This window comes from Dolichospermum sp. FACHB-1091, from assembly GCF_014697585.1.
In the GTDB taxonomy this organism is placed as follows: Bacteria; Cyanobacteriota; Cyanobacteriia; order Cyanobacteriales; family Nostocaceae; genus Dolichospermum.
Genome location: NZ_JACJSB010000001.1, coordinates 57,672 through 115,342, shown reverse-complemented (window position 1 = coordinate 115,342; position 57,671 = coordinate 57,672). Strand labels below are relative to the sequence as shown.

Here is a 57,671-nt window from a genome sequence, read left to right as displayed (position 1 = left end):
GAACTACCGACTCTTCTCCCGACATTGCGCTCATAAAAGGCGACAAAAATATTTACTCCTAACACAATCAGTAATAACCACAGTTCTATAGGTGATACTTTCACAGGTTCACCACCTTTGATAATTCTTTCTACTGCACCTTGGACAATTTCAAAACAGGCTATACCTAAAAATGCAGCGATACCTAAAGCCCCCACAGCTTCAAATTTATTATGTCCATAAGGATGCTCTCGGTCTGGTAATGGTGAAGAAAACTTAATAGCAACTAATCCTAAGACATTATTAGCACTATCCGTCACACTATGTAAAGCATCCGCTAGTAAACTTAAAGAACCAGTCCAATAACCTACAACGACTTTTAAACCCATGACGAATACATTCAGCAGGAGAGTGATAATTAAAACTTTTCTGACTTCAGTGCGGTTATCGTAAGTCATATATTTATAATTGTGATTTTGGGAAAAAAAAGAATAGAGAATTTATTCTCTTGCTGTACAACAATAGGTATTTATTTCTAGGAATAAATATACAGGAAATAGGTCAAAAGTTGCTAATTAAGAATTAATATCTTTATTACAGAAAAAGATTCTCAACTTCTTTGAGAAGTCGGGTATCTGGGAGCATCTTCAGGTAATATGGATAATTACGAATTATTTTTAATAAGTAGCTTATGTCTTCTGTACCTCTAACACTAAATCTAGTAGAAGGTTCTGTTTCCTTCAGTTTTTCACCCCAAGCAGCGCAAGAATTAAAAGCAGAAATCAATGAATTAATGAAAAGCCTCAAAGCTGTTGCTGCTAAAACCACCCCAAGTACAGGTAAAGTTAGCCCCCAACCCTCCCTGGAATATCGTTATACTGGGGATGTATTTGTAGAGATATTTTGTAATCCTAATATCTGGCCTACTCCCTTTGCGGCTAAAGTTTTGTTAACAATTCGCAATTTAGGTATTCGGTTGACAACAGAAGCGGAACTTACCCGCGTTATTGAGGATCTTAATCAGTATTTAGATCAGTTTTAAATTAGGTAGTAGGGAAAAAGCGGAATTTTTGCCAATAAACATCTGGTGAAAATTAAATGCGCGTATATCTCACTCCTATACAGAGTATGGGAGTGAGATAACCAGATAAGTTAGCACCCCTGACTAAACTTGTCACCAAATTCCGATAGAGGTATTGTTACTAAGCTATTTTTTGCTTGGACTTGCTTTATTAAATATTCTATGTATATACTATGTAATAGGATTTTTAACTAGACAACACCCAAAGTAACCAAGTATGGATTTGGCAATATGAGAAACTCAGTATATAAAGTATTTGCAGAAATCGAGTCTAAAGCCAAACTACTAGCTCAATACTGGGATAACTTTCATACAGAAATATCCCAGCACCTACCGGAGAGTTATCAACCGGAAATACAAGAACTTACCGATAAATTAGAAACAGCATTAACTCAGCTAGTCTACGAACTACAAAATCCTACTCTCACCCTGGCCACAACGGGAACTACCAGCAGTGGTAAAAGCACTCTGGTTAATTTGCTATGTGGTGCGGAAATTGTTCCGGTTGCAGTTAGTGAAATGAGCGCTGGAGCAGTGACAATTGAATATAGTAAAGAAAAATCTCTGATCATTCATGAAACACCAGGGGCGTTATGGGAATGTGGAGAATGGAGAGGAATTAGTGACGATAAAATTTATCAACGTCTTTATCAAGCAATGATAGGTTATATCGAAAATAGAGAAACCCAACCTAATTTAGCCTGTCCCCAATCTACAATTACTTATCCTTTTCGACTGTTAAAAGAATCTCAATTACAATTACCAAAAGGAACAAGAGTAAGAATACTTGATTTACCTGGTTTGGCTTATGTGGGTGATCAAGGTAATGCTAATGTTATTAAACAATGTCGAGAGGCTTTATGTATAGTTACTTATAATAGTGCGGAAACAGATTCTCAGAAAGTAAAAAGTTTATTGCAAGAGGTAGTACAGCAGGTAAAAGATTTAGGAGGTTCTCCTGCAAGAATGCTTTTTGCACTGAATAGGATTGATGTTTTTCGAGCCGATAGAAGCTGGCCAGAATCAGAAAATCGGTTTGTTGAAAAAGCTATTCGTGATATTAAAAATGAATTAACTGAGCAATTAAAGGAATATACAGAAGATATTGAAAATTTAAAAGTAGTTAAACTGAGTACATGGCCTGCTTTGTTAGCTTTGCAAATTCAAAATCAAGATGATATTTACAGTGCTGAAGCTTCTAAAAAGGCAGACAACAATTTTAATGGCTTAATTGAAGATATTTTAGAAGATTTGCCACGTAATACACAAAAATGGAATAGACACGATAAAAATAGAGTTGCTGAAGCATTATGGGAGAAATCCTATGGTGAGGAATTTCAGGAAAATCTCAGGGAACATATTAATAAACATTTTCCACAGTTGGTAATACCACAAATTATAGAACGTTTTAATATAGCTGCTGGAAATGCGATCGCGGAATGGGCAACACAGACAATAAATGCTGTGCTTAATAGTTCGGAGGAACGGTATAATCAGGAATGTGAAAATATAGCACAGATTAGATTATCAATTGAGCGTTTCTTACAAATTAGCGACACAAATTTAAGAGAACCTTTTGAAAGAATAGATACCAAGATTAAACAAGTTATAGCAGAACAGTCAGAAGATGATCCTGTGCTATATCTTGAATCAACAATTTTAGAACTTAAAAATGTAGAACCTTATAATCTATTAGGAGAAAAATTATATCCCCTTTATGACTGGAGAAGGCAATTAGGTCAAGGAATTAACCAAGTATTAGAAGCAGTAGCCAAGTCTTTAGAAACTGGCCGAGTAGATTTAGAAAGTACCAATTTAAAAAAAGCCAATGTTTTAAATGTCAACTTACTCGGAAGAAACTTAAACCGACTTGTAAACTTAGGCTATACTGCTTCCGTAGCTAAAGAAGGTAAAACAATGGAAGCAAGAACTGATTCCGAGAAGAATAGACTTAAACAAATAAATGAGGAATTAAATGAACTAGCTATTCATTTGAATATTGTGATGGAGGATGTATTAAAACAAATTTCTAAGCAAGAATTAAAGAGAATGTACCAAGCAATAGAAGAACTTTTCAATTGTCATTTATCTCATATTGAAAAGGGAGTAAATGATATTGCACCTAATATAGCAATTAAATTTCCAGAATCTCAACTTATTAAAGTTGATAGTCAACTCACATTTAACTTTCGTTTTGAAGCAGGTTTTCCTATTAATCAAGGAACATGGCAAGAAGCAGTACAAGTTAAAAAAAAGAAAAGAACTTGGTATACTTTATGGATGGGTAAAAAAACAGTTTATGAAACAAAATATAAAACACGCTCTAGCGATAATGCCGAAATACCTAGCGTGGAAGATTTACTCACAGGTTGGCTGATTCAGTCGAAAAAGGGAGAAACAGAAATAGTAAACAAAATTGCAAGTTGGCTACTAGAACAAATTGATTGTCTAAAAAAAAATGTAGATAAACTTCAGAATGATATTATTGACCGTTATCAAGCTAGACTTGATAAAGCTAACCAAGAAATTACCCTAGATTATGAAAAGCAACGAAATATTTGGCAACCTATTCAACAAAAAGCTGAAGAACTTGCAGAAGATTTTTCTAGCTTAGAAACAGTTTTAAAATAGGAGTATTAAAATCTAGTGGCAAATGAGAATCCCAAAGACCTATATAATCAAGTTTGTAATAACATATATCCTCAAATAAATGGAAGAGGTCGTTTATATAAGACTATTCAGATAATAGTTGGTGAAGAACAATTACATGAACAAGAAAAAACAAAAAAAATATGTGATTATTTTGGTATAAAACCTTATGCTAATAAAGATGAAGATAAGGAAATCATTAATGATTTGTTGGATGGAATATTAAGAAATGCACCAATTAACAATGTTATCGCTATCATCGCTAAAGTAATAAACCAAGGAGTAAATATGGAGTGGATTTTTGTAGCAGCAGCCTTTACATTTGTTGGATTATTTTTGTATAAGCAAACTATTGATAAAAAGGAACAAGCAAAAATAAAACCTGCGGTTCAAGAAATAAAAGAGCAACCCATTTTTTTACATCCAATCTCTGCTAGTTTATGTCTTGTTGTTTCTGCATCTATAGCAAGTAATTTCATAAACCGTTCAACTTTAAAAATTGATGAGCTAACATACCTGATAGATAATGCTTCTTATTTCTTATGTACTACTGTTGAAGTTGCTAATTCAAATGAGCAAAACTTAGAAATAACTGATGAGAATATTTCACCTGATAGCATACGAGAGGTTTATATTAGAATCAACATTAATGATGGTCGTAATATGATTGATAAAAAGATTCCTTACTATTTAAAGACGAATCTACCACTTCAAGCTCAGTGTACAGTTAAAAAATTAGCTTGTCTTGAAAATTTATCTGGTTTAGAAAAATTTAACCGAGTCTAAGGAGTATCTACAATGGATTGGAAAACAGCATCTTCCTACTATGAAACCCGTTTAACCGACGCTTTAAATATCCAAAGACACGCGGTTAATTTAGCCAACTTACCTCAAGCAGAAGTTCCCCCTAAATTAAAACAAATCCTAATACAAGAAGCACAACCCGCACGTCGTCAACTAGAAAGACTCAAAAAACGTGAATTTAGAATTGCAGTAGTCGGGTTAGAAAAAGCCGGAAAAAGCACCTTTGTTAATGCTTGGTTAGAATGTGACTTACTTCCAGCAAAAGGAGGAAGATGTACATTTACCACCACACAAATTTATTCAGTTGAACATGAATCAGAACAAAGACTAGAAGTACAAGCAAAGACAGAAGCTGAATTTATTAACTTACTCAAAGAATTAGAAAAAGCTCAAGCTCAAGAAGATATTAATACTATTCGCACCAATGAAATCACTTTACAAGAAGTCAGACAAGAAGGAAATCTAACATTTCCATTTACGAGATTAGAGGATATTCGAGAACCTTTAAAAAAATATGTCGCAGATGAAAAATATGCTCATGCTGTGTTAGAAGCGAGACTTTATACAAACAAACTTGCACAAGCTGAAGGGATTGTATTTTATGATGTTCCTGGTTTAGATTCTGGTTTAGCAAAGCACGTTGACGAAGCTCAAGAAATGTTATCAGATTGTGATGCTGTGATATTAGTACAGCGTTTTACCAGTCTGCGAGAAAAGGAATTAGAAATCATCAAATTTACAGAACAGGGAGATAAAAACGTCACCGTTGCTGATAAATTATTTGTATTTTTAAGTCGCATTGATTCATTAGGTAGTGCAGAAGCAATGAAAACCCACATTCAAGAAGCTGCTCAAGATTGGTTAAAACGGGCAAATTTACCAAATCATAGAATAGTTTCTGGTTCTGCTGGTGCATATTTGCTATTAAATAATATTGCTGGAGAACAAACTAAATTAGAAATAGGAGATACTCATGTTATTCAATCTCATTTACAAAGATTAACAGGTATTGATGATGTGGAAATTCTCAAAACAGATGCTACTGGTATGCCGATAATTAAGGAGAAAATCTTTGATTATATTAATACCGAAAGAGTCGCTATTTTAAGGAAACGGTGTGAAGCTTCTCTAAATACAATTATTAGCACATCTGAAGAAATTTATCGTTTAGTTAGTAAAAATCATCCAGAAAATCCTGAACAGGCCAAGCTATTTGCGGAAAACAATCAACGGGTTTTATTTGCAGAATGGTGGAATCAAAAATGGTTAATCATTAAAGCTGATTTACAAAAATATTATGATACCTATGTTGTCAATAAAGCTGTAGAAGATTTAACTGCTAATTCCTTAACTCAAATAGAGAAGTTTCGAGAAGGATATCTAGAAATCGTTGATCAGGAAATGCAGAAACTCCGAGAGGAAACATTTAAAAAGAAAGATAATATTTTTCTGGCTAATTCCAATCCTGAATTTGATAGAATGAAAGCTAACTTTGCTTGGAGAGAGGATTTGTATAATGATATAAGTAGACTTTTATCTAATATTGCTAGACAATTGGCTTTAGAATTACAACATGAATCCTTAAACTTGGTTACATATATGACAAGTTTATTATGGGGAAGTGATCAAGTAAAAGCTAGGTTAATTGAAAATTCAGAAGATTATTTTTTGGCTAAATTGGAAAATAGTCTTAGTGTTTTATTTTTGCGGTTTGCGCGGCCTGTCGCAGAAGCATTAATTAGAGGTCCTGTTAATAGTGACACTCGCAATAAAATCATTAAAGGTCTGGGGGTAGATATTGAAATTGTTGACAATTATTATAGTGGTAAAGAACCTGCTTATAGTCTTTTGAAAAGATATGTCAAATATGGTGCAGATTTACTTTTTAACTTAGAAGTTCGTCAACAGGTATTGGGAATAACGGGAATAGTAACAGGAATAGCAACAGCAGCTATTAATAATGAAATACCACAACAAGCGGTAATTTTTGAAGTGGAAAATGATATTAATGCTTTTGAGGAATATTTAAAGTTTGCAATTTTTAACGCTGCTAGTTTTGAATCCTATTGTATTCAAGAACTCAAGGGTTTAGTTGATAGTTTTCGAGAAAAGGAAGGTACTTGGACGGGGGTAGCTTTGAATGAATGGTTACAAGGAAATCCACTTTTATTAGCGGAGATACCAAATAATTTAAAATCACAAACATCTAATTTAGAAGTTAGTGAAAGATTACGACAATTATCTATTGCTTTAAAAAGTAGCTTTAAAAATTGGTAGGGTGCGTCAGATATCAACAATCTGTTTATTTGCAGGATTTATGCAGTAGTAAAGCAACTGACAACAGCACATTGGTATGGTGCGTCAGATATAAACAATCTGTTTATTTGCAGGATTTATGCAGTAGTAAAGCACCCTACAACTCCTCTATTTTCCAACGGATTTTACACACCTGTTGTACAACATCAGTATAACCGCGAATTATATTCGCCCACTTCCAAGACTTCCAAGAGGAATTTAACCCACGAAGGTGGGTTTTGTTTGTGTAGAAGCGGTTTCTAACCGCCTTTGAAAATATTGTTAAAATGGGAGGTAGAACCTCCCGGAAAGCATTCCCAGTCGGAGACTGGGAACGAGGAACGAGGGATAAATAGATAGAGGTATAAATAATGACCGCCATAACCTTACAAATACCAAAATCACTAAAATTCACAGATGATAAATTTGTGGAAATAGTTGCTGCTAATAAAGATCTACGTTTAGAATTATCATCACAAGGGGAATTAAGTATCATGTCACCAACAGGAGGAGAAACGGGAGATAGAAACCTCGAATTAGGCGGACAAGTTTGGTTTTGGAATCGCCAAAATGGTTTAGGAAAGGCTTTTGATTCTTCCACAGGTTTTAAATTACCTAATGGTGCTACCCGTTCTCCTGATGTATCTTGGATCAAGATAGAAACATGGAATACACTTGCACCAGAACAAAGAAAAAGGTTTCTGCCTTTATGTCCTGATTTTCTGATTGAATTAGTTTCTGAAAGCGATGATTTAGCCGATACTCAAGCCAAAATGGGGGAATATATCGCCAATGGTTTACGGTTAGGTTGGTTAATTAATCCTAAAAATAAACAAGTAGAAATTTATCGCCAAAATCAAGAAGTAGAAATTTTACAATCTCCTACAAGTTTATCTGGAGAAGATGTATTACTAGGATTTATTTTAGATTTACAACCAATTTTTTAATTATAGATATAGCGTTTATCATTCAGATGCTATATAGTTAAATATGTATACATTGCACCACAACAGTTTAAAGTGTGTTGTCTTGGGAATCAAAGGTAATTAAGAACCAAATATTCTAAAATCTAGCTTTTTTCCCTATCAGGGAGAAATCCGCACCCTAAATTGGGTAAGCGTCGCGCTAGGATGTAATACATTAACGGCATCATCTCAGACTATCAGTTAATTATGGAAAATTCCCCCATCAAGGCAGTTCAAGCTTCTTATTACGGTGACAGTTCCTTCCGCACACCGCCGCCAGATTTGCCTTCTCTACTGTTAAAAGAGCGAATTGTCTATCTGGGAATGCCTTTAGTTTCAGCAGACGAATACAAGCGTCAAATGGGTGTTGATGTAACGAAGCTGATTATTGCTCAGTTACTCTATCTGAAATTTGACAACCCAGACAAGCCCATCTTCTTTTACATCAATTCTACGGGTACATCTTGGTACACAGGTGATGCCATTGGTTACGAGACCGAAGCCTTTGCCATTTGTGATACCATCAATTATATCAAGACCCCTGTACATACAATTTGCATTGGTCAAGCTTTGGGAACAGCAGCGTTGATTCTATCAGCGGGGACTAAAGGCCATAGAGCTAGTTTACCTCATGCCACTATTGTCCTCAATCAACCCCGCAGTGGTACGAGGGGTCAAGCAACAGATATTCAAATTTACGCTAAGGAAGTGTTAGCAAACAAAACAGCTATCCTGGATATTTTCTCGAAAAATACTGGACAGCCCCCCGAAAAAATTGCCAAGGATACTGAGCGAATGTTTTATTTAACTCCCCAACAAGCTAAAGAATACGGATTAATTGACCGTGTTTTAGAAAGCATGAAGGATCTACCCAAACCCCTACCAGTCATCGCTTAAGTTACCTGCAATCATACCAAATTTTGAAGCTAATTATCCATCATGCCTGTTGATTCAGCACTTCGAGTACCTTATAACATTCCTGGTAGTAATCAGTGGCAATGGGTTAGTATTGGTCAACGCATGGCTCAGGAACGCATTCTTTTCTTGAACCAGCCACTTACTACCAATGTGGCCAATTCCCTCGTTTCCTCAATACTGTATCTGGAGTCAGAGGATGCAACTAAACCCATCTATCTTTATATCAATTCTCTCGGTGATCCTGTCCTAGCTGGTATGGATGAAACCGCTGGTATGATGTCAATTAAGGCTTGTTTGGCAATCTATGACACAATACAGTACATTAAGTCAGAAATTGTCACTATTTGCTTAGGTCAAGCCGTGGGTATGGCGGCCTTAATTTTATCATCGGGAAGGAAAGGCAAAAGATTTAGTTTACCTCATGCGAATATCGCCCTGACTCAGTTTAGTGTGGCTACTCGCGGTCAAGCAACCGATATTCAAGTTAACGCTGAAGAAGTTTTGCTGAAAAAATCGGTGATTATTGATATTTTTTGCCAAAATACGGGACAAACAGCCGAAAAAATCTCGAAAGATAGTGAACGTATTTTCTATATGACTCCCCAGGAAGCACAGGAATACGGAATAATTGATCGGGTGCTGGAAAGTACCAAGAATTTAGCAAAATCTCTTCCAGTTTGATCTCAATTGACAATTACGGAAAATCTACAGTTCTATCTTCATAGTCTCTACTAAAATTGTCCTATGCCTATTGGTATTCCCAAAGTTCCTTATCGTCTCCCTGGTAGCAGCTACGAACAATGGATCGATCTCGAAGATCGTCTATTTCGGGAGCGGATTATTTTCTTGACAGAGGAAGTAGATGATGGTATTGCTAATGCCATTGTCGCTTACTTACTTTATTTAGATTCCGAGGATCAGAGTAAGCCAATTTATTTATATATCAATTCTCCCGGTGGTTCTGTAACGGCAGGTTTGGCAATTTACGACACGATGCAGCACATCAAATCTGAGGTGGTGACAATTTGTGTCGGTTTGGCTGCGTCCATGGGATCTTTTCTTTTGGCTGCGGGAACTAAAGGTAAACGCATGGCTTTACCTCACTCCCGGATTATGATTCATCAACCTTCCGGTGGTACTCGTGGACAAGCTTCTGATATCGAAATCGAAGCTAGAGAGATTTTACGGCTACGTCACCAATTAAATCAAATTTATGTTGATAACACTGGTCAAAGTTTAGAGAAAATTGAGAAAGATATGAATCGTGACTTTTTTATGTCTGCTCAAGAAGCTCAGGAATATGGTTTAATTGATCGGGTGATTGAAGAACGTATTTAGGGCTTGCTGATAGCGTAGCGTGGCGTTAGCCATATAAAGCTAAAACCGTTTATTCATAGGGGTTTTGAGGATTTTCCGAACAAAAAAGGGCAAGGTTTTGGCAAATGGAGTCTCAAAACAGTTGCATTTTTCCTTGTCGGATATGGGAAATTGAGGATATCCAGATAGCTGAAACTGTTCCCTGTTCCCTGTTAAGAGTTCCCTCCCCTCACAGACAACTTTTTCAGCAAACTTCATTTAGATAGTAGAAAATAATTCAAAATTCAAGATGTAAAGTTCATTTGAATTTTGAATTTTGAATTTTGAATTGGAGTTAAGCCAACATGGATCTTCAAGATTGCTATCGTTTATTGGGTTTAAGGTCGGGAGCTTCTTTTGCGGATGTGAAAGCGTCCTATCGCCGATTGGTACAGCAATATCATCCTGATATTAATCCAGATGATCTCAAAGCAAAAGATAAATTTATTGCGGTGAATGAGGCTTATAAATTCCTGCAAATGATCTTATCACCGCAGGAAATTAAGCCACAGTCTCATGGACTGAAAACTCAGGTTTCTGGTTTTTCAGAAGTGAAAACGCAGGTAACAACAGCAAATATCAAAGTTACATCTCACCCAGCAAATTTGGAGGATATCGAACAACGGTTAAAATGGAAGACTTATGAACAATTACAGCGGTTTTTACAAGCAAGACGTTTTCCCCAAGCGATCGCTTTAGCGGAAGCTTTACTGGCACGTTTACCAGCAGATGTAGAAGTACGTCAATGGTTAGCGATCGCTTATCAAATCTGGGGACGGGCTTTAATTACAGAAAAACAGTTCCCAAAAGCCAGAATTTACCTGAAAAAAGCCTTAAAAACCGACCCAGACAATAAAGCTTTATGGTCTGAAGTTCAGCAGGATTTTCAGCGTTTGGGAGTTTAGGTAATGGGTAAATTATTATCATTGTGTCTCTTCCTGAGAAGGAAGCCAATAGTAAATAAACTTTTAATTTTGTTTAGGTACTTATAAATCTAAGGTAACCAAGGAAAATCCCGAAAGTTAGGAAGACGCTTTTCCAAAAACGCTTGTTTTCCTTCCGCTCCTTCTTCTGTCATATAATAGAGAAGAGTGGCATTACCGGCAAGTTCTTGTAAACCAGCTTGTCCATCACAGTCTGCGTTAAATGCTGATTTGAGACAACGAATAGCTATGGGGCTTTTTTCTAAGACTTCTTGCGCCCATTTTATCCCTTCTATTTCTAATTGTTCCACGGGGACAACAATATTAACCAAGCCCATTTCTAAAGCTTGTTGGGCGTTGTACTGACGGCAGAGAAACCATATTTCTCGCGCTTTTTTTTGTCCTACTATTCGCGCTAAGTAACTTGCACCAAAACCACCATCAAAACTGCCTACTTTAGGTCCTGTTTGCCCAAAAATGGCGTTATCAGCCGCAATAGTTAAATCACAGATTAAATGGAGAACATGACCGCCACCAATAGCATAACCCGCGACTAGGGCAATTACTACTTTGGGCATGGAACGAATGAGACGTTGTAAGTCTAGGACATTTAAGCGGGGAATACCTGTATCATCTACATAACCTGCTTGTCCCCGGACACTTTGATCACCTCCTGAACAGAAGGCGTACTTACCATCCGTGTGAGGTCCTGTACCTGTAAATAAAACTACCCCAATATTAATATCTTCCTTAGCGTCCGAAAAAGCTTCGTATAGTTCAAATACGGTTTTAGGACGGAATGCGTTACGCTTGTGAGGACGGTTAATAGTAATTTTGGCGATACCGTCGGTTTTTTGGTAGATGATGTCTTCGTAGGTTTTGATGGTTTTCCAGTCAATTTGCATGGTCATATGTTGTGAATTTAATTTGTATAAGTCTGGCGGATAAGATTTGCACCCCACAAGATTTAACTATTTTAGGATTATAAAATTTAGATGCCTAACAGCTTACAGTGGGTTCTTGTGCTGGAACATTTTATTGCGGACGTGGAGAGGTGTGAAAAATTCGGCCATATTTTGGTGTGGAAAACATTTTGCATTTTACCTGTAGTCAGTTGGACGTTGCCAAAGTCACTTACAGAACGTCCATAAACACGAGCAAGTTTAATGAGTTCGTTCGCTTTAAGACGACGTTCTCCTTTTTCATTAGTTAGTATAGTGGGTTTTATTTTTGAAAATATCAGTTGTTACGCCGCTATATCTTGTGGTGGGGGCATACTTCGGCAAGCTCAGTACAAGTCCTGCCCGCTATAATTATACAAATTAAATGCAGTACATCTAAGGTAGAGTGTGTTAGCTGTCGTCGTAACGCACCAATCCACTATATTAGCACAGGAATCTCAATAAATTTACGGTGTTGCATAATGCCAGTATGAATTATGCAACGACCTAAGAAGAATTAAGAGGATGTTTTTCAAGTATTGGGCGAATATAGCCTAACTCTAAACATTGGATACTTTATACAAGCATTCTGACTCCTAAATTCTTAACTTTGGCACTAATCTAGAAAACCCATCAAAATTTCGGAATCATCAAAAGTATTTGGGGCTATTGGGCGATTTCCGAATATAGAATAGTTTTGAGCAATTACCAAAGTGCTGGAAGCAATGGGACGAATACCAGACAAATTAATACTATCAACCACTTGGAATGTGTTTGCACCTATGGGACGAATTCCCATTGAGTTGTAGGTATCAACTACCTGTAAAGTCCCTGTGGTAATGGGACGCATTCCAGCCACTATCATTGTTCCTTGAGAACCTTGTTCAGTATTACCACTATTTTCTTGATTATTTTCTGTCACTGTTATTTCTCCTTTGTATTTGATGACACTTATTTAAACTCAATCTTTGTCTGTTAAGTGAATTTTACAATAGTTAAGGAAAGAAGTATTTTTTTCCCATATATTAAGAGTCTAACCTTAAATCACCATATATCACAGGTTGAACCTAAGATTGATATATTTTTTAATGAGGTTATTATAGCTTCCTGGGTTAGCCATAAAAGTCTTTTTGTGAGGACTAGAAGCCAGACTTCGACTTCACTGAGTCGAACGGAGTGAGGAGGAAGAAAGAAGTTAGAATCATCTAGTACCTGATAGCCTGTGTAAGTGTGGACTCCTTAACCCAAGAATCTCCGTGTCTTTAGACTGGTGAGTGTCAAAAGATCAGTACCATAATCAAAAATCCTTCAATTAAAGGATTAAGTAACTATGCCATTGAGGATATTGACGGTTTTTTTCTGGTATTAATAAACGCCAACTTTTGCCTTCTTGCTGAATTTGCAGATAAACTTCAAAGGGCTTTTGCACTTGTTTAAAACTGCGTTTTGGCAATTTCACAGTCAAGTCATAATTTCCCCGTACCCGATAAGCTGGTAAGTTTTCAATAGTCAGGGGTTGCTGTTGAGTAATAGATATCCGCTGAAGCTGAATATTAAATTTTTGGAAATTTAAATCTAATTGTTGGTTAAGTTCCTGTTGGGTTTGTTCTAGCTGGAGTGCGACCGCTTTTTGAACCAACTCCGGTGTCGGTAATAGGACAATACTACTACAAGCTGTGATCAATATCAGCAAAATCGCCGTCAAAACAAACCTGATCATTTTTTATACTCCTTTCTGGTCTTGGTATAACCTTGTTTTATCCACCATTCACAGGGGGAATTAAAACCACTTCATCACCATTTTGTAAAATAGTATCTGCTTCAACAAATTGAAGATTTACACCAAAGCGGGTTAGTTCACTCCAGTGGGATAATTCTGGATATGTATTAATAAAGCGATCACACAGTGATCTCACCGTTGTACCATTAGGAAAATCCAATATCAATTCAGACACACCACAGGCTTCTTGATAAGCAGCAAATAACTTAACGGTTACAGTAATCACAGATTTAGACATATAATTTTCCCATATCCTATTTATTCAGCTAATTTAATCAAGAATTGCTCACAAATCAGTACCTTCCCTTGGTCAACAACCTGAAACCCTATTAATATAGTAACGATTTTATTGGGTTTAGGAAATATTTTTGGAAAATTGACACAAGTATTGTCATTTACCAATATTTAAAATAAAGTATAATACCAATTTTATCTGTCTGTCAGAAATAAATGCCATTTTGTAGTTATAAGGAAAGAATTTAATTAAAAATTTTGGTAAAAAATCCCTCTTAATCTCTTTACTCTGTGTCCTCTGTGCCTCTGTGGTTAGATAAATTACAATTCAGCCGCTAACTCATAGACATGAAAGAGTTAAAAAAAGATTAATAAATCCTGTAACTTATCAAAGCTAAACTTAATTGCATCTGCTATGGCACGCAAAACAAAAACAGCATCCTCAACTACAGTAACTCCTCTAGCACTTTCTGACTTACATCTTCAGCTAGAAGGTTTAGAGAAAGAACACCAATCTCTATTAAAGCAGATTAAAAGGAAGCGGACAGAATTAAATAACTTCGTCGAAAAAATGCGTTCTTTAGCGACAGAAGTATTTCATCGAGTTAGTCCTAATATGAAAACAATGGCAGAATTAGATGCAGAAATTCATGCTTTGTTTGCAGAAATTTTAACTACGAGAAAGATGGGAAAACAAAGCCAGAAAAATATCCAATCACTATACAGAAGTTTGCAAATGGGAGGAATTATTAGCTATAAACCTATTGATGATCAAGAAAAAGATGATCATGAAGAATTAGATGAACTATTTGAAAATGATGATTCCCAGGAAAATCATCAACGTCGTCGTCAATTTTGGGAAGCAGAAAGAGATTCTGAATCTCCTGCTGTGGGTAAAACAGATGAATCTAGAAAAATCAGACAGACCTTTTTGCGGTTAGCAGAGATATTTCACCCTGATAAAGTTAAAGACAATGAAACCCAAATTACTCATACGGAGATTATGAAAGAAATTAATAAAGCTTATCAAGAAGGAGATTTAGCGAGACTTTTAGAAATTGAACGTAAATATGAAGTGGGAGAAACAATTGATAATAATAACGAAGATGATTTAAGTCGTAAATGTCAAACCATAGAACACCAAAATCAAATTCTTAAAAATCAATATGAGAAATTGAAACAGGAACTCCGGTTAGCAAAAAATACTCCAGAAGGGTCAATGGTTGCTGATTACAAAAAAGCAGCTAAACAAGGTGTTGATTCTATTGCATTGATAGTGGAAACCATGCAAGCTCAAACTAAGATAGTTGCGGAAATTCGTGATTTTGTTCAAGATTTTAAAGATAAGAAAATAACTATTAAAGAATTTCTCGCAGGTCCAGAAAGTCTCCGTTCTATGCAGGAGGATATGATGGAAGAACTAATGGAAAAAATGATGGAAGAATTTGGGGAGATGATGAATTTTAATTAGCAAATTATTTTAAGATTTGCTAAAAATAACTGAGAGATCTTTTTACGCCATCCGGGACTTTTAAAGGTTTCTAATGTATAAATTGTATTATGGGAAGCGGAAGGCTTGAAAAATTTAGCCGAAAAATTTCCTAATCAAGCTGTAGAAAAAACTTCTATGGGAGATGCGAGTATTGTACTCTTGGATAAGTTTATATTGTTGAGCGATCGCATTCACAATTACTTTTTTTGTTTCTTCTAATCACCATATCTTAAAAATTTTAACTCTTTTTGGTATAATTAAAGCTTGTCAAGTTTCCTCTGATTGCGTCTTTTTATTACGCTAACATCAAAAATGACTATATTAATCAGCAAGACTGATGCAAAATAACGAAAATTTGATTTATAATACAAGTATTAATTAAATAAAATATATGTAGTTTTGATCATGCTGAAAAAACTCATTCTTGAAAACTGGAAAAGTTTCCGTTATGCTGAACTTCCACTTGATCCTTTAACTGTGCTTATTGGCACTAATGCAAGTGGTAAGTCTAATGTGGTTGAAGCTTTGGAATTTTTGCAAAGAATAGCTAATGGTGAAAATATTGAAGCAGCTTTAGCAGGAAATAAAACACTTCCTTCTCTTCGTGGTGGTGTTGAATTAGCCGCAAGGAAAGGTGAGAATGAGTTTAGTTTAAATGTATTAATTCAAGGTGAGGATGATACAGTTGAGTATATGTATCTTATTAAAGTCAAAACAATCTCTGAGCCTAAAATTATAGAAGAATATATTTACGAATATACAATTTTAATTAACGAATATGGAGATGGTAAAAAACTTATATCTGTTTCCTCAGCAGCTAATCAGGATAATTATTCTGTGGATACAAGTTTTTTAAATATTGTAGATACTTCAATAGAAATTATAAGAAAAAATATAATAACTCTTGAAAATGATCAAGAAAAAAAACTTATGGAAGAAGTATATAATACTTTTCTCTTACCAAAACAAAAAAAACGAATTTGTATTAATTCTTCATTAAAAAGAATTTTTTTACTAAATCCAGTGGCTTCTAATATGAGGGATTATTCAAGCTTGTCTAACGTACTAGAAAGTGATTCTTCAAATATTGCAGGTTTCTTAGCAGCATTACCAGATGATAAAAAAACAGAAATTGAAAATACGCTATCTGAATATTTAAAAGATTTACCAGAAGGTGATATTAAAAAAGTATGGGCAGAAAAAGTAGGAAGATTGGGTACAGATGCAATGCTTTACTGTCAAGAAGAATGGAAACCGGGAGAAATTATAGAAATTGATGCTAGAAGTATGTCAGATGGAACATTACGCTTTCTAGCCATTCTCACAGCATTATTAACCCGTCCTGAAGGTAGTCAAATTGTCATAGAAGAAATAGATAATGGTTTACATCCTTCCCGTGCAGCATTATTGGTGAAAATATTAAAAGAAATTGGCAGTAAACGCAATATTGATATTTTACTCACCACCCATAACCCAGCTTTATTAGATGCTTTTGGTTCCGAAATAGTTCCCTTTGTAGTTGTCGCACATCGAGATTCAGAAACAGGAGAAAGTAAACTTACCCTTTTAGAAGATATTGACAACTTCCCCAAATTATTTGCATCTTATTCCTTGGGACAAATGACAACTAAAGGCGCAATTGAACGCAGCCTTTCTCATGGGGAGTAATTGAAAATATGAGAAAAGTTTTATTAATAGATACATCTTTATTGTGTGTTTGGTTAAAAGTTCCAGGTAAAGAAACTACTGGTAATAATAAATGGGACTTTGAACTTGTTAACGAGAAAATTCTCACAGAAATTGAAAAAGGAACAACCTTGGTACTTCCATTAGCCACAGTGATAGAAACAGGAAATCATATTGCTCGAGCTAAAACTGCAAATTCAGATAGTAAAAGAATAACATCAGAAGAATTTGCCAAAATCATGATTGCTGCTGCTGATGAAAAAAGTCCTTGGGCTGCTTTTCGTGAACAAATTGTATTATGGGAAGCAGAAGGATTGAAAAATTTAGCAGAAAAATTTCCTAATCAAGCTGTAGAAAAAACTTCTATGGGAGATGCGAGTATTGTAGTCTTGGGTTGGTATTATCACCAAAAAGGTTTTCATGTAGAATTTCTGACAGATGATGATCGTTTAAAATCTCAAGAACCACCACAGCCTCAGCCACCGACACGCCGCAGTAGTCGCGGAAAATAATGAGAGTATTAAATAAATTTATCTTCCTAAATATCTTTTAAAAAGGGATATTAAGATATATAAAAAATCCTGTTACAAATTGCTGTAAATTGCCTATTCTATAAGTTAGAAATAACTACACGTTAAATATATGATAATATAGTTAAATTGGATATAAAAATATTGATTTCTTATACAAAAATAATACCAATTTTGTATGAAGATGCGCTGAATTAATATCAACTAACCCCAGAGACTCATAAATAGAAAAGATAAAAAAATAGGCATATAACTGGTGTAAACAGGTTGCAAAATCTAACAATGATTTATTTCTTCCCAGAGTTTCGTAATCAATTTTAATATATTTTGCTATTTCAGATGATTGACTTTCTTCATATTGACTTTCTTTCAAATTTTTAGGTTTATCTCTGAGATTAGGATTATGCTTAATTAATATTTCCCGTGATGCCTTTACTAAAAATTCTTTTGCACCCTTTCCACCGGATTCAGCTTCTGCTATTAAATCTGTTTGCCCACGTTGTTTACTTTTAGCAAATTTTATCCATTCTTGATTATTTCGATGATCATTGTTGGTAAAAGAGCAGCATATACCCAAATAATCAACTAATAACCAAGCTTCAAGTTCTTGAACCATCGGAAAATATTTTACTCTTCCTTCACCTTCAAACAATTTAACAACTTCTTCAATTTTATTAACCAGAGATTTTTTTTCTCTACGTCTTTGATTTTGCGATTGTGTCCCATCGGAATCTAGTAAAAAGATAACTAAATTATGATTTTTTAAACAACTATCAACTGCCTTCTTTAAACCATCTTGATTTTTTGGATCTATGGCTCTATTAAAACCTTGTTTATCGCCAAGTTTGATTGTTATATTACCACCATAAAGCGCGACTATTTTGTTAGCAATACAACCGACTGCTGTCCTATCATAATCAGATTCCGGCACCCAAAGATAAATACTAGGCATATTAAACAGCAAAAACTCCTTCAATTAAGTGACTATGATAAATCGCGCTACCTATTCCAAAATCATTCATCCAATCGGAAAAATCATCTCGGTTTTCTGCTAATTTATCTAGTAGACAAGCTTTAGTTCCTATTTCTCCTTTTTGACTCAAAAGAATTACCGAAATGTCAGATGATATTTCTTCAGGAGAAAAACAATCCAATAATTGAGAACTATGGGTTGTAAAAATAACTTGTGTTCTCTTGGATAACTTTTTGATCATGCTAGCAATATCTTGTAAAATACCAGGATGAAAATTTCTCTCAGGTTCTTCAATACTAATGAGAGTTGGAACATCAGACTCATAAAGCATGATAAAATAAGCTATCAATCTCAGAGTCCCATCTGACATATTAGATAAAGCTATTTTTTTACCGTCTTCTTCAATAACTTTAATAAGTGGTTCTGCAACATCATCTAACTGTAACTTAATTTTCAGACAGTCATACAGTTCTTGACTCACTTCATCAAACTTATTTTTATCATGTCTAGCCCAATATTGTAAAATTGTTTGGGCTTTACTAGCATTAGAATTAAGGCTGGGTATTATTTCATCACTTTGTACAGATTTGTAGATTATAATATTTCTCTTTGGGCTTCTAGAATTTGCTCTGACACTATCAGGATCTACATCATAAAATTTCCAATCTTTTATATAGCTTGCTAACTTTTTTGTAAAAGGTTTATGACCATATCTACCTGCATCTGTTAATGCGAGTCCATCACCCTCATAAGATTGGTATGGCTGAGAATTTTCGCCATTTTCGTCCTTGACTATTCCTTCGCCATTAATAATATTAATTACTTCAATTTTATTAACTAAGAGATACTCTTTATCAATAAAAGTATTATTTTCGCTGAGACTAACTACAACATTATATTCTGCTTTATTACTTTCATCATCTTCTATAGAAATTTCATAATATATTTTTTTTTCTTCCAATCTTAATATTCTGTCCATATATTCTACAGGAGGTAGTGTTTGAGCTTTTAAAAGTGTACTGAGAAAACCTAGTGCTTCTAAACAATTTGATTTACCACTAGCATTAGGTCCTACCAAAATTGTTAGATCCCTGAAATTTAAATCTACATCTCCTAAGCTTTTAAAATTTTTAATTTTTGCGGATATTAGTTTAAGGGTCATAAATATCTCCAGTATATTAGTCAATTTAGTAACTACGCAATTATTTTAAATAAAAAGTCACAAAAAGTGAGAATTAACTATGTTTCACAGCAATACTTCAACCCAACATTAACATAAAATCAGAATTAGATCACATCATTATCTGGCTTAGAATGTCTACTCACCCCATCTTAAAAGACAATATGGCGGAAAACCCTACAGCCTAAATGCCAACAACGACTTTCATAGATTTGTTAGACTAAACACACCAGGATTATTTCAGTTACATCTATAGATAACGCCAGCAGACGAGGCACTTCATGCTTACAAACACCCTACTTCTCTCGAATCAACTCCCCAGTTTACAATATTCGTCCACCACAGAACGCTTCGATGACACTTGGGAAGCCCCCCTGGCAACCCTTTTAGGACTAGGACGCGCCGCTGGGGCAGATTTTGTGGAATACTTCCTAGAACGTCGCAACTACATCAGTTGTCTAGCGGAAGATGACACTATTACGAGCATTTCCCCCAGTTTAGCCACTGGTGCAGGAGTGCGCGTATTTCGCGGTAAAGCTGACTGCTACGTTAGCACCAATAACCTCACATTTGCAGGTTTAAAAGCAGCTTTAGAAAAAGCACTTTCTATTTTGGGACTACAATTACCAGGTCCTAGTGGCTTCATTCCCGAAATCAACCTGGAATTACTCAGGGACTACGCCAGCAAACGCGGTAAAGACGCTTGGCTACCCTTATGTAGTTCTATCCGCGAAATGGGAGAAGTTCTTCTTGATGGTACAGCCCAACTGAACAAAAAAGCTACCCACGTCCAATCTCGCCGCGCTTCCTACTTCCGTGATTGGCAAGAAGTATTAGTTGCTGCCAGTGATGGTACATTTGCCCGTGATATTCGCCTCACTCAGTCCGTGGGCTTTAATCTGCTTTGTGCTGACGGCGCTAACCGTTCCTCTATTGCTGAACGGGCGGGTAATACCAGTGACGCTAACTTCCTGAGAACCTGGGATTATCAACAAGCCTCCGAACAAATCGCCGAATCTGCTGGTAAAATGCTGTACGCAGATTACGTAGAATCAGGAACTTACCCCATTATCATGGCCAATCATTTTGGCGGTGTAATTTTCCATGAAGCCTGTGGACACCTTTTAGAAACCACCCAAATTGAACGCAAAACCACACCATTTGCTGATAAAAAAGGTGAAAAAATCGCCCATGAAAGCCTGACGGCTTGGGACGAAGGACGGGCAGAAAATGCCTTTGGGACAATTGATATGGACGATGAAGGAATGCCCGCCCAAAGAACATTATTAATTGAAAAAGGCATTCTCAAAAACTTCTTAGCTGATAGAACCGGTTCAGTGCGGACTGGACACCCCAGAACAGGTAGTGGCCGCCGTCAAAATTACACCTTTGCTGCCGCTAGTCGGATGCGAAATACATATATTGATTGTGGTGAACACACAACAGAAGACCTATTTGCCTCCGTTGATAAAGGCATTTATTGTAAGAAAATGGGAGGTGGAAGTGTCGGACCAACCGGTCAATTTAACTTTAGCGTTGATGAAGCTTACCTAATAGAAAATGGTAAAATTACCAAACCATTAAAAGGTGCTACCCTCATCGGTGAAGCTAAGGAAATTATGAACAAAATTTCCCTATGTTCCCAAGATTTAGAACTAGCTCCCGGCTTTTGTGGTTCAGTTAGCGGCAGCATTTACACCACAGTTGGACAACCCCATATTAAGGTTGATTCTATTACCGTTGGCGGAAGATAAAAACAACAGATAAAAATCATCAGATGAAAAACAGATAAACCATCCATATCATCCGCGTTTATCTGCGTTCATCTGCGGTCAAAATTCACAAATTAATTCATCATGACAAAAATCCAAGAAATCGCCACCTACGCTCAAGAAAATGCCGCTAAACTCGGCATTAAAAAATTCGACATTTACGGCTCAACTGTAGATGATACCAGCGTTCAAGTTGACCAAGGTGAACCCAAACAAGTTAAAGCTTCTAATCGTTCTGGGGTGACAGTTCGAGTCTGGAATGAAGAAAATACAATGGGTGTTACTAGCACCACAGATGTAGATTATAAAGGCTTAGAATTAGCTTTAAAAACTGCTTATGAAGCCAGTTTTTTTGGAGTTAAAGAAAATGTTCCTGATTTTAGTCCAGAAGCAACAATTCCCATTCCTGATAAACATCAAGAAAAAGCCCTGCAAGCACCTGTTTCTGAATTAATAGAAAAGCTATTAGTAGCAGAAAAAGAATTAATGGCAACTCATCCTGCTATTACCAGTGTGCCTTATAATGGTTTAGCACAAAGAGATATTGACAGATTTTATCTCAATAGTGAAGGTGCTTTAAGAACTGAATCTCATTCTTTAGCTTCTATTTATTTGTACAGCAAAACTGAAGAGGAAAATAAAAAACCTCGCAGCGCTGGGGCTTATCGAGTTAAGGAAAGTTTAGCTGATTTAGATATTGCTGGTTGTATTCAGGAGACTGCCCAGAAAACTATCAGTCATTTGCATTATGAAAAAATCAAAACTGGTAAGTATCAAGTAGTTTTTTCTCCTGAAGCTTTTTTAAGTTTGTTGGGTGCTTTTTCTAATTTATTTAACGCTCAAAGTATTCTGGATAATCAAAGTTTATCAAAAGTTGATGATATCGGTAAGGCAATTGCTTCACCTTTACTGTCAGTTTATGATGATGCTTTACACCCCGCTAATATTGGTGCAGAAAGTTTTGATGGTGAAGGTACTCCTACTCGACAAATTAAGTTGATAGAAAAGGGTATTTTAACTAGCTTTTTACATAGTGCGGGAACTGCTAAACGGTTAAATGCTCAACCTACGGGTAATGCTAGTATTGGCGCGAAAGTGAGTGTTGGTCCTAATTTTTATCACGTTTTTGCAGCAGAAAATCCTGAGCAAGAATTGAGTTTAGAAACTGCGGAAAATGTGGTTTTAATTGATGATTTACAAGCTCTTCATGCGGGTGTTAAGGCTTTACAAGGTTCTTTTTCTTTACCTTTTGATGGTTGGTTAGTTAATAAAGGTGAGAAGGTTAGTATTGAGTCCGCAACGGTAGCTGGTGATTTTTTGGAACTTCTCAAATCTATTGTTTATGTGGAGAAAGAGGTGGAATTAACACCAGGAGGAGTTGCTCCCAGAGTTTGGGTGAGTGAACTTTCTATTACTGGAGATTAAGAGATAAGAAATTTATAGCAAATTTCATCTTAATCAAGTAAAAGCGGGCAATATGCCCGCACGACAACCGTGGTTTAAAATATAAAATATTTTAATATATAAAATATTATAAAATATAGGTTGTTGTATGGGTTATTAAAAATGCTAGAAATGAAAGTTATTAAAGAAATAGAAACTGTATTTAGACAGTTTGGATATGAAGCAGAGGATATATTTAATGCGATCGCTTATTTTTATGTTAATATTTTTATGATTCAAACTTCTGAAAATCTGACAAAAATTATCCAAAAAGGTGAGATAATATCACAGGTATTATTAAAAGATAATACCAATAAGCGGAATATTGAAAAAATTATTGACGATTATATTAGACAAGATAAAAGCTGTAATAATCTCACAGTGTTTTATCAATATTTTCTTGGTAAACGATTTAGAGATATCACGGGGAAATTTTTCACGCCTGATAAAATCGCTAAATCAATGGTAAGAATGTTACCAATTAAACCTCATGCTCTAATTATAGATCCTACCTGTGGTTGTGGAACATTTTTAAAAGCATTAGGTAATTTTTGGCAAAATACACCTTGTCATTTAATTGCAAATGATGTAGATAATATGTTAGTCTGCTTAACAGAATTAGTCTTAAAGATAAATCAGCAATATAGACAACATCAACAAGATATATCTTTATTTACCTCAAATATTTATAGTCCCCATCAAGAAATTAAATCCCTATTTGGTAAAGTAGATTATATTTTAGCTAATCCACCATTTTCTCTTCCTATAGATAGTTTTTCCGCTGAAAGCGAATTATTTGCATCAGGTTACAGAAATAGCGATGCTTTATTTATTGATTTAGCTCTGGAATTATTAAAACCTCATGGGCGTTTAGTTAGTCTTTTACCTCATTCAATTATATCAAATAAAGAATATGAAAAATTACGTCAAATAGTTGAAAATAATTGGTTATTAACTGCTATTATAACTTTACCAGAAGGAATTTTTCAAACAACAGCAAATACAACGACTCGTGCCGATATTCTTGTATTGGATAAAAAAGGAGAACAGCGAACAAATAAAAAGACAATTTTTGCAAATATTTCTTCTATTGGCATACCTTTAAATGGTAAACAAAAAAATGTACAAACTGATGATTTAGAAAATCTATTAAAAGATCCTGATGTTATTTCAATTCTTGGTATCTAATCTAATTTAAAAATATGAAAAAAAACGGCTATACATTTTTAACCATAGTAGATACTGCTAGGATAAAAACAGGTATTTGGAATCCTTATTATTACAAAGAAAATGAATTAGGCTATAGCTTATCCGACTTTGTAGTTATTCAAAAAATTGAAACTAAAGGTAATATCAACTTATCTGATTTCGCACCCATTGAATATAAAAATATTCCCACTGGGGAACTTTTAACATTTTCCTTAGAAGATAATTCTGTAAAAGCAGGAAGATATAGTATAATAGGCGAGCAAGCTTTACTTTTTGGTACTATGCGTGCTTATCTTGGTAATGTTTTAGTTACACCAAAAGCAAAATGGTTAGAGAAAGAAAGTCCTATATTTTACCCTATTAATTCAGAGTTTGTACAGATTATTCCTAATGATAAATTGCCTTATTTTTGGTGGAGTTATCTAAAATCAGCGTTATTTCTTCATCAAATGCCAACAGGTAGTGGAGGAACTCGTCCCAGAGTAAGTATAGAAAATTTAAAACAAATACCTGTTGTTGTTCCTATGTTAGAAGAACGTACTAAAATAAATAATTGTTTAATTGAACTTGCAGAACAATCTTGGCGAAACTATATTCTTTGTAGAAATATCATTAAGAAAAATAACTTATGCTCAAATTGATTTGATAATAATTATGTCTGAGATTTCACAACAAGAAATTAAGGTATTACGAAATATTTTTGCTCCACTTATTGGCATAAAAATAGACTGGTTAAGCATTCCTCACCAAGCATTACCAGGTTTTGAACCTAGTCAAATTGCTGTAATTGTAAATACTCTTCTAGATGGTATTTTACCCCAAATTGAATTAATTTCCAGCACCAAAGAAAATCAAGAGAAACTTAAAACTATTGGACTACAAAAATCACCAAATTTTATTGGAGAAAGAGAAAGCTATCCCGATTATATTCATATTTCCGGTAAACGAGTGGAGTTAAAAGGATTGTTTGTAGATAACTTATCCCTCAAATTAAAAAGACCACCCACACCAAGAGAACCATCAGCAAGACTCAAAGAAAATATTACTATAAATAGTATTGATATAGCAAAAGATGTTTTATTAATTGCTGCTATTCAACTTCAGGAAGAAAATGGATTTTGCTCACCTTTTATAGTTGATATTGAAGTTCTTTCCATGGTAGAGTGCATTAAGGCAAGAGATAAACGATTAGAAGAAACTGGAGGTAAATGGATTGATGGTATTCCCAAAGTAGTTAGTACAGTAGGGAAGAAAAAATTAAAAGTCGGTCAAATTTTGCTCGATGCTGATTATGAAAAAGATACAAATTTTGGTAAACTAAAACGAATACCATACAAGCCTTTACAAGATTTTTTATCTAAATGGACATAAAAATATAAACTACTAAATCCTTTCAAATAACCAAGCTATGGCTGCTCCGGTGGTTTCTGCTAAGATGCTAATGAGCCGATAAAGAGCGATCGCACTAATTACTAAGGCGGCCGGAAAATGATATTGTAATAGTAATATGGCTATGGTTTCAAATACGCCTAAACCACCAGGCGCTCCCGGAATAACTAATCCCATTACCCAAGCACAAGTAAAAGTTCCGAATAATAAGGGTATTTGCTGCCAAGTTAAGGAATTTATCGCTAACATAGTTAAAATGAATCCAGCCCCACGCAACCCTAAAAAAACTATTTCTCCTAATAAGGGTTTGACTGGGTAGCGGTTGATTATAAAACTATCTATTAACTGGTTTTCTGGCTGAGATTTTTTATTTTTCCACCTGTCTAAAAGTTGAATGGTTGGATTTAAAAACCAAGGATGAAGTATACCTAAAATAATTATTAAACCCAATAATTGCAAAATAACTAAATTAATTTTCCAATTATTTACAACAATTTGACTAGCAAATAAAAGAATAATAATTAATGCTGCTGCTAACATTAATAGTGGTTCTAGTAAAACACTCAAAGTAGCAATATTAGTAGGAATATTAGCATTTTTCGCCGCTATAATTCGTCCATAATAATGCCAGACATTCCCAGGTAAATATTTAGCAATATTTGTTTTTAAATAAACTTGAATAAATTCAATGGACGATACAGATTGATTTAACTCCTTTAGCACCCAAGTCCAAATCCAACCCGCCCAAATATGTGCTAATAAAGTTACACTGGTAGCAGTACCTAATATTAACCAGCCGGTGATATTAATCCGAATAGCACTAACTCCCAACCAATTATCTTTGAAGGCTTTTAATAAAAAAAACAGCGTTCCCCCTAAAATCAACCACCGGAAAATTTTTTTCATTTTTGATTTGTGAATATTGGAAATATGTAGAATTCCGTATTTTTGAACTTAGGCGCAATACCCACAATAATATATATTACTCTTGTGGGGTGGGCTTCTAGCCCGCCCATTTTGTATTTAAGGCACAATAACAATAATATATATTACTCTTGTGGGGTGGGCTTCTAGCCCGCCCATTTTGTATTTAAGGCACAATAACAATAATATATATTACTCCTGTGGGGTCGGCTTCTAGCCCGCCCATTTTGTATTTAAGGCACAATAACAATAATATATATTACTCCTGTGGGGTGGGCTTCTAGCCCGCCCATTTTGTATTTAATTGTGTATACCTTGTTAATTTTGATATTTTAAATACCAACTTTCTAAGGCCAAACGATGAATTTCTCGCCAAGGAATATTATTTTGTTGTGCTAAAACTGCACAATCTTCATATTCAGGCTGGACATTTGTAATTACCTTTTCTGTGCCTTTTCCTCCCCAAGCAACTTTTACCGATATTGTCCCATAAATAGTGTCCACTTTTTGCATTTCTCTTTGTAAAATTGAGCGTTGTTCAGTAGTGCGACGAATCCCTAAAGTGCTGGTTTCTCGAAATAATACTGCTTGACAATTATCTAATTTATCTGGATAACAAATCACAGTTAACAAAATTCCAGGACGAGATTTTTTCATTCCTATCGGTTGGGTAAAAACATCCAGCGCCCCAGCAGTAAATAAAGCCTCAAATAAATAACCGAATACTTGGGGATTTAAGTCATCTATTTGAGTTTTTAATACGGTAACGGTTTCCAAATTGGGGGAATGTTCCACAAAATCAGAATTATCAGTCTGTAAAGATTCGCTTTCACCAAACCAAAGCCGTAGTATATTAGGAATGGGTAAATCTAGAGAACCTGCCCCTAATCCTACCTGTTTGATAGTCATTGGTGGCGGTGAACCAAAGTCCTGCACTAAGGTAGTAGTAATTGCGGCCCCCGTCGGTGTTACCAGTTCTCTATCAATACCATTGCTATAAACTGGACAACCCCGCATTTCCCACAATTTTAACACCGCTGGTACTGGTACTGCCATTCGTCCATGGGCTGCATGAACAGTACCACCTCCCGTAGGGAAAGCAGAACAGTATAGCAAGGGAAAGCCCTGCTGATTGCTATCAATACCCAACCAATCCAATCCTAAGCAAGTACCAACAATATCCACAATCGCATCTACAGCACCTACTTCATGAAAATGAACTTTTTCCGGTGCAATGCCATGAACAGCCCCCTCAGCTATTGCCAAACGTCGGAAAACGGCTAAACTCCAAGCTTCTGCCCGCTTTGGTAATTTGCCATTGAGAATCATCTTCTCTATTTCTGGTAAATGACGGCCATGGCGGTGATCATGTTCATGGTTATGATGATGGTGATGATCTAATAAATCAACATGAACTTTAGTCGCCTCTTGAGTTTGCCGGTGGACAAATTCTGCCCACAGTCGGTATTCTGGCTCAATTCCCAAACTATTGAGTTTTTCTACTAAATACTCCACAGGCACACCTAAACTGACTAATGCCCCTAAACACATATCCCCAGCAACCCCTGTTGGACATTGAAAATAAGCAATTTTATTCATAAATTTATTAGTCCCTTGTCCGTTGTCAGAAAAAAGAAGGAAAACTTTTACCCGTTACCCATTACCCATTACCAACCCTATTATGGCCAAAATATTCACCATTCATCCTGATAATCCTCAAAGTCGTCGAATAGAGGAAATAAAGTTGGCGCTATTAGGTGGCGCTATTATGCTCTACCCTACTGATACAGTTTATGCAATTGGTTGTGATTTGAATGTCAAGTCGGCGGTGGAAAGAGTGCGGCAAATTAAACAGTTAGCAAATGATAAACCCCTGACATTTTTATGTCCCTCACTTTCCAATGTGGCTACTTATGCCTTCGTAAGTGATACAGCCTACCGGATTATGAAGCGGTTAATACCAGGTCCCTACACATTTTTGCTCCCTGCTACCAAATTAGTACCGCGACTAGTGCAAAATCCCAAACGCAAAACCACAGGAATTAGAGTGCCAAATCATAATGTTTGCTTGGCATTACTGGCGGCCTTAGGAAACCCGATTATTTCGACTTCGGCTCAAGGCCAAAGCGCAAACAACGAAGATGAGGAAATAAATGGAGACGGAGTGCAACCAATACTGTCACGGGTAGATTTATATGACCATTTAGATAAACTGGTGGATATTATCATTGATACGGCCCAAGAGCCGACGTATCAAGTGTCTACCATTTTAGATTTAACAGACGAAGAACCAGTTATTATTCGGAGAGGTTTAGGTTGGGAAGCCGTAGCTACTTGGGTTTAAGGTTAAAGCTTGACAAGTACAACCCTTTGTTTTGGAATCGGTTGCGCTAATTTATGAGCACCTGACTCCAATTTTGAAATTGTTATCCTTCCTGGCACTGTAATCCTAATTCATGAAATTATGGCTACGCTACGCAGGCTATCGGCCAATTTTACCATGACTAGCCTTTTGGCGATTTGTCCTCAAAGTGAATATCTATTATGCCATCTTTGATTTAGTTACTAAAAACAAAGCGACACAATTAACAAGCCCTTAACTTGGGAAATTTTCTACAGTGTTTACATATCAGCCATCCAGGTGGTGAATCTTCACAGAAAGAATACTCAAAGGTTCTCACTACCGTGACGGCTCTTAAATACTGTGTCTGCATTTGAGTTAAGGTGCAATACCAATTTTACAGAAAAGTCATGAAAGCTAATATCGCCAATCTGCCTAATTCTACATCTGCTTTTAATAGCTATATTTCTCTGGAAGAATTGTCTGTTGTCAATACCAATACATTGGTGCAACTTCTATTCCAGGAAATGCAATCTCAAGTTAAAGCTACATCTATTGGTGTGCAAGATGTCGTCGGGCGCATAGCCAAGGAAGTAGAACGGATATGCGATAAAAGCTCCCGTATCCAAAATTCAGGACAAATTCAGTCTTGGCAAATTACTTTAGGAAGACATCGTTTACAAAAGTGCCTGCGTTACTACCAACTCGGTTCTAGACAAGGACGAGTTGAATTACATAGTAGTTTGGGGGCTATTGTTTATCGTCACGTTGCTGTTGCCGGCTCAGATTTAGGTTTTGACGCTCGTTACAATCTCATTGAAGATTTTTTACAGGCTTTCTATATCGAAGCTATTAAAGCTTTTCGTCGAGAAACTGAATTACCTGAAGATTACACCCCCCGGACTCAGTTACAAGTGGCTGAGTATATGGCTTTTACAGAACAGTATGCCAAACGCCGGATTAATTTACCAGGTGGCGCTAATCAACAGTTAATTGTTTTACGCGCTCAAGGTTTTGCCCGTCGTCAACCTCAAGAAACTACTGTAGATATTGAAATGGCTGTAGATTCTGCGAAAACGGAAGAAGCGGAATCTTATCAGCGTAATGTGGCTGTGCAGCAAATTCGCTCACAAATGATTGCTAAACCTGGTTTTGACCCTTCTGAGGAGTCGGAACGCAATCGAGTAATTACGGAATTGATGAAATATCTGGAGTCTCAAGGACAATCTGATTGTATGGATTATCTGACTCTTAAACTTCAGGATCTCTCTGCACCAGAAATTGACCAAATTCTCGGTTTAACTAGTCGTCAACGCGATTATTTACAACAAAGATTTAAGTATCACGTTGAGAAGTTCGCTAAACAGCATCAATGGCAATTAGTTCATCAATGGTTGGGCGCTGGTTTGGAACACAAGTTAGGTCTATCTTCTCAGCAATGGGATACTTTTTGGCATCAACTCACACAACAACAACAACAAATTTTTGAGTTGAAAACTGCCTGTCAAAGTGATCTACTTATCTCTAAAGCTGTTCAATGTACTCCTAAACAACTCCAAAAACGCTGGACTCAAATGTTAGAACTAGCATGGTCTATTCGTAATGGTCATGCTGAGTCTAAGAGCAATTAAATTTAATTCTGTAGGTTGGGTTGACGCAAGGAAACCCAACAAAATCATGTAAATGTTAGAGGATGTTTTAAAAGTTGCTGGCGATTATAAATCGCTACTACACAAACAAGGTCTACCTGCGTGGACTAAGACAAAGTTAAGGTTTGTTTCGCCTGTGTGCAAGATGAAGCGCGACCTCTAGTCCCTAGGGGTGTCATAAATTAGACTTCTCAAACACTCTCTTAGATTTCAAAATGTTGGGTTTGACTTTGTTCTACCCAACCTACAATTTTAATTTAATAAGAAGTTACTAATAATTCATTTATTTTCCCTCGTTTTTGACCATGGGAATTAATTGACCTTGCTGCTAATACAGTATGAATATTAAACCCAACATAAAGGTCACGAATAAATGGACAATCAGAATTAGATAGCATAACTTTTACACCTTTATTAGCTAATTTACTAAAAATATCCCTCAGTTTTATTTGTTGATTCTCATCAAAACAAAAATTACTATAAGCTGTAAAATTGCTAGTTCTATTTAGAGGATAATAGGGGGGATCAAAATAAACAAAGTCATTACTACCAATTGGATAATTTAAAACCTCATCAAAATTCCCTTGTTTAATTTCTACGTTCTTGAGTGCAAACGATGCTAATTTTAAAACTTCTTGCTGACAAATACCAGGATTTTTGTATTTTCCCACAGGAACATTAAATTTACCCTGAGAATTAACTCGATAAAGTCCATTAAAACAAGTTTTATTCAGATAAATAAACCGAGCCGCTTTTTCTAAATCTGTGCCACCATGATGATTTCTTTCATTATAATAATAATCTGAATTATGGCTGATTTGATGATGTTGCAACAGAGTTATTAACTCTCCCAAATTATCTCTAACGCACCGATAAGTGAGAATTAAATCTGCATTAATATCAGTTAAAACCGCTTTAAATGGCTGCAAATAGAAAAAAACTGCTCCACCACCTAAAAATGGTTCATAGTAAGTTTCGTAATGTTTAGGAAAATAGTCTTTATATTGGGAAATTAATCTAGTTTTACCCCCAGCCCACTTTAAAAATGGCCGTGGGTAAGTTTGTTGAGGAATTTGACTTACCATCTACTTACTGTTAAAATGAAAACTAAATTAATCTAAGTTATTTATTCCCTGTTTCTTCCCGCTCTCTAGGATATGATGGTTATATATTATAATCAGAGTAGGTAAAGAACACAAAAACAAACTTGCATTATATCACAAGGCGGTTTAAATTCAAATGTTTGATGGATTTTGGGATAACGTCTTCCGCTACCCTCGGTACTTGGTTAGTATAGTCTTAGGTATTTTTCTCAACACTTTTGAGCCGCTGTTTCCTCTGTTGAAACGTCCTGTGACACTGATTGCTATTTTAGGCTTTTTTGCTGGTGGTCTTTTTTTCGTCACCCTCACCCTCCGGGCTATGTTGGGTTTAAATACAGTCTAGACTGGGAACAAAAAAAGTTTTAGTCTATTGGACTCTTCTTTTGATTTGATCACATCAAGCACAGTCCACTTTAACTTACATTTAGAATCATGTTATCAAAACTTTTTGAAAAGGCGGAATTTATATGGCTACAAATCGCCGCGTTTCCCGCGTTGCTGAATTAATTAAACGGGAAGTTAGCCAAATGCTACTCAACGGCATTAAAGATGACCGTGTGGGTACGGGAATGGTGAGTGTCACTGATGTGGATGTTTCTGGGGATCTGCAACACGCCACAATTTTTGTCAGTATTTATGGGACTCAGGAAGCTAAGGCGGAAACAATGGCAGGTTTAAAATCAGCTACAGGTTACGTCCGCAGCGAACTTGGGGCGAGAATTAGATTACGGCGCACTCCAGAAGTGCTATTTGTTGAAGATAGGTCTATAGAAAGAGGCACTAAAGTGCTGAGTTTATTAAACCAACTTCAGCAGCAACGGACTTTATCAACAAGTATAGACGAGGTAGCAGAAGAAATGGTTGAATAATTCCCATCTGACGGGAATATAAAGAAATCTTGAAATTATTGGTTGTTCTGGAACTATTAAGATAGGGATAATCTTCCCTATTTTTAAAGAATTATAGGTGTTGTAGATCCTGTATCCTGGGGTAGATGTCAAATACGATAAATACACCTAAATTAGTACAGTTAAGGTGAGAACAAGTCCAGTATAGTTTTAATAGTTTTTTCAGAGATTAATGTGGAAGTTGTTGAAAATGGAAATATTTAGCTTTGAATAGTAAAATTAGCTTCTTTTATCCTGAAAATATGAAATTCAAATACCATAAATGTCATATTTTCTTGACAAATTTAACATTTCTTTAGATAATTTAGTAGTGCATAACGTCAAAATGATAATAGTTCCGTATAGCAAACTACAAAACCCTGGATACAGGTTTAATTATTGCCATCTTTGTTCCTAGTTCCTACTGAATAATGGGAACCTTTTCTAAATGTAATTTTGTGAGTAAAAAACCATGACTGTAAATACGGTGCCTTCTATCAATTACAATTACTATTCTCTGAATGTTATCCAGGACGAAGCCCGTCGACTGGTAGAAAGGGGAATGGTTGGCCGTCAGCAACCAATATATACACTTTGCCAATTTATACCTGCTAGAGAGTGGGTTTGCGTTGAATGTGAATTAGAAAAATGTGATTTTTTACTCCGTGATCGTATCGGTGATTTAATCGGCCGCGAAGAATGGGATAACGACTAATCTAGTATTTTTTTAATAAACTGTTGTATTTTTTTTATCGTACTTGTTTGTAGTTTCTGGCTATAGACAGGTATATTTTTTTCTATTTTACTTGATTTACTACTGAAGATCTCTGGAAAAATTTTCTCACGCGGAGGTGCAAAGGGGGGGAAGAGAAGAGATTAATAGTAGATTATGTAGGGATAGCTGCTATCCCTACATAAACACTTTTTAAGGCAGAATATAGTAATATATATGCTGCAATGTAATCATTTGCGCTTGCTAGTGCTACGTCGGGCTGCGCGAGTTTCGTCTTCAAAACGACGACGGTCGCGCCAATCTGCTAATGTTAGGTAAACAACACCACCAGTGACTCCTACCAGCAGCACTACGCCAAATAAGGCTAAAATACCCAAAAATGGACTTTCCACGATTCCTCTATAGTCCGTTGCGTCCCCAAACTACCATAGAAATCGACCAAGTAAACACAACTAACAGTGATACCCAACCCAGTGTCAAAATCATAGTTCTACTTTTCAAATAATTACAAAAGGTCTCTAATATTTATCATACTGGGAAAACGCGGTTGATTCATTAACTATATTGATAGCAGGTTTGGCAAGATGATGGAACTAATGACAGAACGGTTAGAATCGCTAAAAGCGGGAGTAATTGGCAGTATATCTTTAGGTTTAGCTTTCCTTAGCACCAGCTTGATTAATGTTTTATGGCTGGATAAGTATTTTTCCTTGGTTAGTTATAATCAAATTGATATTGTAAATTTACAGGTGTTATTAAGTGGTGTAATAGCAGGGTTTTCTGGGTTTCTATTTGGTGTCACCTACCGTTATATCATCCGCGTAGATACAAATCCTCACCTGAAAACTGGGGGAATTTGGGCTTTTGGTTTGGTGCGGGGTTTAACTCAGATAGAAGTTGGTTGGCATCTAAATAATCCGATTTTACCTTTTTTGATTTTAGCAGGAGAAAGTATATTGTGGTTTGCCTTAGCTGCTTTTGTTTTAGATACTGCTATTTTGAGAAAATGGCTTAAACCTTTTTCATAAATTTATTGTCAGTTTAGCCCCCTCATCGTTTGCGGGGAGGGGGTTGGGGGTGGGGTTCTTGTTCCGGGTTTGATAACAATTTGCTGTAATATCCAATTTACAAATTTATCTAAAAATGGTGGGCATTGCCCACCTTACTGAAAACAAATTATATTTAAATGTTGTCCAATTCAAAATTATTGGATTTGAGATTTTATTAAGACTTAGGAATAGCATTAATAGTTTTTTCTAATGACTGTAATAATCCTAATAACTTGTCTTTTTGAGGTTTAGCAGTTTTGAGTTCTTCTGAAATTTCATCCATACTTTTTTCTACAGCGTCATAGTTATCACGAGATTTAGCTTTTATTCCGTCTTCTACTTCTTTCCAAACATCCTCAAATTTATCAAATTCTTTTTTAGCTTCAATAAAATTACCAGATTTAACTGCGGTTTTTGTTTTGGAGACTACAGCTAGTAAACCTGTATTACCTGCTGTGGATGTTTTGGTTGGAGCTTTTTCTGTAGAATTGGAAGCTGTTGCTGGGATGGTTTCGGTGGCTGTTTGTTTAGGCTTATTACAGCCTACTAAAGTTAGTATGCTGATGCTTGCAATAATTAACATTGGTTTGAAACTCTTCATTGTCAACTCCTAATGGATATTTTTATTTGTACCGCTCTAATATTTCCCATGATGGAACAGCAAAGTCAAGAACTCGAAAGGAACAACTTGGCAATTTACTAGGAAATACTTTGCAATATCCATCTAATGGCGGTCTGATCAGGGTAAAAATCGTTAAATGGGATGATTTTGTAGTTATGGAATTGGCGGATACTGGTGTTGGTATTGCTTGTAATCACCCTTTTGTACTCTAGAGTGCTTAAAATAACAGTTTTAAGTGATTTTTAATATAAGTTTTTCTTGATTGTTTTGTCCGCTATATGCACTCTGCACACTACCTAACCGTTAAAACAAAACTTGTGTCATGACTCATAAAATTGAACTTCAATCTCTTAGGGGGTTATCTGCACTCACCGCAGGTAATCGCCTCAAACAAGAAGGTATTGGGTGGTGGTGGTGGTCTAGTGTTTATGGGACTGGTGCTTTATGTTCCTTTGTTGCGGCATTTATTTCGGTTCTCTTTTCTGCATTTTGATGATTTATTAGTTAGTCTCACTTCTGGGGTTTTTAGTATTTTGTGGTTTGAAGGATTGAAGGTTTGGCGACGCAGATAATTAAGATGTTTCGCGCAAAGAGGCAAAGGAGCAAAGGCGCAAAGGTAATACTAATTGTATGTGAAGCAGCACAAAATAAATCTCTTAATTCATCTGCGTTTATCTGCGTTTATCTGCGTTTAATAATCTTATTGTATTTCGGAGGATTACTGTGAAAAAAGCATTTCGTAAATATCATCGTGTTATTGGCATTATTGTTTGTGTCCCCCTTTTATTAACTGTTTTAACGGGAATGTTAGCAACTATTATTGGGGAATGGTCTGTTAATATTGGACTTTCTTCTAGATTAATGTTGAAAATTCATACTGGAGAAATTTTTCATTTACAGGGAATTTATCCGATTTTGAATGGTTTCGGATTAATCGGTTTGTTGGTGACGGGTATGAGTATGTCCGGTTTATTTAATCAAAAGCAAAAACCTAATATCAATAGATGAATTAATGGATTTATTTGACTTCTGTGACTCGCCAGCTTAGTTTTAGGTTAACCCAGAAATTCCAAATTGTGGCAACTGCGATCGCTATTAATTTGGCTATATACTGGTTCATACCTAAGTTATTAAATAGGAAATTGACTACTAAGGTTTGGATGATTATCCCAGCTAAACAGACTATATTGAACTTCAAGAATCTTTTGAAACACTGTCGCTTTCCTCTCTGTTTTCGGGAAATATCCCCAAAAGTCCACAAATCATTCCAAAGAAAATTATTGAGAATTGCTATTTCGGCGGATAAAATTGTACTGCGAGTTAACCCTAAATTGATCACGGTACGCATGAGGTGAAATATGGTTAAATCTACAAATACGCCACTCAATCCTACTGCACCAAAACGGAGAAATCGCCCAACAGGAAAGTTGACTTTTTGACTAATTTTTCCTATTCTCCCAGTAGATAACCGTAATCTGATTAAATGTTGAATATAGTCTACATATTGTTTCCATGTGACTTTGCTTTCTCCTTCCGTGCGTTCCCGGAAAATGTAACCAGCTTCACCAATTTCCCTTATTTGTCCCCGGCCAATGACTTCTAAAAGAATTTTATATCCTATGGGATTAAGTGTAGTATTAGCGATCGCCTTTCGTCTTACCATAAAATAACCACTCATTGGGTCAGATACTCTACCCACAACTTCTGGTAAAATTACTAGTCCCAATACCTGCGCCCCACGGGATAAAAAGCGTCTAATTACACTCCAGCTACTCACACCACCACCCTCGACATGACGACTAGCTACTGCTAAATCTGCTCCCTGTTCAATTTTCTGCCATAATTGTGTTAGCACTTCTGGAGGATGTTGCAAATCTCCGTCAATTACACCTAATATACTCCCTCTGGCCGCTTGCCAGCCACGAATTACCGCAGAAGATAGTCCCCGTTCTTCTTGACGACGCATGACCCGCAATTGGGGATAATCTGATATGAGATTTTCCGCTACTTCCCATGTCCGGTCTGGGCTATCATCATCCACTACAATTAGTTCATAATTACCAGGAATAGTCTGATCTAATAACCCACTCAAGATATTAACTACATTTTCAATGTTATCACGCTCTTTATAGGTAGGAATTACTACAGATAGCAGCATGATATTGTTTTCGTTCTTAGGGTCTGGTGTCAGTTCAGAAATTCTCAATGCACCGCAGGGAACTGATAATAGGGAATTTGATGAGTTTGTATTCATAAGCTACGTGGTAAATCTTAAATTGCCAAATTGTCTGTATAAAGCTTAATTTTCCATAGAGTATCATACACTTAATATGATCAAAACAAAGGGATATTGAGACTAAGGGTAAAGATGCACCTATTCGGTGAAAAGTATACTGCTATAATTAAAGAAGTTTTAAATTTTAGATAACCTATTGAAAATAATAGGTAAGATCAATGGCTTATAGTGATTTTAGCTTAACTAAGTTTAAGAAAACTTTTAACATTACAATTAAGGAAGAAGCTGATTTATTTGCTACTGTAGAACCTATAGAAATCAGCGAAAAGTTGACTAACACTTTAGAAGAAACTACAGAACTCGCGTTAGCAATAAATACGGAAAAAGCACGTTCAGAAATGATTATTACGCCAATTTTATTAGAAGTTAGACGTAAAGCTAATTATCAAATTAGTTTATTTTCTGGTACAGATTTTAATGTTGATATTGAGAGAGGTTTAAATGGTTATTGTGATTTTGTTATCAGTCGTTCTAGGGAACAGTTAACAATTAATGCTCCTGTAATAATTATTGTAGAAGCTAAAAATGAAAATATTAAAGGTGGTTTGGGTGAATGTGCAGCAGCAATGTTAGCAGCACAATTGTTTAATGAACAGGAAGGTAATGAAATTAAAACTATTTATGGGGCTGTGACAACAGGAGATATATGGAAGTTCTTAAAGTTGGAAGGGACTGATATATTTATTGATTTGAATAATTATTATATTCAGGAGTTAAACAAGATTTTAGCTATTTTGTGTCAAGGAGTTTTGGGTTAAATTTAACTTCATCAATATTATTTGTTGATATTGGTTCTCCTTTCAATTTATTATAAAACTTAAATAAGTCGTTTATATTTAATCGATCACCAATGACTAATATAACTGTTGATTCTATTCTTGAGTCTGCTTTAACAGATAAAGATATAACCCCGAATGATGCGGTATTCTTATTAAAACAGACCAGTCCAGAAGCAATTACACAAATTCAAGCTACAGCAGACCAATTACGACAAAAACAGGCTGGAAATACGGTTACTTACGTTATTAACCGAAATATTAATTTTACTAACATTTGTGAACAACATTGTAGTTTTTGTGCATTTCGCCGCGATGATGGTGATCAGGATGCTTACTGGTTAAATTGGGAGCAGATTTTGTCAAAAACTACAGATGCAGTGCGTCGAGGAGCAACTGAAATTTGTATGCAAGGAGGACTACACCCAGAAGCGCGAATAAATGGCAAGTCTTTAACTTACTATCTGAAACTGGTAGAAACCATCAAAAACGAATTTCCTCACTTACATTTACACGCTTTTTCACCCCAGGAAATCCAATTTATCGCCAGATTAGACGGAATTTCCTATACTGATGTCATTATAGCTTTGCGAGATGCTGGTGTCGGTTCTATGCCCGGAACAGCCGCAGAAGTGTTAGATGATGATGTGAGACGGGTATTATGTCCAGAAAAAATTAATACAGAGACTTGGTTAGAAATTGTCAGTACAGCCCATCAATTAGGTGTACCTACTACCAGTACCATATTATCTGGACATATTGAAACTCCAGAACAACAAATAGGACATTTAGAAAAATTGCGATCGCTCCAACAAAAGGCAATAGAAACAGGATATCCTGCTAGAATTACGGAATTTATTGTTTTACCATTTGTGGGACAAGAAGCGCCCAAATCCTTACGCAGACGGGTAGGAAGGGATCAACCAGTGTTAACTGATTCCCTGCTGTTAACCGCTGTCGCCAGAATTTACCTGGGAAATTATATACCCAATCATCAACCAAGTTGGGTAAAATTAGGACTGGCTGGGGCTACAACGGCCTTAAATTGGGGTTGTAATGATCTTGGTGGGACATTAATGGAAGAACATATTACCACCATGGCTGGGGCTATAGGTGGTACTTGTATGGAAGTAGAAACTTTACAGAATGCCATAACATCTATAAACAGACCTTACCAACAACGAGATACTTTATATCGAGTTATGGAAAATTGGGGAGAACTGATAATAGAGAACTGATAATTTTTAGTAACTATACCGATTCAAGATAGGATAGACGTGATTTAGTTTTTTTTACTTAATGCTTATGAAAAGCTATTGGTCGCGTCTGCTTTCTTTAGTTTTAGTTTTAGTTATCGGCTTAATTGGCTGTAGTGGTAGTCTTGATAGTTTAACTGGGGATTATCGTCAAGATACCTTAGCTGTGGTCAATACTTTGAGACAAGCTATAGAATTACCACAAGATTCTCCTGATAAGGCCGCCCTACAAACAGAAGCCCGTCAAAAAATTAACGATTTTTCAGCCCGTTACCAGAGAAATAGCGCTGTTGCAAGTCTTAGCTCTTTTACAACCATGAGAACAGCCCTCAACTCCCTTGCGGGACATTATAGTTCTTATCCTAACCGTCCCGTTCCTGAAAAACTCAAAAAACGTCTAGATGCAGAATTTAAAAAAGTAGAAGCATCATTAAAACGTGGAGCTTAATTTATCGTCAATCTGTAATGATGAATTAGCTTTTACCGAATTTACAGCAGTTTCCGATATTATGAGGTACAGATATTAATGATAAAAACCCTGTGGTGCGGGCATCTTACCAGCTAAAAGTGTACCTCATCCAACTGAGATATAAGAACCCCACCCCAACCCCCTCCCCGCAAGCGGGGAGGGGTCTATGATCTAATATATATATAAAAATCTGGTTGGATTTGCAAAAATATACGTAGGGTGTGTTAGCGATAGCGTAACACACCCAGTTCTTGATAATGGTACGTTACGGATTTCATCCTAACGCACCCTAAAGTACCTGCAAATGCCTGAAAATAATCCATTCTTTACTCCCAACTCACCACTATGACACAGGATCACCATCATCACCACGGACATGGACACCATGATCACAGTCACGTTCCGGTAACATTTAGCCGAGCTTTTGCTATTGGGACTGCACTTAATTTAGGTTTTGTCATTATTGAAGCTGCTTATGGCTATTTAGCGCACTCTCTGGCTTTATTTGCTGATGCTGGTCACAACCTGAGTGATGTATTGGGACTCCTCCTGGCGTGGGGTGCAAGTGCGCTGGCCCGTCGTCCTCCTAGCCACCGCTATACCTATGGTTTGCGTGCTTCTTCAATCCTAGCTGCTTTAGTAAATGCTGTGATCTTGTTTTTATCTATGGGTGCTATTGGCTGGGAAGCTATTCGCCGCTTTAATGATTCCGCCTCTGTATCAGGGGAAACTATTATTGGTGTTGCCCTAGTGGGAATTATCATTAATACTGTTACTGCACTTATGTTTATCTCAGGACGCAAAAGTGACTTGAATATTCGGGGAGCATTCTTACACATGGCTGCTGATGCTTTGGTATCTTTGGGTGTTGTAGTAGCGGGAATTGGGATTTTATTGACTCATTGGGTATGGCTTGACCCATTGGTTAGCTTAGTGCTTGTGGCTGTTGTTGTGGTCGGGACGTGGCATTTACTCAGAGACTCCGTAAATTTAGCACTTGACGGAGTACCAGCAGGAATCGAACCGCGGGCTGTGAAAAATTACTTAATTGAATGCCCTGGTGTGTCAAAAATCCATGATCTTCATATCTGGGCTATGAGTACAACGGAAACAGCACTCACGGTTCACTTAGTGATGCCAGGGGGCTACCCCGGTGATGCTTTTTTATGGGAAGTTTGTCAGGAACTTAAACAGAATTTTGGGATCAAACACTCTACTCTTCAGGTCGAAACGGGAGATTCGGCTTATCCCTGTGCTTTAGAACCAGACCATGTTGTTTAAAAAAATTGGTTCTTCGGTACTTGTTATGCTAAACCGAGAAGTTAATAATTCCCTGTTTCCTCCAGTTTAGCATACTCACTCCGGTAGAGCTACTAATTTTTATTTACGAATAGATAAACTACTAGATGATTCTGTTCGCACTTTTCTGGTTTCTTCGAGTATTTTGTCTATATCCTCTTGGGATAAACGTTGAATGTAGTTAATTTTAACTTCTTCTAAAAAGTCATTTAGCAAACTTTGAATTTCTACCAATACTTGCTTTTGCTGAATTTCTGAAGTGAATGAAGTTGTAAATTTTTCTATTAGCTGAGTAGAAAGTTTTGCTGCCATAGGATCTTTAATAGTATTAGATAAAGCACCATAAATATTATTAGTAATTTGGGTGGCTATTTGTTCAGTAATTTGTGTTTGAGCTTTACCTAATCCTGGTAACATGAGAATGTTATTATAGCCAGGTAATTGCTGACAAGCGATTTGAATACTATGGCATAAAATCGCATTTACTTCTGGTTGGATTTTTGGTAATACTTGAGTAACCAGTGTTTTAATTAATAATCCTGTCATTGCTTCTACTTCATTGATATTATTAATATCTATATAAGAACGCACATTTTCTGATTCTAATATCCAGCGTGTAATTTCACCTCGTTGAATTGAACCTTGAACTTGATTAATTACTTGAACTACGACAATTTCTGTAATTTCTTCCGCAAAATTAGCCAGAATACCTTGATGAATTTGTCTTCTGACTAAATAAAAATCAACCAGCTTTGTTTGATCAAGTCGCACTGTCACTGGAATAACTCTTAACCAGCGCCAAATTGGTATTAGTAATAATAAATCATACCAACGCCAAAGAATTGCTTCTAACCAACTTAAATGACTATATTTACGTTTGATAAAAAAAGTCCGTCCTAATAATTCTATGGTAAATAGAACCACAAAAGGTAAATCAATTTTCCAAAAATTATTCATAAATTCCCCATTTTCATCAATTTTACGATAATAGTTAATCGCAATTCCTGGGCTAATTCTCTCGCGGAAAAAATCTATTTCTTGATTCCAATCATGTTTAGATAAATATTCCTGACTCCAAAAAGTATTAAATGCAGCTTTTGCAGATTTTTCTCCGATATGTTCCCGCATTCGGTTTTTAATTTTTTCCAGAGTTCCACTTTTTCCTGCTCCAGCAAAAGGATTAGTTTCAATCATCTCTTGACTGAGAAAACGCAGCTTTTCTAACTTAGTTTTAACTTGAAATGAGTTTAATCCTGTTTGATTTACCTGTGCTTCTAATTCCCCTACTGCTTCTAAATATTGTTTTGTATCACGATGAGATTCAATACCTTTAACGGGGTCATAAAATCTAGTAATTCCAGGAAGTCTGCGGAAGTAAAAATCCCGCCAGGGTACGTAACTTAAATCCAATAAAACTAATATTAAGTTCAAACTGGCGGTAATGGCCATTAATCTTTCAAACCAGAGGTTTCTTGGGTGGTAAATTCTCAATTTGTTCATCATTTTTATATATAGTAAATTCTGAGTTTATGGAATACAATAACATTAGTTTGAAAACTAATTTTCTAGCTGTTGTTTATTTATAATAATACCATAATTCTTCCTAAATGCAGATAATTTTGACCATCTTCACTGGTATATATTTTGCGCTTAAATATTTATCTATTTTATACTGTTTTGTTAAAATATACTTAATTGTATCAACAATCTATATAATAGATATTAATTTTTATAAAGCATACTCAATATCGGGTCTTTGTCGTTTTCAGGAAAAAAATTTTCACCTTATTGACTTTTATTTCTAAAAACGATAAAGTCTCTTTAGAAAACTAGTTGCAATAAATTTGCAAAAATATTGAAAATAATTCTTAATGGAGTAGAAAAATGAAAGTGTGTAAAAAAAGTCTGTATAGCCTTTGTGGAGGGTTGTTAGGGTTCACAGGAATGGTTTGGTACAGTTCAGGGTTTTTGCCAATTGCGATCGCTCAATATCCCCAAAATCAATCAAAAACGGGCTTAATTGCTCAAAAATTGCAAGATATAACTATAATTTTTCCTAGCCGTTCTGATTCTACTGACTTGCAAAATAAAGCTAATAGTGTGGCCGAGTTTTTATCAAAAGAGTTAGGAATATCTATCAAAGCGCAAGTAGGTGATGAAACAGCCGCAGTAGAGGCCTTAAGAGCAAATCGGGCTGATGTAGCATTTTTAAGCAGTCGTTCGGCACTCAAAGCGGAACAATTAGCAAATTCTCGGTTATATTTGGCTGAAGTTCGCAAAAATTACTCTGGAAGATACACTTATAATTCTGTTTTTGTTGTTCCTCAAAATAGCGAATTAAAAAGTAAAAATTCTGGGAAAGCAACCCTAGAACAACTAAGAGGAAAAACCATGGCTTTTACTTCTCCTACCTCTGGTTCTGGATTTATTTTTCCAGTCAGTGAATTAGTAAAACTGGGTTTTGTTCCTAATCGTGACCGTTTAGATAGTTTTTTTGGTAAAATTAGTTATGGTGGGAATTATAGTAAAGCTTTAGATGCTGTAGTTAGGGGTCAAGCTGATGTGGCTGTAGTATCAGAATATGCTCTTTTTCCTCCTTATTTAGCAGCGGAAAATAGAGATAAAATTAGAGTATTACACAAAATTTCTGGTGTTCCTGCTCATGGAATTGCGATTGATGATGATGTACCAGTTGTAGTCAGAGAAAAGTTGATTAATGCTTTGTTAAAGTTAAATAAATCAGAAAATAATCAATTATTAACTGGTTTATATAATTCCACAGAATTGGTAAGAATTGATCATAATCGTCATCTGCTACCAGTGCGACAAGCATTAAAAAATACAGGAATAGAACCATAGATATAAATAGAACCCACCTTTGTGGGTTAAATATCTTTGGTTTTCTATTAGTGCTTTGATGAAGAAATTTTGTCCTGAGGTTATTTATGACTATTTATCAAGTAGAAAAGACCAATTCCCACTCATTAAATTTATCCAGAAGTAACGTGAATTGCATTGAATGTTCCAATTTAGAGACAGATTATATTTCATCTCTAAAACGTCCAATTTTAAATAAAATTAACTGCAAAATTAATCAAGGTGAATTTGTGGCTTTATTAGGATTGAATGGTGCGGGTAAATCAACATTGTTAAAATCTTTCGTGGGTTTAGTACCTTTAATGAAAGGAGAAATTAAAATCAATGGTGTTTCTTGCTCTCAACAAAAATTACCACAAATTCGTCGAGATGTGGGAATGTTATTTCAAGGAGGGGGATTAATTCGACAATTATCAGCTATTGATAATGTCTTATGTGGAAGATTAGGAGTTAGAAAAAACCGACAAACTTTATTGGGATTTCCTCAAAGCGATCGTAAATTAGCCTTAGAATTACTAACACAATTAGGACTAAGAGAACAAGTATATCAAAAAACCAGTAAATTGAGTGGTGGACAACAACAAAAAGTAGCAATTGCTCGTGCATTAATGCAGTCTCCGCAAATACTCTTAGCTGATGAACCTACTACAGGTTTAGATATAATAGCCTCACAACAAGTAATGACAACTTTATCTGAATTACATCAACAAGGTTTAACTATTATTACTGTTTTACATGATTTAACTTTAGCTACAGAATACGCTCAAAGAGCTATTATTTTAGATAAAGGTGAAGTAGTTTATGATGGTAAATGTGAAAATTTACAAGCCCAATTTTCCTGAAATAAGTATAACTTGATCTGACGCAAAGCAGTAGGGTGTGTTAGTACCAGCGTAACGCACCTTATTTATCTAATCAATATTTGCGGCTGAATGCTTACGAAAAATTAAAAATAGAAAATTTTACTTTGTTTTAAAAAATGAAACCCTTTCCTAAGTTACAAATTTTTCATCGTTATCCTTGGTTTGTTCCTTTAGTTATTTTCTTGTTGATGATCCAAGTTTATATCTGGTCTTTACAAGGATTAAAGGTTGATTTTGACTTATTAAAAGATAGTTGGCCTTTTATTACGGATTTTATTTCTCGGCTATTTCCTCCAAATTTGCAAGTTTTAGATATTGCTATTCAAGGATTAATTGAAACTGTACAAATGTCTTTATGGGGAACAACTATAGGCGCAATTTTATCATTACCAATTGCTATGGCTAGTGCTAATAATATCGCTCCTTTATGGTTAAGATGGATAGCAAATTTACTGCAAAATGCTGTGCGTTCTGTACCGTCAATTATCTTAGGTTTAATCTTTGTCGCTGCTACTGGTTTAGGCGCACCTGCGGGAACATTAGCATTGTCAATATATACTATTGGATATCTGGCCAAATTTTATCAACAAGCTATAGAATCAGTAGATCATCGTTCTTTAGAGTCTTTACAAGTTATCGGCGCATCAAGAATGCAAATTGCCCAATATGGTATACTTCCCCAAATATTACCGCTAGGACTAGGTTATACTTTATGGATGTTTGAATATAATATCCGTGCGGCTTCAGTTTTAGGAGTGGTTGGCGCTGGGGGGATAGGCTTTCAATTGAAAAGCTATATAGATGGATTTGAATATACTAAAGCGACAACTATGATGTTAGTGCTATTGCTAGTAGTGACAGTTATTGATTGGTTTAGTAGTAAGTTAAGGCGTTATTTAGAATCAATATGACAAGGGAAGAGGGAACAGGGAATAGGGAACAGGTTACAGGGAATAGGGAACAGGGAACAGGGAACAGGGAACAGGGAACAGGAAAGAGGTTTTGGGTAACTTTACCTTTCGTTTTACCAATTACCCATTACCCATTACCCATTACCAATTACCCATTACCCATTACCAATTACCCATTACCCATTACCCATTACCCATTACCCATTACCAATTACCCATTACCCATTACCCATTACCCATTACCCATTACCAATTACCAATTACCCATTACCAATTACCCATTACCCATTACCCATTACCCATTACCCATTACCCATTACCAGCCTCAACTAGATAACTAGCAACTTGAGTTATTAGTTTAGTTTTTCAACTTTAAGGCCTCTGTCGCTGAAATTCCCTCACCTTGAGTACCGAAATACCATAAAGCTGCACCTGCTTCTGCACGAGTTACGGGTTTTTTCGGTTGAAATAACGTTGTATAACCAAAAACGCGACGAATATTTGATTGTTCAGCATTTTGGAAATCAGCTAAAATGGCTTTCAATGCTTTTGGTTCTATATTACCTGCATCTTGAAATCCCCAAGTTTGTTTAACAGCTTCTAAATTAGCACCAGGTAAGGCTTGACGGGTATCTAAAGGAACTTTCCATAATAGTAATTGTTCTCGCGTTAAAGGCGCGTCAGGGCGAAATAAAACCGCCGTTGCATCTCCTGATAAAATGCTATTAATTAAACCTGCTTCTGCTAATCCCTGAATTGAGGGAAAATCAGCATCTTGAGGCAGAATATCCCTAAAAGCTGGTTGAGTGCTAGGGGATGCTAACCGAATTTGTTTGGCTGGATTATTAGAATACATGGTATTATTAGCATTAACCAACCAGCGAGCATATTCTCGACGGGTGATAATTTTATCAGGTAAAAATTCTTGAGTGGTTTTGGGGTCGCTAGAGAATACGCCTAATAACGCTAAATCTTGTATATGCGATCGCCATTCCGGGGGTACTTTCTGTATATCAATAAATTCTGGGGTGGCTAAAATTTCCGATTTGTTAGTTGGTTGGGTGACTATTTTGGTATTATTGGTTTTAGGCAATAGCGGACCAATAAATTGGGGATTATCTGGGGAGGTGACTGGATTAGTAGCTGTAGTTTGGGAATGAGACGAATATTCAATTAATAATTTCGTCGCTGTTTGAGGTTGATTAAGTGCGGACTTGGTGACAGTTTGTGGCTGAATTGTCACAGTAATGAGTAAATCATTGCGTCGTGCTGTAAAAGTACCCTGCACATCGTCTTCTGGTTGCTGGACAAGCCAATTTTGAGCCTGAAATTGTTGACGATAAAAGCTGGTAATTAAATTACTAGGATCAGAACTTCCCCAACGAATAGAGATTTTATTTTCAGAATTAGCTGGTGTAACTTCTTCTAATTCAGCATTGGGATAAATCGGGATCTCTGGGGGAAAATCAGCCGGTAACTTAACTATTGATGTGTTTGGGTCTGGTGTTACTTGCTGACTAGTCGGTTTAGCAAAGGGAACAGGAGTATTTTGCAGCCGAGGATCGGCAGCCAATGACTGTTCCAGGTTTTTGGCAGATGGACTGTTAGTACAAGCTGTTAAGGAAGACAGTAAAACAGCTAAACTCAAGAAAGCAGCAGGGTAGTTACGGAGAAACACAAAGAAATCACAAATTGATTTTCACCTTCAACCTTAGCATTTTTAACAACAGGTAAAAGACAAATTCGATTTTATTGCCATCTAGTGGGAAATTCGGGCTAATAGGTGTAAAAATAAAGGTAGAAGGCGGCAAAATTCCGCAAAAATTCGTCTGATGTCAAAAACCTGGATCGGACTACAGTAGGAAAAATATAAAATAGATATTAAATTGGAAAAAACAACGATCATCAACCAACGTCGGTCTTTTTTACTTTCTCTACAGTGTCCCCAGGTTGTTACCAGTGCTGAAACAAGATGTCATGCAAGTTTCCCAGGATCAGCCTATCTGTTCTGAGGCCCCACTCCAATTATTGCTATTTGTTGACGGACGGACTAAGTCCCGACAACAAGTACAGCAAATTCGCGCTTACTTAAAGAAATTAGAGGCTGTGTATAGTTTTGATCTGCAACTTATTGATGTTGAACAACAGCCTTATTTAGCGGAACACTTTAAGTTAATAGCAACTCCAGCTTTAGTCAAAATTCATCCCCAACCTCAACAGACTATCGCTGGTACGAATATTATCCCGCAGTTAAAAATTTGGTGGCCGCGTTGGCAAGCCACAGTAGACGCATTTTTGCAATTACAGGGGGATTTACAAGAACGTCTGGATGAAAAAAATCAAGTAATATCATCTCAGTATACTATTGATTCTGTTGCTACTTCTTCTCAATTGATTCAACTCTCGGATGAAATTTTTCGTCTCAAGCAAGAAAAGGAGAAACTGCAAGAACAACTACAGTTTAAAGACCGCATAATTGCCATTTTAGCCCATGACCTCCGCAATCCCCTCACGGCTGCGGCTATCGCTATTGAAACTCTTCAATCTCATTACAATCCAGAAACAGGAGAATTTACTCGCTTGAAACCGGGATTAGCTCTGCATTTATTAAAACAAGCCCGCGTACAAACACGGATTATTGATCGGATGATTACTGATCTGTTAAAAGTAGGATCTGGTGAGGATACAGAATTGCCAATTACACCCCAAAAGCTACAATTAGGGGAATTGTGTTTAGAGATATTAGAGGAGTTGGGCGATCGCTATATTGGCAAATCCCAAACTATAGAAATAGATATCCCTCAAGATCTACCATTAGTGTATGCAGATCCAGCCCGAATTAGGCAAGTGCTAATTAATCTTTTAGATAATGCCATCAAATATACCCCTGTGAGTGGTATTATAAGTCTGTCGGGATTACATCGGACTACACAAAAGGTGGAATTTAGTATTGGTGATAGCGGTCCTGGTATTCCTGAAGAAAACCGCGAGCGCATTTTTGATAATCTTTTCCGTCTCCAACGCGATCAAAACGTAGATGGATATGGAATTGGTCTTTGTTTATGTCAACGCATTATCCGCGCTCACTACGGTCAAATTTGGGTAGATTCATCTCCCCACGGTGGTGCGTGGTTTCATTTCACTTTGCCAGTATATTTATCGTAGTTATTAGTTATCAGTCATTAGTTATTAGTTATTAGTCCGTTGTCAGTGGTAAAACTATTACCAATTACCAATTACCCATTACTAAAAATGCCAAATTCATTAATGTATCAACAGGACGATTTCGTTGTTTTGGAAACAAATCAACCAGAACAATTCCTCACAGCGGCTGAGTTATTAACAAAGCTAGAGAAGATTTTATCACAACTTCCTGATCAGGATTTACCCCCAGATTTGCAAAAATTCCAGTCCGTCACCGAAAAATCACAATATTTGCTTGATACAAGTTGTAATTTAGATGTTGGATCAGGAAAATATTTACATTGGTATGCGGTACGCTTAGAAAAATAGAAGCAAATAAATTAGGGGATTTCGGGCGAGGTACAGTTAGTAACTTTATGGACAAATCTCCTCAAGCTACTTTTCCCTGTGTTACTCGGAATGGGCAAACTGCAATACTCTCTATCCCTACTAAGTAGGGCTTGCTGATAGCGTAGCGTGGCGTTAGCCATATAAACATAAAACCATTTATTAACAAAGGGTTTCGCGGATTTTTACCACAAAAAAGTGCCAGGTTTTGGCTAATGGTATCTCAAAATGAATTGCATTTTTCTTTGTCAGATTTGGAAAATTGAGGATATCCAGACAGTTAAAACTGTTCCCAGTTAAGAGTTCCCTGCCCTCACAGACAACTTTTTCAGCAAGCCCTACTTAGGTACGGATGAATCAAAATGAGTCCTTTGTGTATCTAGACTTGTCTAGGTTTTATATAGCAGAACGACAAATGGCAAATACGGAAGTATAACCATGAAGGAAAGTTCTACCACTGACCGGACCGATTTCACCACCGCAGAAACAGCCACCAATAGGTATATCATGGAAATAACGGCTAAAAAGTTGGGAATCAAAATTAGGTTGGCCATAAAGTCCTATTCCTCTTCCTAAACAGGTAAACATTAAAGCACCTACAGGAGAGGGGTGACTGGTATTTTCATTTTCATTTTGATATTCTTGGAGTAAAATTTCTAGATCTTGGGCTGAAGCTTCCGCTTCTCTCAAATGAAATTGTAACCTTTGACCGGCACGAATGCGATCGCTAATGGCGATCGCCCCAGCACGAGGATCTACTCCCAAAATATTACGAATTAAAAAATCCCCCGAATGTAAATTCACTCTAAATTCATCCATTGCTAAACCGACAAATAAAGAATGTTGTGCTAAAGTTCGATCTTCTTCACTTAAACTACTAATTAAATTTCGCAGTACTACTAAAGGGACTTTTTCATCTAACTCTAAAATAATATTCCGTTCTGCTTTAGTAACTTGCAACGGTTCACCAATAGGACGACACCCTTGGGCAACAATAGTATCTAAGACGATATTACCAGTTAAAGTTATTCCTATGATACCTTCCCTTAATAACTTATCATTACAAAATAAACCGATGTGACCATTCATAAAGCCGCTACTGGCCTGTCCTCCTACCACCACCGAACCAGGATAGGCAAAATCTAAACCTGCTAACAAATCATTAATTTCTGAACCAAAAGGACTAGACAAGAGAATAAATTGGGGCGCTGGTGACGGTGGTACACCCATTAAATCAATCCAAACATTGGGGGAACTATCGGAATCTGGCAATTCTTCGGCTAAAATATGAAAAGGTCGAATTTCGACCCCAGGAAGATGGGCTAAAGTCAGACTTAGGGCTGGTTCTGCTTCTATTTCTTCCGTTGCTCCTGCTTTTCTTCTGCCAATGACACCCCCAGCACTACAACCAATTAATACAGGTACAGAGAGTTTTTCCGCCAATAAGGGCAAAAGTCGGGGATACTCACTCATAAAAGCAGAAGAAATGAATACGAGTCCTAAATCCGCAGGTGCTGTTAAAGATGCCGTTGTTTGTTCTACGACATCGTTAATAGCCGCTTCTAAGGAAGAACGGGTTGATAGGGCATTTGTCCACTGCATTTGATCTGCCATGATTTTTCAGTGTGTTTCTGTGTTGAGGTTAGTTGATTATTTTAGCTAAGTTTGTCACTTATTGATTAGGGAACTCTTAGCAGGGAACTCTTAACAGGGAATAAATTGGTGTGTACTTCATTAGACAGGGATTCGCTATATAAATACCTATTCAAATACAGGAGGCCATAATTCAGAAATAGCAATTTCCCAACCAGGAAATAATTCAGTTACGGTTAATTTATCATTTTCTGTTAATAATGTAATTTTACCATCAGGACGATAAACAGTAACAGTTAATTCATCAGGATTGATTAAAATTCCTACCTTTGCACCTAATTCTAAAAATAATTTGAGTTTATCTTCTAATTTAGAAACTCTATCAGTTTTTGATTTAATTTCTACTACTAAATCGGGAACTAAATTACCAAAATCTCTCACAGTCCGTTTTAATCTTTGAGCAGAAACAAAAGAAACATTGGGAGCGCGTAAATCAGTATTTGGCATAATAAAACCACCACTGGAATCAAATATTCTCCCTAATTTACGAGGTTTGATCCAATTACCTAATAATCTAATCAATTCAGCACCAATTTCACTAGATTCTATATCCGATAGACCCATAATTAAAATATTCCCTTCTTGTAGTTCTATTTGATAGTCGTTATCATCATATTTTAAAATTTGTTCTATTTTTTCTAAATTGTTAATTGTGAGAGTCATATAATTTTCATCTCCAGAGATATTTGTGATGGTTTAATATCATAGCATTTCGTCAAACTATGTAGGTTGGGTTGTTCGCGTTAGCGTTGCGGAGCAATCGGAACGAAACCCAACATTTTTCCTTCTTTTGTTGGGTTTCACTTCGTTCTACCCAACCTACAAAACCGAATGCTTTCCGGGATGTTCTACCTCCCATCTTAACGATATTTTCAGAACAGGGCGGTTAGAAACCGCGTCTATACAGACAAAACCCACCTTCGTGGGTTAAATTCCTCTTGGAATAACCTTGTTTGTATAGCCGCTATATAATCAATCGTCCAGGCTAAAAAATGGGTTTCTAACTTAAACCTAAAAAACCAGCAATTAACGGTAATAACTTACCACATTCTTCAACTAATTTGGCCGCCGTTGGTAAGTTGGTGAGAACTCCTTTTAACATTGTGATTGCTGTATCTGCTAAATCTTGTTTTTCTTGAGGATTTTGGGCGGCTTCTGCTAAAGATTTGACTTGTTTTAGTGCCTTTTCTTTGTCTTTTGCTGTTAAATCAGTATCAGTTTCAATTGCTGTTTTTAATTGTGTCAATAATTCTTTAATTCCTGGTTTATCTGCTTCCGGTGCAGTTGCTAATTCATTAATAGTATTTATGACTGTACCACTGATTTCACCTAAATTCAAAGCTTGTCCACTGGCGTTAAAATCTCCACCAATATTACCAATTTCAATTTTACGGCTAGAATCCTTAGTCATATTTTCATTCTCCACTTTATTATCAATTTGAACATTTATAGATTTTTCTGCTTCTACTAACTTATTAATAGTTAACCATAGATTTGCATTCTGATTATTAGAAGCTTGTAAAAGTTCTTTATATTTTTCTACTTCTGCTAATGCTAATTGATAATTTTGAGTAAAATCGCTGTGAATCTTTTCTTTATTCGCATTCTCAGGAACAGCAACTTTAACAACAACCACACCATCACCTTTATTTTCAATACTCTGGATAACTAATTCTGTATCTTGATTTTCAACTTGCACCTTTTTGAAAGCAGTAATAAAAGCCTTCCAGTCAATACCATTTTGGAAAATTAAATCAACAGTATTTAAAACTTCTTCAAATAATTTTGTAAACTCTCCTGGTTGAAATTCTCCACTACTAGGACGGCGTTCCCGGTCATCTGTTCCCGGTTTAGGATCTTCTAAAAGATAGACAAAACGACAATCTACATTATCTAATATCGTTGTACTTTCAATATTCCAAGCTTCCACACAAGCACCTGTCATTTGAGCTTTGGTGAAATTAGTACCAATGGCTTGAGTAAGAGTCAGATTTGCACCTTCTAAATTAGCTTCTTGAAAGGTGGCTTCAATAATATCAGCATTTTTTAAATTAGCCTCTTTCAAGTCTGCACCTATTAGGTTTGCACCTTTCAGATTTGCACCAATATAAGGTTTATTTCTACCATTTAAAGTAACGAGCAAATTGAGAACAGCAGGGTTACTTAATATAGTATTTCCTGGTCTAGCAAAATCGAGTTTTTTGGCTTCATAAAAACGAGTGCGCCTTAGATTTGCTTTTCTGAAATCTGTGTTTTTCAGCATTGCACCTGTAAAATCAGCATCAGTTAAATCAGCACCATAAAAATTTGTGCCTCCTGTTGCAGCAAAAGCAATAGCACAAGAGCGAATCCAAGAATCTCTTTCGTCTCCTTTTAAACTACGCCAGCCAATATAAGCACTAAAAATTACAAAAACTACAGCGACGGCAAATACAATAGCAATAGGAACATCAAAAAAGTTTCCCAGTATAATAGCAAAGATAGAGGCAAAGAAAATGGTGAAGAAAATGGCAAAAATAAAGGTGAAAGCGAAGGAGAAGACAAAGGTGAAGGTTACTGAAGAGGTGACGACACCAGCAAAAGCCAAAACAAGTAATCCAATTGAAATTCCTTGTACAGATGAAGCAAAGGTAACAGCCGAAACTGCTACGACACCAAAGGCGACGGCGACCATTCCTAAACCTGCCAATAAACCTTTACGAGCAGTAATGATACAAAAAATAGCTAATGTAATGAGTGCGACTATACCAGCGATTATATCTTTACACAAAGTACGGTACATCAATACAACAGAAACCGTGGAAAACAAACCTGATAGCGCTGACAGTAACAACGTAATTATTAGTAACCCAATTATCCAACGCTTCTGTAGTCCAGCCTTAGCGCCACTAAAATCAGCACCTTTAAGGATAGCGTTGGTAAAATTTGCCCCTCTAATATCAGCTTTACTAAAGTTCGCACCTGTCAGGTCTTTACCTTTAAAAGAGCGTCCTCGGAGATTTTGACCGCTGTAGTCTGGTGGCATAATCACATCCGCAAGAGATTATCTATTAGATTTTACACTTATTTGCGAGTATTATTCCGAGTTTTGGTTAAATTTTGTTAAATATGGCTTTTTATAATCTGGGTAAATATTTTTCAACTAAATTAAAATAAGAGTTAACTTGTTTAGGGCTGATGATTTGATATATTAAATAAAGTAGTAGATAATAAAAATATGCGAAGTATCAAAATTCATTCCTACGTAGGTAAAGATGGGATGCTTCATTTAGATATTCCTCTGGAAATGAGAGAAACAGAATTAGAAGTAACAGTAACATTTGAAGTTGTTAATCAAACCATCAAAATTGCCCAAAATCCAGAAATAAAAGATATAGAATGGCATGATTTTATTAATAGAACTTATGGCTGTTTAGCCGATGACCCAATTATTAGATATCCTCAAGGTGAATATGAAGAAAGAGAACCAATAGAATGATTTACTTATTAGATACGAATTTGCATTGTTTATTTGAACGGTAGAAATATTAATTTACGACGCAGAATAGAAGATCGGTTAGATTCTGATATAGCCGTTTGTTCTACTGTTAAATCAGAATTATTTTATGGAGCAATGAAAAGTAATAACCCTAGCCGAACTCTAGCTTTACAGAAAGCATTTTTGAGTCGGTTTATTTCTCTACCATTTGATGATGAAGCAGCAGAAATATTTGGAGATATTCGCGCAAAACTCACTAAAATAGGAACTCCTATCAGACCCTATGATTTACAGATTGCAGCTATTGCTTTGGCAAATAGTTTGATTTTGGTAACTCATAACACTGCCGAATTTAGTCGCGTGGAAGATTTAAAGATGGAAGATTGGGAAGCACTTACAGGAGTTTAAATAATTATGGTAGCATAAAAATAAGCTTAATTCCACTTATGAAATTATATTAACAATCTGAATTAACTTATTTTCCGTAGTATAGAGGATGCCATTTGAAGTTATTTATAAAATTGTGTATGTCTAAAACTAGATAGGAAACAGAAATTATGAAAGTAAATTTACAACTGGCCCTTAATGATGGTGCTGTAGACGCAAATCAAATCAGCACTCAACGTCAATTAGTAGTTTCCGTTTCTGCTAGTGGTGAAACTATAGATCGGACTATACCATTGAATTTATGCCTAATTCTCGATCATAGTGGTTCAATGGGGGGAAAATCTCTGGAAACTGTGAAAACTGCGGCCTGTTTGTTGGTAGATCGTTTGAGTCCTGAAGATCGACTTAGTGTTGTTGTTTTTGACCACCGGGCTAAGGTTTTAGTTCCTAATCAGTTAATTAAAGATCCAGAATCGATCAAAAGGCAAATTAAGCAACTCAGCGCTGAAGGAGGAACTTCTATTGATGAGGGTTTACGTTTGGGAATTGAGGAGTTAGCAAAAGGTAAACAAGATACAGTTTCTCAAGCATTTTTACTCACTGATGGGGAAAATGAACATGGTGATAATGAACGCTGCTTGAAATTCGCTCAATTAGCCGCCAGTTATAATTTAACCCTTAATACATTGGGATTTGGTGACAATTGGAATGATAAGGTTTTAGAGAAAATTGCTGATGCGGGCATGGGTACTTTGTCTTATATTCAACAACCAAATCAGGCGGTAACTGAGTTTGGGAGATTGTTCAACCGGATGCAAACAGTAGGATTGACTAATGCTTATCTGTTATTATCACTGATGCCAAATGTGCGGTTAGCAGAACTGAAACCTATTGCCCAAGTGTCTCCAGATACTATAGATTTACCAATACAAACAGAAAGTGATGGCCGATTGGGGGTGAGATTAGGTGATTTAATGACAGACGTGGAACGGGTGGTTTTAGTTAATATTTATGTGGGACAGTTGCCAGAAGGTAAACAAGCGATCGCTAATATTCAAGTTCGCTACGATGACCCCGCCCATAACCAAATTGGGCTATACTCCCCCAATCTACCAATTTACGCCAATGTCACCAGGGATTACCAAGCAGCACCAAATCCCCAGGTGCAAAAATCGGTTTTAGCTTTAGCCAAGTATCGTCAAACCCAGTTAGCAGAAACGAAATTACAGCAAGGTGATCGGGCTGGAGCGGCGACGATGTTACAAACGGCGGCGAAAACTGCTTTGCAAATGGGTGATAGTAATGCTGCAACGATTTTGCAAGTTTCCGCTACACGCTTGCAAGCCGGGGGAGAGTTATCAGAAAGCGATCGCAAAAAAACCAGAATTGTCTCAAAAACTGTTTTGCAAGATGCTTCCCCTCAATGAAAGTTAAACTAATATCGGCTTTAAATGATACTAACGTTGATGCTGCCCAAGTAAGTAATCAACGTCAACTCTCAATTTCTATTTCCGCGATTCCCGCTGGTTTTGAACAAACTTTGCCCTTAAATCTGTGCTTGATTCTGGATCAAAGTGGTTCTATGTCTGGTGAACCCATGAATACGGTGATGCAAGCCGTGGAACAATTATTGGATCAATTAAAGCCAGGCGATCGCATTTCAGTTATCGCTTTTGCTGGCACTGCGAGGGTCATTATCCCCAATCAAATCGTCAGTGATAGGACTAGTATCAAAACCCAGCTAAAAGCCAAATTAAAGACTGCTGGCGGTACTGTGATTGCTGAAGGTTTATCTTTAGGGATCACAGAACTACTTAAAGGCACAAAAGGCGCTGTTTCCCAAGCTTTCCTACTGACAGATGGCCATGGGGATAAGGGGCTACAAATCTGGAAATGGCAAATTGGACCCAATGACAATAAACGTTGTTTACAACTAGCCAAAAAAGCCGCTAAACTAAATCTAACAATTAACACTCTGGGTTTTGGTGATGACTGGAATCAAAATTTACTGGAGAAAATCGCTGATGCAGGTGGTGGTACTCTAGCTTATATCGAGAATCCTGAACAAGCTGTGACTCAATTTGCCAGGTTGTTTCGTCGGGTGCAGTTAGTAGGGTTAACAAATGCCCATTTACTGTTGTCTTTCGTTCCTGGTGTGCGGTTAGCAGAACTTAAACCCATAGCCCAAGTTGCCCCGGATACTATTGAGTTACCAGTAGAAACCGATGCTAATGGAACTTTGGTCTTACGCTTGGGGGATTTAATGAAAGATGTGGAACGAGTAGTTTTAGCGAATATTTATCTGGGACAATTACCAGAAGGAAAACAGGTCATTGGCCATATCCAAATTCGCTATGATGACCCATCTTTGAATAAACAGGGTTTACTTTCACCTTTAGTGCCAATATATGCTAATTTCACCAGGTCTTACGAACCCGCTCTCAATTCTCAGGTGTTACAGTCAATTTTGCTCTTAGCTAAATATCGTCAAACTCAATTGGCTGAGGCAAAATTGGCACTAGGCGACGCAAAAGGTGCAGCTACAATGTTACAAACTGCTGCTAATACCGCTTTACAAATCGGTGATAGCAGTGCAGTAACGGTGTTACAATCCTCTGCTACTCGCTTACAAGTTGGTGGAGAACTTTCAAAAAGCGATCAGAAAAAGACGAGAATCGCATCAAAGACAGTTTTGAAAGAATAGTCTAGGGGTAGGCTCAAAAGCCTGCCCTTGAGAATGTAAAAAATCAAGGGTTTTGATGCTAGTCTAAATATAGATTAATTTAGAATATCAAAAATATCAACTTTAATGAAAATGAAAAGTTTCAAAATTCCACAACAATATCAATTCGGGATTACATTAATTATAAAAATTGATGAACCTCTATTTAATCGCCTACTGAATGCAATAACAGAAGTTCATCCTTTTGTAGATATAGATAGTTTAGTATTGGAAATTTCTCCCAAA

At 36.3% G+C, this 57,671-nt stretch carries 61 protein-coding genes (2 of these 61 cut by a window edge); 42 read left to right on the top strand and 19 right to left on the bottom strand.

The window, feature by feature from the left end:
- Positions 1–437, bottom strand: partial view of a cation diffusion facilitator family transporter gene (locus H6G25_RS00565; protein WP_190390821.1) — the 5' portion only. The gene continues 466 nt to the left of window position 1, outside the view; only the first 437 of its 903 coding nucleotides appear in the window; it begins with the start codon at positions 435–437; the stop codon falls past the left edge of the window.
- Positions 438–670: 233 nt separating this feature from the next.
- On the opposite strand from H6G25_RS00565, the gene H6G25_RS00560 reads away from it, so the two are divergent.
- The 9 genes from H6G25_RS00560 (at position 671) to H6G25_RS00520 (ending at position 10,952) form a co-directional block, all read left to right on the top strand.
- Positions 671–1,021 carry a hypothetical protein gene (locus H6G25_RS00560; protein ID WP_190390820.1) on the top strand — a complete coding sequence of 117 codons (351 nt, stop codon included), beginning with the start codon at positions 671–673 and terminating at the stop codon, positions 1,019–1,021.
- Between the two features lie 270 nt (positions 1,022–1,291).
- On the top strand, positions 1,292–3,691 hold the full coding sequence (locus H6G25_RS00555; RefSeq protein ID WP_190390819.1) for a dynamin family protein: 2,400 nt from the start codon (positions 1,292–1,294) through the stop codon (positions 3,689–3,691).
- Between the two features lie 15 nt (positions 3,692–3,706).
- Positions 3,707–4,495, top strand: a complete 789-nt coding sequence (locus H6G25_RS00550; RefSeq protein ID WP_190390818.1) for a hypothetical protein — start codon at positions 3,707–3,709, stop codon at positions 4,493–4,495.
- Positions 4,496–4,507: 12 nt separating this feature from the next.
- Positions 4,508–6,790, top strand: a complete 2,283-nt coding sequence (locus H6G25_RS00545; protein WP_190390817.1) for a dynamin family protein — start codon at positions 4,508–4,510, stop codon at positions 6,788–6,790.
- Positions 6,791–7,179: 389 nt separating this feature from the next.
- Positions 7,180–7,755, top strand: coding sequence for a Uma2 family endonuclease (locus H6G25_RS00540; RefSeq protein WP_190390816.1), 576 nt, complete (start codon positions 7,180–7,182; stop codon positions 7,753–7,755).
- A gap of 225 nt (positions 7,756–7,980) precedes the next feature.
- On the top strand, positions 7,981–8,670 hold the full coding sequence (locus tag H6G25_RS00535; protein WP_028083913.1) for an ATP-dependent Clp protease proteolytic subunit: 690 nt from the start codon (positions 7,981–7,983) through the stop codon (positions 8,668–8,670).
- A 42-nt stretch (positions 8,671–8,712) separates the two neighbouring features.
- A complete protein-coding gene (locus tag H6G25_RS00530; protein ID WP_190390815.1) occupies positions 8,713–9,372 on the top strand; it encodes an ATP-dependent Clp protease proteolytic subunit in 660 nt (219 codons plus the stop codon).
- 63 nt (positions 9,373–9,435) lie between these two features.
- A complete protein-coding gene (locus H6G25_RS00525; RefSeq protein WP_190390814.1) occupies positions 9,436–10,029 on the top strand; it encodes an ATP-dependent Clp protease proteolytic subunit in 594 nt (197 codons plus the stop codon).
- A 323-nt stretch (positions 10,030–10,352) separates the two neighbouring features.
- Positions 10,353–10,952: a J domain-containing protein gene (locus H6G25_RS00520; RefSeq protein WP_190390813.1), complete on the top strand. Its 600-nt coding sequence runs from the start codon at positions 10,353–10,355 to the stop codon at positions 10,950–10,952.
- Between the two features lie 89 nt (positions 10,953–11,041).
- Here H6G25_RS00520 and menB read toward each other — a convergent pair whose 3' ends face one another.
- The 4 genes from menB to H6G25_RS00500 form a co-directional block, all read right to left on the bottom strand.
- The gene (menB, locus tag H6G25_RS00515) at positions 11,042–11,875 is read right to left on the bottom strand and encodes a 1,4-dihydroxy-2-naphthoyl-CoA synthase (RefSeq protein WP_190390812.1); all 834 of its coding nucleotides are present in this window, start codon (positions 11,873–11,875) and stop codon (positions 11,042–11,044) included.
- A gap of 652 nt (positions 11,876–12,527) precedes the next feature.
- Positions 12,528–12,833: a hypothetical protein gene (locus tag H6G25_RS00510; protein WP_190390811.1), complete on the bottom strand. Its 306-nt coding sequence runs from the start codon at positions 12,831–12,833 to the stop codon at positions 12,528–12,530.
- A 390-nt stretch (positions 12,834–13,223) separates the two neighbouring features.
- A complete protein-coding gene (locus H6G25_RS00505) occupies positions 13,224–13,631 on the bottom strand; it encodes a hypothetical protein (protein ID WP_190390810.1) in 408 nt (135 codons plus the stop codon).
- Positions 13,632–13,668: 37 nt separating this feature from the next.
- Positions 13,669–13,929 carry a MoaD/ThiS family protein gene (locus tag H6G25_RS00500; RefSeq protein ID WP_190390809.1) on the bottom strand — a complete coding sequence of 87 codons (261 nt, stop codon included), beginning with the start codon at positions 13,927–13,929 and terminating at the stop codon, positions 13,669–13,671.
- A gap of 411 nt (positions 13,930–14,340) precedes the next feature.
- Here H6G25_RS00500 and H6G25_RS00495 point away from each other — a divergent pair, with 411 nt between their 5' ends.
- From H6G25_RS00495 to H6G25_RS00485, 4 genes are all read left to right on the top strand, one after another.
- Positions 14,341–15,396 (top strand): J domain-containing protein, encoded by a 1,056-nt coding sequence (locus tag H6G25_RS00495; protein WP_190390808.1) that lies wholly within the window; start codon positions 14,341–14,343, stop codon positions 15,394–15,396.
- 105 nt (positions 15,397–15,501) lie between these two features.
- Positions 15,502–15,636: a hypothetical protein gene (locus tag H6G25_RS21435; protein ID WP_277881620.1), complete on the top strand. Its 135-nt coding sequence runs from the start codon at positions 15,502–15,504 to the stop codon at positions 15,634–15,636.
- Positions 15,637–15,822: 186 nt separating this feature from the next.
- Positions 15,823–17,085 (top strand): ATP-binding protein, encoded by a 1,263-nt coding sequence (locus H6G25_RS00490; protein WP_190390807.1) that lies wholly within the window; start codon positions 15,823–15,825, stop codon positions 17,083–17,085.
- A gap of 8 nt (positions 17,086–17,093) precedes the next feature.
- Entirely contained in the window at positions 17,094–17,615 is a 522-nt protein-coding gene (locus H6G25_RS00485; protein WP_190390806.1) for a hypothetical protein, read from the top strand.
- Between the two features lie 142 nt (positions 17,616–17,757).
- Here the strand turns inward: H6G25_RS00485 and H6G25_RS00480 are convergent, their stop codons facing one another.
- Both H6G25_RS00480 and H6G25_RS00475 read right to left on the bottom strand, forming a co-directional pair.
- Complete coding sequence (locus H6G25_RS00480) at positions 17,758–18,585, bottom strand: hypothetical protein (protein ID WP_190390805.1); 828 nt, start codon at positions 18,583–18,585, stop codon at positions 17,758–17,760.
- A gap of 1 nt (position 18,586) precedes the next feature.
- Positions 18,587–19,768: an AAA family ATPase gene (locus H6G25_RS00475; RefSeq protein WP_190390804.1), complete on the bottom strand. Its 1,182-nt coding sequence runs from the start codon at positions 19,766–19,768 to the stop codon at positions 18,587–18,589.
- A gap of 299 nt (positions 19,769–20,067) precedes the next feature.
- Here H6G25_RS00475 and H6G25_RS00470 point away from each other — a divergent pair, with 299 nt between their 5' ends.
- From H6G25_RS00470 to H6G25_RS00450, 5 genes are all read left to right on the top strand, one after another.
- Positions 20,068–21,540: a TldD/PmbA family protein gene (locus tag H6G25_RS00470; RefSeq protein ID WP_190390803.1), complete on the top strand. Its 1,473-nt coding sequence runs from the start codon at positions 20,068–20,070 to the stop codon at positions 21,538–21,540.
- A gap of 102 nt (positions 21,541–21,642) precedes the next feature.
- Positions 21,643–22,983: a TldD/PmbA family protein gene (locus tag H6G25_RS00465; protein WP_190390802.1), complete on the top strand. Its 1,341-nt coding sequence runs from the start codon at positions 21,643–21,645 to the stop codon at positions 22,981–22,983.
- A gap of 150 nt (positions 22,984–23,133) precedes the next feature.
- Positions 23,134–24,189: an N-6 DNA methylase gene (locus H6G25_RS00460; protein WP_206754770.1), complete on the top strand. Its 1,056-nt coding sequence runs from the start codon at positions 23,134–23,136 to the stop codon at positions 24,187–24,189.
- Between the two features lie 14 nt (positions 24,190–24,203).
- Positions 24,204–24,851 (top strand): restriction endonuclease subunit S, encoded by a 648-nt coding sequence (locus tag H6G25_RS00455; protein ID WP_190390800.1) that lies wholly within the window; start codon positions 24,204–24,206, stop codon positions 24,849–24,851.
- 13 nt (positions 24,852–24,864) lie between these two features.
- Positions 24,865–25,581 carry a hypothetical protein gene (locus H6G25_RS00450; protein ID WP_199319606.1) on the top strand — a complete coding sequence of 239 codons (717 nt, stop codon included), beginning with the start codon at positions 24,865–24,867 and terminating at the stop codon, positions 25,579–25,581.
- A gap of 12 nt (positions 25,582–25,593) precedes the next feature.
- Here the strand turns inward: H6G25_RS00450 and H6G25_RS00445 are convergent, their stop codons facing one another.
- Both H6G25_RS00445 and larC read right to left on the bottom strand, forming a co-directional pair.
- The gene (locus H6G25_RS00445; RefSeq protein WP_190390799.1) at positions 25,594–26,505 is read right to left on the bottom strand and encodes a lysylphosphatidylglycerol synthase domain-containing protein; all 912 of its coding nucleotides are present in this window, start codon (positions 26,503–26,505) and stop codon (positions 25,594–25,596) included.
- Positions 26,506–26,841: 336 nt separating this feature from the next.
- Complete coding sequence (gene larC / locus H6G25_RS00440) at positions 26,842–28,122, bottom strand: nickel pincer cofactor biosynthesis protein LarC (RefSeq protein ID WP_028091712.1); 1,281 nt, start codon at positions 28,120–28,122, stop codon at positions 26,842–26,844.
- Positions 28,123–28,204: 82 nt separating this feature from the next.
- Between larC and H6G25_RS00435 the strand changes: the two genes are divergently transcribed.
- Both H6G25_RS00435 and H6G25_RS00430 read left to right on the top strand, forming a co-directional pair.
- Positions 28,205–28,867, top strand: coding sequence for an L-threonylcarbamoyladenylate synthase (locus H6G25_RS00435; protein WP_190390798.1), 663 nt, complete (start codon positions 28,205–28,207; stop codon positions 28,865–28,867).
- 407 nt (positions 28,868–29,274) lie between these two features.
- The gene (locus H6G25_RS00430; protein WP_190390797.1) at positions 29,275–30,495 is read left to right on the top strand and encodes a HetZ-related protein; all 1,221 of its coding nucleotides are present in this window, start codon (positions 29,275–29,277) and stop codon (positions 30,493–30,495) included.
- Between the two features lie 275 nt (positions 30,496–30,770).
- Here H6G25_RS00430 and H6G25_RS00425 read toward each other — a convergent pair whose 3' ends face one another.
- Positions 30,771–31,598: a DNA adenine methylase gene (locus H6G25_RS00425; protein WP_190390796.1), complete on the bottom strand. Its 828-nt coding sequence runs from the start codon at positions 31,596–31,598 to the stop codon at positions 30,771–30,773.
- Between the two features lie 154 nt (positions 31,599–31,752).
- Between H6G25_RS00425 and H6G25_RS00420 the strand changes: the two genes are divergently transcribed.
- From H6G25_RS00420 to H6G25_RS00410, 3 genes are all read left to right on the top strand, one after another.
- Positions 31,753–31,959, top strand: a complete 207-nt coding sequence (locus H6G25_RS00420) for a DUF751 family protein (RefSeq protein ID WP_028084762.1) — start codon at positions 31,753–31,755, stop codon at positions 31,957–31,959.
- A 124-nt stretch (positions 31,960–32,083) separates the two neighbouring features.
- Entirely contained in the window at positions 32,084–32,485 is a 402-nt protein-coding gene (gene rbfA, locus H6G25_RS00415) for a 30S ribosome-binding factor RbfA (protein WP_190390795.1), read from the top strand.
- A 490-nt stretch (positions 32,486–32,975) separates the two neighbouring features.
- Positions 32,976–33,218: a DUF4327 family protein gene (locus tag H6G25_RS00410; RefSeq protein WP_028091717.1), complete on the top strand. Its 243-nt coding sequence runs from the start codon at positions 32,976–32,978 to the stop codon at positions 33,216–33,218.
- Positions 33,219–33,466: 248 nt separating this feature from the next.
- Here H6G25_RS00410 and H6G25_RS00405 read toward each other — a convergent pair whose 3' ends face one another.
- Both H6G25_RS00405 and petN read right to left on the bottom strand, forming a co-directional pair.
- On the bottom strand, positions 33,467–33,628 hold the full coding sequence (locus tag H6G25_RS00405) for a hypothetical protein (RefSeq protein WP_190390794.1): 162 nt from the start codon (positions 33,626–33,628) through the stop codon (positions 33,467–33,469).
- Between the two features lie 7 nt (positions 33,629–33,635).
- Positions 33,636–33,722, bottom strand: a complete 87-nt coding sequence (gene petN / locus H6G25_RS00400) for a cytochrome b6-f complex subunit PetN (RefSeq protein ID WP_013189847.1) — start codon at positions 33,720–33,722, stop codon at positions 33,636–33,638.
- 101 nt (positions 33,723–33,823) lie between these two features.
- Here petN and H6G25_RS00395 point away from each other — a divergent pair, with 101 nt between their 5' ends.
- Positions 33,824–34,264, top strand: coding sequence for a hypothetical protein (locus H6G25_RS00395; protein ID WP_190390907.1), 441 nt, complete (start codon positions 33,824–33,826; stop codon positions 34,262–34,264).
- A 196-nt stretch (positions 34,265–34,460) separates the two neighbouring features.
- On the opposite strand, the gene H6G25_RS00390 is transcribed toward H6G25_RS00395, so the two are convergent.
- The gene (locus H6G25_RS00390; protein WP_242034849.1) at positions 34,461–34,868 is read right to left on the bottom strand and encodes a DUF4363 domain-containing protein; all 408 of its coding nucleotides are present in this window, start codon (positions 34,866–34,868) and stop codon (positions 34,461–34,463) included.
- A gap of 44 nt (positions 34,869–34,912) precedes the next feature.
- Here H6G25_RS00390 and H6G25_RS00385 point away from each other — a divergent pair, with 44 nt between their 5' ends.
- The 3 genes from H6G25_RS00385 to H6G25_RS00375 all read left to right on the top strand — a co-directional run bounded on the left by H6G25_RS00385 (position 34,913) and on the right by H6G25_RS00375 (position 35,915).
- Complete coding sequence (locus H6G25_RS00385; RefSeq protein ID WP_190390792.1) at positions 34,913–35,119, top strand: ATP-binding protein; 207 nt, start codon at positions 34,913–34,915, stop codon at positions 35,117–35,119.
- 110 nt (positions 35,120–35,229) lie between these two features.
- Positions 35,230–35,400, top strand: coding sequence for a hypothetical protein (locus tag H6G25_RS00380; RefSeq protein ID WP_190390791.1), 171 nt, complete (start codon positions 35,230–35,232; stop codon positions 35,398–35,400).
- Between the two features lie 230 nt (positions 35,401–35,630).
- The gene (locus H6G25_RS00375; RefSeq protein WP_190390790.1) at positions 35,631–35,915 is read left to right on the top strand and encodes a peptidase; all 285 of its coding nucleotides are present in this window, start codon (positions 35,631–35,633) and stop codon (positions 35,913–35,915) included.
- Between the two features lie 10 nt (positions 35,916–35,925).
- On the opposite strand, the gene H6G25_RS00370 is transcribed toward H6G25_RS00375, so the two are convergent.
- Positions 35,926–37,161, bottom strand: a complete 1,236-nt coding sequence (locus H6G25_RS00370; protein ID WP_190390789.1) for a glycosyltransferase family 2 protein — start codon at positions 37,159–37,161, stop codon at positions 35,926–35,928.
- A 200-nt stretch (positions 37,162–37,361) separates the two neighbouring features.
- Here H6G25_RS00370 and H6G25_RS00365 point away from each other — a divergent pair, with 200 nt between their 5' ends.
- From H6G25_RS00365 to H6G25_RS00350, 4 genes are all read left to right on the top strand, one after another.
- On the top strand, positions 37,362–37,961 hold the full coding sequence (locus H6G25_RS00365) for a hypothetical protein (RefSeq protein ID WP_190390788.1): 600 nt from the start codon (positions 37,362–37,364) through the stop codon (positions 37,959–37,961).
- Between the two features lie 92 nt (positions 37,962–38,053).
- Positions 38,054–39,217: a 7,8-didemethyl-8-hydroxy-5-deazariboflavin synthase subunit CofH gene (gene cofH, locus H6G25_RS00360; RefSeq protein WP_190390787.1), complete on the top strand. Its 1,164-nt coding sequence runs from the start codon at positions 38,054–38,056 to the stop codon at positions 39,215–39,217.
- 61 nt (positions 39,218–39,278) lie between these two features.
- Entirely contained in the window at positions 39,279–39,683 is a 405-nt protein-coding gene (gene psb27 / locus H6G25_RS00355) for a photosystem II protein Psb27 (RefSeq protein ID WP_190390786.1), read from the top strand.
- A gap of 366 nt (positions 39,684–40,049) precedes the next feature.
- Complete coding sequence (locus H6G25_RS00350) at positions 40,050–40,985, top strand: cation diffusion facilitator family transporter (RefSeq protein ID WP_190390785.1); 936 nt, start codon at positions 40,050–40,052, stop codon at positions 40,983–40,985.
- Positions 40,986–41,084: 99 nt separating this feature from the next.
- Here H6G25_RS00350 and H6G25_RS00345 read toward each other — a convergent pair whose 3' ends face one another.
- Entirely contained in the window at positions 41,085–42,503 is a 1,419-nt protein-coding gene (locus tag H6G25_RS00345; RefSeq protein WP_190390906.1) for a hypothetical protein, read from the bottom strand.
- Positions 42,504–42,887: 384 nt separating this feature from the next.
- Here H6G25_RS00345 and H6G25_RS00340 point away from each other — a divergent pair, with 384 nt between their 5' ends.
- From H6G25_RS00340 to H6G25_RS00325, 4 genes are all read left to right on the top strand, one after another.
- Complete coding sequence (locus tag H6G25_RS00340; protein WP_190390784.1) at positions 42,888–43,862, top strand: phosphate/phosphite/phosphonate ABC transporter substrate-binding protein; 975 nt, start codon at positions 42,888–42,890, stop codon at positions 43,860–43,862.
- Between the two features lie 86 nt (positions 43,863–43,948).
- Positions 43,949–44,722, top strand: a complete 774-nt coding sequence (locus tag H6G25_RS00335; protein WP_190390783.1) for an ATP-binding cassette domain-containing protein — start codon at positions 43,949–43,951, stop codon at positions 44,720–44,722.
- Positions 44,723–44,859: 137 nt separating this feature from the next.
- On the top strand, positions 44,860–45,654 hold the full coding sequence (gene phnE, locus H6G25_RS00330; RefSeq protein WP_190390782.1) for a phosphonate ABC transporter, permease protein PhnE: 795 nt from the start codon (positions 44,860–44,862) through the stop codon (positions 45,652–45,654).
- A complete protein-coding gene (locus H6G25_RS00325) occupies positions 45,651–45,995 on the top strand; it encodes a hypothetical protein (RefSeq protein ID WP_190390917.1) in 345 nt (114 codons plus the stop codon). The genes phnE and H6G25_RS00325 overlap by 4 nt, the downstream gene beginning before the upstream one ends.
- Before the next feature lie 17 nt (positions 45,996–46,012).
- On the opposite strand, the gene H6G25_RS00320 is transcribed toward H6G25_RS00325, so the two are convergent.
- Positions 46,013–47,332 (bottom strand): S-layer homology domain-containing protein, encoded by a 1,320-nt coding sequence (locus tag H6G25_RS00320; protein ID WP_190390781.1) that lies wholly within the window; start codon positions 47,330–47,332, stop codon positions 46,013–46,015.
- A 281-nt stretch (positions 47,333–47,613) separates the two neighbouring features.
- Between H6G25_RS00320 and H6G25_RS00315 the strand changes: the two genes are divergently transcribed.
- Positions 47,614–48,819 carry a histidine kinase gene (locus H6G25_RS00315; protein ID WP_190390780.1) on the top strand — a complete coding sequence of 402 codons (1,206 nt, stop codon included), beginning with the start codon at positions 47,614–47,616 and terminating at the stop codon, positions 48,817–48,819.
- A gap of 87 nt (positions 48,820–48,906) precedes the next feature.
- Positions 48,907–49,167, top strand: coding sequence for a chlororespiratory reduction protein 7 (locus H6G25_RS00310; RefSeq protein WP_190390779.1), 261 nt, complete (start codon positions 48,907–48,909; stop codon positions 49,165–49,167).
- Between the two features lie 414 nt (positions 49,168–49,581).
- On the opposite strand, the gene H6G25_RS00305 is transcribed toward H6G25_RS00310, so the two are convergent.
- The 3 genes from H6G25_RS00305 to H6G25_RS00295 all read right to left on the bottom strand — a co-directional run bounded on the left by H6G25_RS00305 (position 49,582) and on the right by H6G25_RS00295 (position 53,863).
- The gene (locus tag H6G25_RS00305; protein WP_190390778.1) at positions 49,582–50,799 is read right to left on the bottom strand and encodes an FIST N-terminal domain-containing protein; all 1,218 of its coding nucleotides are present in this window, start codon (positions 50,797–50,799) and stop codon (positions 49,582–49,584) included.
- A 147-nt stretch (positions 50,800–50,946) separates the two neighbouring features.
- Positions 50,947–51,501 (bottom strand): Uma2 family endonuclease, encoded by a 555-nt coding sequence (locus tag H6G25_RS00300; protein ID WP_190390777.1) that lies wholly within the window; start codon positions 51,499–51,501, stop codon positions 50,947–50,949.
- Between the two features lie 337 nt (positions 51,502–51,838).
- Positions 51,839–53,863, bottom strand: coding sequence for a pentapeptide repeat-containing protein (locus tag H6G25_RS00295; protein WP_190390776.1), 2,025 nt, complete (start codon positions 53,861–53,863; stop codon positions 51,839–51,841).
- Between the two features lie 192 nt (positions 53,864–54,055).
- Between H6G25_RS00295 and H6G25_RS00290 the strand changes: the two genes are divergently transcribed.
- The 5 genes from H6G25_RS00290 to H6G25_RS00270 form a co-directional block, all read left to right on the top strand.
- Positions 54,056–54,316, top strand: coding sequence for a hypothetical protein (locus tag H6G25_RS00290; RefSeq protein WP_190390775.1), 261 nt, complete (start codon positions 54,056–54,058; stop codon positions 54,314–54,316).
- Positions 54,317–54,349: 33 nt separating this feature from the next.
- Complete coding sequence (locus tag H6G25_RS00285; protein ID WP_347239132.1) at positions 54,350–54,724, top strand: PIN domain-containing protein; 375 nt, start codon at positions 54,350–54,352, stop codon at positions 54,722–54,724.
- A 149-nt stretch (positions 54,725–54,873) separates the two neighbouring features.
- Positions 54,874–56,130 (top strand): VWA domain-containing protein, encoded by a 1,257-nt coding sequence (locus tag H6G25_RS00280; RefSeq protein ID WP_190390774.1) that lies wholly within the window; start codon positions 54,874–54,876, stop codon positions 56,128–56,130.
- Positions 56,127–57,407 (top strand): VWA domain-containing protein, encoded by a 1,281-nt coding sequence (locus tag H6G25_RS00275; protein ID WP_190390773.1) that lies wholly within the window; start codon positions 56,127–56,129, stop codon positions 57,405–57,407. Before H6G25_RS00280 ends, H6G25_RS00275 begins: the two co-directional genes overlap by 4 nt.
- Before the next feature lie 111 nt (positions 57,408–57,518).
- Positions 57,519–57,671, top strand: the 5' end (the start) of a protein-coding gene (locus H6G25_RS00270; protein WP_190390772.1) for a hypothetical protein. The gene runs 534 nt beyond the window's last position; 153 of the gene's 687 nt are visible here — the first part of the coding sequence; its start codon is at positions 57,519–57,521; its stop codon lies beyond the right edge, outside the window.

What these genes read in the sequence shown, in the direction of transcription:
- H6G25_RS00460 (WP_206754770.1), top strand. Translation starts at nt 23,134, where the DNA reads ATGAAAGTTATTAAAGAAATAGAAACTGTATTTAGACAGTTTGGATAT.
- H6G25_RS00390 (WP_242034849.1), bottom strand. Translation starts at nt 34,868, where the DNA reads ATGTTAATTATTGCAAGCATCAGCATACTAACTTTAGTAGGCTGTAAT.
- menB (WP_190390812.1), bottom strand. Translation starts at nt 11,875, where the DNA reads ATGCAAATTGACTGGAAAACCATCAAAACCTACGAAGACATCATCTAC.
- H6G25_RS00350 (WP_190390785.1), top strand. Translation starts at nt 40,050, where the DNA reads ATGACACAGGATCACCATCATCACCACGGACATGGACACCATGATCAC.
- H6G25_RS00545 (WP_190390817.1), top strand. Translation starts at nt 4,508, where the DNA reads ATGGATTGGAAAACAGCATCTTCCTACTATGAAACCCGTTTAACCGAC.
- cofH (WP_190390787.1), top strand. Translation starts at nt 38,054, where the DNA reads ATGACTAATATAACTGTTGATTCTATTCTTGAGTCTGCTTTAACAGAT.
- H6G25_RS00425 (WP_190390796.1), bottom strand. Translation starts at nt 31,598, where the DNA reads ATGGTAAGTCAAATTCCTCAACAAACTTACCCACGGCCATTTTTAAAG.
- H6G25_RS00340 (WP_190390784.1), top strand. Translation starts at nt 42,888, where the DNA reads ATGAAAGTGTGTAAAAAAAGTCTGTATAGCCTTTGTGGAGGGTTGTTA.
- H6G25_RS00445 (WP_190390799.1), bottom strand. Translation starts at nt 26,505, where the DNA reads ATGAAAAAAATTTTCCGGTGGTTGATTTTAGGGGGAACGCTGTTTTTT.
- H6G25_RS00540 (WP_190390816.1), top strand. Translation starts at nt 7,180, where the DNA reads ATGACCGCCATAACCTTACAAATACCAAAATCACTAAAATTCACAGAT.
- H6G25_RS00325 (WP_190390917.1), top strand. Translation starts at nt 45,651, where the DNA reads ATGACAAGGGAAGAGGGAACAGGGAATAGGGAACAGGTTACAGGGAAT.
- H6G25_RS00395 (WP_190390907.1), top strand. Translation starts at nt 33,824, where the DNA reads ATGGAACTAATGACAGAACGGTTAGAATCGCTAAAAGCGGGAGTAATT.
- H6G25_RS00280 (WP_190390774.1), top strand. Translation starts at nt 54,874, where the DNA reads ATGAAAGTAAATTTACAACTGGCCCTTAATGATGGTGCTGTAGACGCA.
- H6G25_RS00305 (WP_190390778.1), bottom strand. Translation starts at nt 50,799, where the DNA reads ATGGCAGATCAAATGCAGTGGACAAATGCCCTATCAACCCGTTCTTCC.
- H6G25_RS00370 (WP_190390789.1), bottom strand. Translation starts at nt 37,161, where the DNA reads ATGAATACAAACTCATCAAATTCCCTATTATCAGTTCCCTGCGGTGCA.
- H6G25_RS00345 (WP_190390906.1), bottom strand. Translation starts at nt 42,503, where the DNA reads ATGAACAAATTGAGAATTTACCACCCAAGAAACCTCTGGTTTGAAAGA.
- H6G25_RS00365 (WP_190390788.1), top strand. Translation starts at nt 37,362, where the DNA reads ATGGCTTATAGTGATTTTAGCTTAACTAAGTTTAAGAAAACTTTTAAC.
- H6G25_RS00520 (WP_190390813.1), top strand. Translation starts at nt 10,353, where the DNA reads ATGGATCTTCAAGATTGCTATCGTTTATTGGGTTTAAGGTCGGGAGCT.
- H6G25_RS00420 (WP_028084762.1), top strand. Translation starts at nt 31,753, where the DNA reads ATGTTTGATGGATTTTGGGATAACGTCTTCCGCTACCCTCGGTACTTG.
- phnE (WP_190390782.1), top strand. Translation starts at nt 44,860, where the DNA reads ATGAAACCCTTTCCTAAGTTACAAATTTTTCATCGTTATCCTTGGTTT.
- H6G25_RS00475 (WP_190390804.1), bottom strand. Translation starts at nt 19,768, where the DNA reads ATGACCCTTAAACTAATATCCGCAAAAATTAAAAATTTTAAAAGCTTA.
- H6G25_RS00500 (WP_190390809.1), bottom strand. Translation starts at nt 13,929, where the DNA reads ATGTCTAAATCTGTGATTACTGTAACCGTTAAGTTATTTGCTGCTTAT.
- H6G25_RS00485 (WP_190390806.1), top strand. Translation starts at nt 17,094, where the DNA reads ATGAGAAAAGTTTTATTAATAGATACATCTTTATTGTGTGTTTGGTTA.
- H6G25_RS00335 (WP_190390783.1), top strand. Translation starts at nt 43,949, where the DNA reads ATGACTATTTATCAAGTAGAAAAGACCAATTCCCACTCATTAAATTTA.
- H6G25_RS00480 (WP_190390805.1), bottom strand. Translation starts at nt 18,585, where the DNA reads ATGCCTAGTATTTATCTTTGGGTGCCGGAATCTGATTATGATAGGACA.
- H6G25_RS00535 (WP_028083913.1), top strand. Translation starts at nt 7,981, where the DNA reads ATGGAAAATTCCCCCATCAAGGCAGTTCAAGCTTCTTATTACGGTGAC.
- H6G25_RS00450 (WP_199319606.1), top strand. Translation starts at nt 24,865, where the DNA reads ATGTCTGAGATTTCACAACAAGAAATTAAGGTATTACGAAATATTTTT.
- H6G25_RS00435 (WP_190390798.1), top strand. Translation starts at nt 28,205, where the DNA reads ATGGCCAAAATATTCACCATTCATCCTGATAATCCTCAAAGTCGTCGA.
- rbfA (WP_190390795.1), top strand. Translation starts at nt 32,084, where the DNA reads ATGGCTACAAATCGCCGCGTTTCCCGCGTTGCTGAATTAATTAAACGG.
- H6G25_RS00290 (WP_190390775.1), top strand. Translation starts at nt 54,056, where the DNA reads ATGCGAAGTATCAAAATTCATTCCTACGTAGGTAAAGATGGGATGCTT.
- H6G25_RS00380 (WP_190390791.1), top strand. Translation starts at nt 35,230, where the DNA reads ATGACTCATAAAATTGAACTTCAATCTCTTAGGGGGTTATCTGCACTC.
- petN (WP_013189847.1), bottom strand. Translation starts at nt 33,722, where the DNA reads ATGATTTTGACACTGGGTTGGGTATCACTGTTAGTTGTGTTTACTTGG.
- H6G25_RS00430 (WP_190390797.1), top strand. Translation starts at nt 29,275, where the DNA reads ATGAAAGCTAATATCGCCAATCTGCCTAATTCTACATCTGCTTTTAAT.
- H6G25_RS00495 (WP_190390808.1), top strand. Translation starts at nt 14,341, where the DNA reads ATGGCACGCAAAACAAAAACAGCATCCTCAACTACAGTAACTCCTCTA.
- H6G25_RS00465 (WP_190390802.1), top strand. Translation starts at nt 21,643, where the DNA reads ATGACAAAAATCCAAGAAATCGCCACCTACGCTCAAGAAAATGCCGCT.
- H6G25_RS00555 (WP_190390819.1), top strand. Translation starts at nt 1,292, where the DNA reads ATGAGAAACTCAGTATATAAAGTATTTGCAGAAATCGAGTCTAAAGCC.
- H6G25_RS00560 (WP_190390820.1), top strand. Translation starts at nt 671, where the DNA reads ATGTCTTCTGTACCTCTAACACTAAATCTAGTAGAAGGTTCTGTTTCC.
- H6G25_RS00310 (WP_190390779.1), top strand. Translation starts at nt 48,907, where the DNA reads ATGCCAAATTCATTAATGTATCAACAGGACGATTTCGTTGTTTTGGAA.
- H6G25_RS00470 (WP_190390803.1), top strand. Translation starts at nt 20,068, where the DNA reads ATGCTTACAAACACCCTACTTCTCTCGAATCAACTCCCCAGTTTACAA.
- H6G25_RS00410 (WP_028091717.1), top strand. Translation starts at nt 32,976, where the DNA reads ATGACTGTAAATACGGTGCCTTCTATCAATTACAATTACTATTCTCTG.
- H6G25_RS00505 (WP_190390810.1), bottom strand. Translation starts at nt 13,631, where the DNA reads ATGATCAGGTTTGTTTTGACGGCGATTTTGCTGATATTGATCACAGCT.
- H6G25_RS00455 (WP_190390800.1), top strand. Translation starts at nt 24,204, where the DNA reads ATGAAAAAAAACGGCTATACATTTTTAACCATAGTAGATACTGCTAGG.
- H6G25_RS00530 (WP_190390815.1), top strand. Translation starts at nt 8,713, where the DNA reads ATGCCTGTTGATTCAGCACTTCGAGTACCTTATAACATTCCTGGTAGT.
- larC (WP_028091712.1), bottom strand. Translation starts at nt 28,122, where the DNA reads ATGAATAAAATTGCTTATTTTCAATGTCCAACAGGGGTTGCTGGGGAT.
- H6G25_RS00490 (WP_190390807.1), top strand. Translation starts at nt 15,823, where the DNA reads ATGCTGAAAAAACTCATTCTTGAAAACTGGAAAAGTTTCCGTTATGCT.
- H6G25_RS00300 (WP_190390777.1), bottom strand. Translation starts at nt 51,501, where the DNA reads ATGACTCTCACAATTAACAATTTAGAAAAAATAGAACAAATTTTAAAA.
- H6G25_RS00525 (WP_190390814.1), top strand. Translation starts at nt 9,436, where the DNA reads ATGCCTATTGGTATTCCCAAAGTTCCTTATCGTCTCCCTGGTAGCAGC.
- psb27 (WP_190390786.1), top strand. Translation starts at nt 39,279, where the DNA reads ATGCTTATGAAAAGCTATTGGTCGCGTCTGCTTTCTTTAGTTTTAGTT.
- H6G25_RS00275 (WP_190390773.1), top strand. Translation starts at nt 56,127, where the DNA reads ATGAAAGTTAAACTAATATCGGCTTTAAATGATACTAACGTTGATGCT.
- H6G25_RS00295 (WP_190390776.1), bottom strand. Translation starts at nt 53,863, where the DNA reads ATGCCACCAGACTACAGCGGTCAAAATCTCCGAGGACGCTCTTTTAAA.